The organism is Vibrio owensii CAIM 1854 = LMG 25443, from assembly GCF_000817815.1.
Classification (GTDB): Bacteria; Pseudomonadota; Gammaproteobacteria; order Enterobacterales; family Vibrionaceae; genus Vibrio; species Vibrio owensii.
On sequence record NZ_JPRD01000044.1, the window covers coordinates 1 to 55,771 of the forward strand.

At 49.4% G+C, this 55,771-nt stretch carries 66 protein-coding genes (1 of these 66 cut by a window edge); 55 read left to right on the forward strand and 11 right to left on the reverse strand.

Features of this window, described 5'->3' with window-relative positions; all coding sequences use genetic code 11:
* Positions 1-535, reverse strand: a 535-nt coding sequence (locus H735_RS21180; RefSeq protein WP_042980354.1) for a DNA adenine methylase, incomplete at its 3' end; no start/stop codon positions are given.
* 141 nt (positions 536-676) lie between these two features.
* On the opposite strand from H735_RS21180, the gene H735_RS30395 reads away from it, so the two are divergent.
* The 13 genes from H735_RS30395 to H735_RS21245 all read left to right on the forward strand — a co-directional run bounded on the left by H735_RS30395 (position 677) and on the right by H735_RS21245 (position 7,389).
* Complete coding sequence (locus H735_RS30395) at positions 677-883, forward strand: DUF4236 domain-containing protein (protein ID WP_014980821.1); 207 nt, start codon at positions 677-679, stop codon at positions 881-883.
* A gap of 64 nt (positions 884-947) precedes the next feature.
* On the forward strand, positions 948-1,259 hold the full coding sequence (locus H735_RS21185) for a hypothetical protein (RefSeq protein ID WP_012219943.1): 312 nt from the start codon (positions 948-950) through the stop codon (positions 1,257-1,259).
* An 81-nt stretch (positions 1,260-1,340) separates the two neighbouring features.
* Positions 1,341-1,709, forward strand: a complete 369-nt coding sequence (locus H735_RS21190) for a hypothetical protein (RefSeq protein ID WP_014980820.1) — start codon at positions 1,341-1,343, stop codon at positions 1,707-1,709.
* An 11-nt stretch (positions 1,710-1,720) separates the two neighbouring features.
* On the forward strand, positions 1,721-2,161 hold the full coding sequence (locus tag H735_RS21195) for a hypothetical protein (protein ID WP_012219892.1): 441 nt from the start codon (positions 1,721-1,723) through the stop codon (positions 2,159-2,161).
* Positions 2,162-2,235: 74 nt separating this feature from the next.
* Positions 2,236-2,886, forward strand: coding sequence for a hypothetical protein (locus H735_RS21200; RefSeq protein ID WP_020195246.1), 651 nt, complete (start codon positions 2,236-2,238; stop codon positions 2,884-2,886).
* Between the two features lie 231 nt (positions 2,887-3,117).
* Positions 3,118-3,357, forward strand: coding sequence for a hypothetical protein (locus tag H735_RS21205; protein ID WP_020195247.1), 240 nt, complete (start codon positions 3,118-3,120; stop codon positions 3,355-3,357).
* Positions 3,358-3,363: 6 nt separating this feature from the next.
* A complete protein-coding gene (locus H735_RS21210; protein WP_020195248.1) occupies positions 3,364-4,506 on the forward strand; it encodes a tyrosine-type recombinase/integrase in 1,143 nt (380 codons plus the stop codon).
* 93 nt (positions 4,507-4,599) lie between these two features.
* On the forward strand, positions 4,600-5,013 hold the full coding sequence (locus H735_RS21215; RefSeq protein ID WP_020195249.1) for a hypothetical protein: 414 nt from the start codon (positions 4,600-4,602) through the stop codon (positions 5,011-5,013).
* A gap of 4 nt (positions 5,014-5,017) precedes the next feature.
* Positions 5,018-5,281 carry a hypothetical protein gene (locus tag H735_RS21220; protein WP_020195250.1) on the forward strand — a complete coding sequence of 88 codons (264 nt, stop codon included), beginning with the start codon at positions 5,018-5,020 and terminating at the stop codon, positions 5,279-5,281.
* Positions 5,282-5,527: 246 nt separating this feature from the next.
* Positions 5,528-5,848 carry a hypothetical protein gene (locus H735_RS21225; RefSeq protein WP_020195251.1) on the forward strand — a complete coding sequence of 107 codons (321 nt, stop codon included), beginning with the start codon at positions 5,528-5,530 and terminating at the stop codon, positions 5,846-5,848.
* Between the two features lie 2 nt (positions 5,849-5,850).
* Positions 5,851-6,138, forward strand: a complete 288-nt coding sequence (locus H735_RS21230; RefSeq protein ID WP_020195252.1) for a hypothetical protein — start codon at positions 5,851-5,853, stop codon at positions 6,136-6,138.
* Positions 6,139-6,148: 10 nt separating this feature from the next.
* Positions 6,149-6,445: a hypothetical protein gene (locus tag H735_RS21235; protein WP_020195253.1), complete on the forward strand. Its 297-nt coding sequence runs from the start codon at positions 6,149-6,151 to the stop codon at positions 6,443-6,445.
* A gap of 596 nt (positions 6,446-7,041) precedes the next feature.
* A complete protein-coding gene (locus tag H735_RS21245; RefSeq protein WP_020195255.1) occupies positions 7,042-7,389 on the forward strand; it encodes a hypothetical protein in 348 nt (115 codons plus the stop codon).
* 40 nt (positions 7,390-7,429) lie between these two features.
* Here the strand turns inward: H735_RS21245 and H735_RS21250 are convergent, their stop codons facing one another.
* The gene (locus tag H735_RS21250) at positions 7,430-7,753 is read right to left on the reverse strand and encodes a type II toxin-antitoxin system RelE/ParE family toxin (RefSeq protein ID WP_020195256.1); all 324 of its coding nucleotides are present in this window, start codon (positions 7,751-7,753) and stop codon (positions 7,430-7,432) included.
* Entirely contained in the window at positions 7,728-7,958 is a 231-nt protein-coding gene (locus H735_RS21255; protein ID WP_020195257.1) for a TA system antitoxin ParD family protein, read from the reverse strand. Before H735_RS21255 ends, H735_RS21250 begins: the two co-directional genes overlap by 26 nt.
* A 314-nt stretch (positions 7,959-8,272) precedes the next feature.
* On the opposite strand from H735_RS21255, the gene H735_RS21260 reads away from it, so the two are divergent.
* From H735_RS21260 to H735_RS21420, 33 genes are all read left to right on the forward strand, one after another.
* Positions 8,273-8,899, forward strand: coding sequence for a hypothetical protein (locus H735_RS21260; protein WP_020195258.1), 627 nt, complete (start codon positions 8,273-8,275; stop codon positions 8,897-8,899).
* Entirely contained in the window at positions 8,896-9,210 is a 315-nt protein-coding gene (locus H735_RS21265) for a hypothetical protein (RefSeq protein ID WP_012219870.1), read from the forward strand. The genes H735_RS21260 and H735_RS21265 overlap by 4 nt, the downstream gene beginning before the upstream one ends.
* Positions 9,207-10,385, forward strand: coding sequence for a hypothetical protein (locus H735_RS21270; protein ID WP_020195259.1), 1,179 nt, complete (start codon positions 9,207-9,209; stop codon positions 10,383-10,385). The genes H735_RS21265 and H735_RS21270 overlap by 4 nt, the downstream gene beginning before the upstream one ends.
* A complete protein-coding gene (locus H735_RS21275; RefSeq protein ID WP_042980361.1) occupies positions 10,385-11,125 on the forward strand; it encodes a hypothetical protein in 741 nt (246 codons plus the stop codon). Before H735_RS21270 ends, H735_RS21275 begins: the two co-directional genes overlap by 1 nt.
* Positions 11,122-12,045 carry a coiled-coil domain-containing protein gene (locus H735_RS21280; protein WP_020195261.1) on the forward strand — a complete coding sequence of 308 codons (924 nt, stop codon included), beginning with the start codon at positions 11,122-11,124 and terminating at the stop codon, positions 12,043-12,045. The genes H735_RS21275 and H735_RS21280 overlap by 4 nt, the downstream gene beginning before the upstream one ends.
* A 2-nt stretch (positions 12,046-12,047) precedes the next feature.
* Positions 12,048-12,245 carry a hypothetical protein gene (locus tag H735_RS21285; protein WP_020195262.1) on the forward strand — a complete coding sequence of 66 codons (198 nt, stop codon included), beginning with the start codon at positions 12,048-12,050 and terminating at the stop codon, positions 12,243-12,245.
* Positions 12,246-12,265: 20 nt separating this feature from the next.
* On the forward strand, positions 12,266-12,937 hold the full coding sequence (locus tag H735_RS21290; RefSeq protein ID WP_020195263.1) for a hypothetical protein: 672 nt from the start codon (positions 12,266-12,268) through the stop codon (positions 12,935-12,937).
* Positions 12,938-12,945: 8 nt separating this feature from the next.
* Positions 12,946-13,200: a tail fiber assembly protein gene (locus H735_RS21295; protein ID WP_020195264.1), complete on the forward strand. Its 255-nt coding sequence runs from the start codon at positions 12,946-12,948 to the stop codon at positions 13,198-13,200.
* 72 nt (positions 13,201-13,272) lie between these two features.
* Entirely contained in the window at positions 13,273-14,004 is a 732-nt protein-coding gene (locus tag H735_RS21300) for a hypothetical protein (protein WP_020195265.1), read from the forward strand.
* Positions 14,001-14,996 carry a hypothetical protein gene (locus H735_RS21305; protein ID WP_020195266.1) on the forward strand — a complete coding sequence of 332 codons (996 nt, stop codon included), beginning with the start codon at positions 14,001-14,003 and terminating at the stop codon, positions 14,994-14,996. Before H735_RS21300 ends, H735_RS21305 begins: the two co-directional genes overlap by 4 nt.
* A 22-nt stretch (positions 14,997-15,018) precedes the next feature.
* Complete coding sequence (locus tag H735_RS21310; protein ID WP_020195267.1) at positions 15,019-15,804, forward strand: phage baseplate assembly protein V; 786 nt, start codon at positions 15,019-15,021, stop codon at positions 15,802-15,804.
* Entirely contained in the window at positions 15,804-16,004 is a 201-nt protein-coding gene (locus tag H735_RS21315) for a hypothetical protein (protein ID WP_020195268.1), read from the forward strand. The genes H735_RS21310 and H735_RS21315 overlap by 1 nt, the downstream gene beginning before the upstream one ends.
* Positions 16,001-16,291 (forward strand): hypothetical protein, encoded by a 291-nt coding sequence (locus H735_RS21320; protein ID WP_020195269.1) that lies wholly within the window; start codon positions 16,001-16,003, stop codon positions 16,289-16,291. The genes H735_RS21315 and H735_RS21320 overlap by 4 nt, the downstream gene beginning before the upstream one ends.
* 296 nt (positions 16,292-16,587) lie before the next feature.
* Positions 16,588-18,186, forward strand: a complete 1,599-nt coding sequence (locus H735_RS21325) for a hypothetical protein (protein ID WP_020195270.1) — start codon at positions 16,588-16,590, stop codon at positions 18,184-18,186.
* Positions 18,187-18,255: 69 nt separating this feature from the next.
* The gene (locus H735_RS21330; protein ID WP_020195271.1) at positions 18,256-18,759 is read left to right on the forward strand and encodes a hypothetical protein; all 504 of its coding nucleotides are present in this window, start codon (positions 18,256-18,258) and stop codon (positions 18,757-18,759) included.
* Between the two features lie 6 nt (positions 18,760-18,765).
* Complete coding sequence (locus H735_RS21335) at positions 18,766-20,316, forward strand: hypothetical protein (protein WP_020195272.1); 1,551 nt, start codon at positions 18,766-18,768, stop codon at positions 20,314-20,316.
* A 10-nt stretch (positions 20,317-20,326) separates the two neighbouring features.
* On the forward strand, positions 20,327-20,998 hold the full coding sequence (locus H735_RS21340; RefSeq protein ID WP_012219856.1) for a hypothetical protein: 672 nt from the start codon (positions 20,327-20,329) through the stop codon (positions 20,996-20,998).
* Positions 20,999-21,108: 110 nt separating this feature from the next.
* Complete coding sequence (locus H735_RS21345; RefSeq protein WP_227741527.1) at positions 21,109-21,642, forward strand: hypothetical protein; 534 nt, start codon at positions 21,109-21,111, stop codon at positions 21,640-21,642.
* 13 nt (positions 21,643-21,655) lie between these two features.
* Complete coding sequence (locus H735_RS21350) at positions 21,656-22,156, forward strand: hypothetical protein (protein WP_012219903.1); 501 nt, start codon at positions 21,656-21,658, stop codon at positions 22,154-22,156.
* Positions 22,153-22,710, forward strand: coding sequence for a hypothetical protein (locus H735_RS21355; protein ID WP_020195273.1), 558 nt, complete (start codon positions 22,153-22,155; stop codon positions 22,708-22,710). Before H735_RS21350 ends, H735_RS21355 begins: the two co-directional genes overlap by 4 nt.
* Positions 22,711-22,720: 10 nt before the next feature.
* The gene (locus H735_RS21360; protein ID WP_012219938.1) at positions 22,721-23,080 is read left to right on the forward strand and encodes a hypothetical protein; all 360 of its coding nucleotides are present in this window, start codon (positions 22,721-22,723) and stop codon (positions 23,078-23,080) included.
* Positions 23,070-23,579, forward strand: coding sequence for a hypothetical protein (locus H735_RS21365; protein WP_020195274.1), 510 nt, complete (start codon positions 23,070-23,072; stop codon positions 23,577-23,579). The genes H735_RS21360 and H735_RS21365 overlap by 11 nt, the downstream gene beginning before the upstream one ends.
* Positions 23,580-23,581: 2 nt before the next feature.
* Positions 23,582-24,379 (forward strand): hypothetical protein, encoded by a 798-nt coding sequence (locus tag H735_RS21370; protein ID WP_020195275.1) that lies wholly within the window; start codon positions 23,582-23,584, stop codon positions 24,377-24,379.
* 129 nt (positions 24,380-24,508) lie between these two features.
* Complete coding sequence (locus H735_RS21375) at positions 24,509-27,640, forward strand: hypothetical protein (protein ID WP_020195276.1); 3,132 nt, start codon at positions 24,509-24,511, stop codon at positions 27,638-27,640.
* A gap of 2 nt (positions 27,641-27,642) precedes the next feature.
* A complete protein-coding gene (locus tag H735_RS21380; RefSeq protein ID WP_012219872.1) occupies positions 27,643-27,987 on the forward strand; it encodes a hypothetical protein in 345 nt (114 codons plus the stop codon).
* A gap of 3 nt (positions 27,988-27,990) precedes the next feature.
* Positions 27,991-29,415, forward strand: a complete 1,425-nt coding sequence (locus H735_RS21385; RefSeq protein WP_020195277.1) for a baseplate J/gp47 family protein — start codon at positions 27,991-27,993, stop codon at positions 29,413-29,415.
* Positions 29,416-29,526: 111 nt separating this feature from the next.
* Positions 29,527-31,203, forward strand: a complete 1,677-nt coding sequence (locus H735_RS21390; protein ID WP_020195278.1) for a hypothetical protein — start codon at positions 29,527-29,529, stop codon at positions 31,201-31,203.
* 4 nt (positions 31,204-31,207) lie between these two features.
* The gene (locus H735_RS21395) at positions 31,208-31,645 is read left to right on the forward strand and encodes a hypothetical protein (protein WP_012219881.1); all 438 of its coding nucleotides are present in this window, start codon (positions 31,208-31,210) and stop codon (positions 31,643-31,645) included.
* A gap of 3 nt (positions 31,646-31,648) precedes the next feature.
* Positions 31,649-32,203: a hypothetical protein gene (locus H735_RS21400; RefSeq protein WP_014980790.1), complete on the forward strand. Its 555-nt coding sequence runs from the start codon at positions 31,649-31,651 to the stop codon at positions 32,201-32,203.
* A 110-nt stretch (positions 32,204-32,313) separates the two neighbouring features.
* Positions 32,314-32,916 (forward strand): defense against restriction DarA-related protein, encoded by a 603-nt coding sequence (locus H735_RS21405; protein ID WP_020195279.1) that lies wholly within the window; start codon positions 32,314-32,316, stop codon positions 32,914-32,916.
* Positions 32,913-34,421: a defense against restriction DarA-related protein gene (locus tag H735_RS21410; protein ID WP_020195280.1), complete on the forward strand. Its 1,509-nt coding sequence runs from the start codon at positions 32,913-32,915 to the stop codon at positions 34,419-34,421. Before H735_RS21405 ends, H735_RS21410 begins: the two co-directional genes overlap by 4 nt.
* 5 nt (positions 34,422-34,426) lie before the next feature.
* Positions 34,427-34,738: a hypothetical protein gene (locus H735_RS21415; RefSeq protein ID WP_012219924.1), complete on the forward strand. Its 312-nt coding sequence runs from the start codon at positions 34,427-34,429 to the stop codon at positions 34,736-34,738.
* Positions 34,713-36,482, forward strand: a complete 1,770-nt coding sequence (locus H735_RS21420) for a hypothetical protein (RefSeq protein WP_020195281.1) — start codon at positions 34,713-34,715, stop codon at positions 36,480-36,482. Before H735_RS21415 ends, H735_RS21420 begins: the two co-directional genes overlap by 26 nt.
* 45 nt (positions 36,483-36,527) lie before the next feature.
* On the opposite strand, the gene H735_RS31725 is transcribed toward H735_RS21420, so the two are convergent.
* Together H735_RS31725 and H735_RS21430 are read right to left on the reverse strand one after the other, a co-directional pair.
* Positions 36,528-37,091, reverse strand: coding sequence for a hypothetical protein (locus H735_RS31725; RefSeq protein WP_020195282.1), 564 nt, complete (start codon positions 37,089-37,091; stop codon positions 36,528-36,530).
* Between the two features lie 165 nt (positions 37,092-37,256).
* A complete protein-coding gene (locus tag H735_RS21430; RefSeq protein WP_152447602.1) occupies positions 37,257-38,009 on the reverse strand; it encodes a hypothetical protein in 753 nt (250 codons plus the stop codon).
* Positions 38,010-38,319: 310 nt separating this feature from the next.
* On the opposite strand from H735_RS21430, the gene H735_RS21435 reads away from it, so the two are divergent.
* The 4 genes from H735_RS21435 to H735_RS29680 all read left to right on the forward strand — a co-directional run bounded on the left by H735_RS21435 (position 38,320) and on the right by H735_RS29680 (position 48,583).
* Positions 38,320-45,255: an SNF2-related protein gene (locus H735_RS21435; protein ID WP_161624575.1), complete on the forward strand. Its 6,936-nt coding sequence runs from the start codon at positions 38,320-38,322 to the stop codon at positions 45,253-45,255.
* Positions 45,256-45,342: 87 nt separating this feature from the next.
* Complete coding sequence (locus tag H735_RS21440; RefSeq protein WP_020195285.1) at positions 45,343-45,759, forward strand: hypothetical protein; 417 nt, start codon at positions 45,343-45,345, stop codon at positions 45,757-45,759.
* A 138-nt stretch (positions 45,760-45,897) separates the two neighbouring features.
* Entirely contained in the window at positions 45,898-47,559 is a 1,662-nt protein-coding gene (locus H735_RS21445) for a portal protein (RefSeq protein WP_139045304.1), read from the forward strand.
* A complete protein-coding gene (locus tag H735_RS29680; RefSeq protein ID WP_020195287.1) occupies positions 47,552-48,583 on the forward strand; it encodes a hypothetical protein in 1,032 nt (343 codons plus the stop codon). The genes H735_RS21445 and H735_RS29680 overlap by 8 nt, the downstream gene beginning before the upstream one ends.
* 119 nt (positions 48,584-48,702) lie before the next feature.
* Here the strand turns inward: H735_RS29680 and H735_RS21455 are convergent, their stop codons facing one another.
* Together H735_RS21455 and H735_RS21460 are read right to left on the reverse strand one after the other, a co-directional pair.
* Positions 48,703-49,041, reverse strand: coding sequence for a hypothetical protein (locus tag H735_RS21455; protein WP_020195288.1), 339 nt, complete (start codon positions 49,039-49,041; stop codon positions 48,703-48,705).
* Positions 49,034-49,693: a nucleotide-binding protein gene (locus H735_RS21460; protein WP_020195289.1), complete on the reverse strand. Its 660-nt coding sequence runs from the start codon at positions 49,691-49,693 to the stop codon at positions 49,034-49,036. The genes H735_RS21455 and H735_RS21460 overlap by 8 nt, the downstream gene beginning before the upstream one ends.
* Positions 49,694-50,138: 445 nt before the next feature.
* Here H735_RS21460 and H735_RS21465 point away from each other — a divergent pair, with 445 nt between their 5' ends.
* Entirely contained in the window at positions 50,139-51,011 is an 873-nt protein-coding gene (locus H735_RS21465; protein WP_027726620.1) for a RepB family plasmid replication initiator protein, read from the forward strand.
* Positions 51,012-51,277: 266 nt separating this feature from the next.
* On the opposite strand, the gene H735_RS21470 is transcribed toward H735_RS21465, so the two are convergent.
* The 4 genes from H735_RS21470 to H735_RS21485 are packed head-to-tail and all read right to left on the reverse strand — an operon-like array spanning position 51,278 to position 53,117.
* Positions 51,278-52,120 (reverse strand): DNA adenine methylase, encoded by an 843-nt coding sequence (locus tag H735_RS21470; RefSeq protein ID WP_020195291.1) that lies wholly within the window; start codon positions 52,118-52,120, stop codon positions 51,278-51,280.
* A gap of 1 nt (position 52,121) precedes the next feature.
* Positions 52,122-52,382, reverse strand: coding sequence for a hypothetical protein (locus H735_RS21475; RefSeq protein ID WP_020195292.1), 261 nt, complete (start codon positions 52,380-52,382; stop codon positions 52,122-52,124).
* Positions 52,383-52,399: 17 nt separating this feature from the next.
* Positions 52,400-52,762 (reverse strand): hypothetical protein, encoded by a 363-nt coding sequence (locus H735_RS21480; protein ID WP_020195293.1) that lies wholly within the window; start codon positions 52,760-52,762, stop codon positions 52,400-52,402.
* Complete coding sequence (locus H735_RS21485) at positions 52,752-53,117, reverse strand: DUF4406 domain-containing protein (protein WP_012219888.1); 366 nt, start codon at positions 53,115-53,117, stop codon at positions 52,752-52,754. The genes H735_RS21480 and H735_RS21485 overlap by 11 nt, the downstream gene beginning before the upstream one ends.
* 205 nt (positions 53,118-53,322) lie before the next feature.
* On the opposite strand from H735_RS21485, the gene H735_RS21490 reads away from it, so the two are divergent.
* From H735_RS21490 to trfA, 4 genes are all read left to right on the forward strand, one after another.
* Positions 53,323-53,604: a hypothetical protein gene (locus H735_RS21490; protein ID WP_012219889.1), complete on the forward strand. Its 282-nt coding sequence runs from the start codon at positions 53,323-53,325 to the stop codon at positions 53,602-53,604.
* Between the two features lie 187 nt (positions 53,605-53,791).
* A complete protein-coding gene (locus tag H735_RS21495; RefSeq protein ID WP_020195210.1) occupies positions 53,792-54,211 on the forward strand; it encodes a hypothetical protein in 420 nt (139 codons plus the stop codon).
* A gap of 27 nt (positions 54,212-54,238) precedes the next feature.
* Positions 54,239-55,150 carry a recombination-associated protein RdgC gene (rdgC, locus tag H735_RS21500; RefSeq protein WP_020195211.1) on the forward strand — a complete coding sequence of 304 codons (912 nt, stop codon included), beginning with the start codon at positions 54,239-54,241 and terminating at the stop codon, positions 55,148-55,150.
* Positions 55,141-55,771: the 5' portion of a plasmid replication initiator TrfA gene (gene trfA / locus H735_RS21505; protein ID WP_020195212.1), read on the forward strand. 158 nt of this gene lie beyond the right edge of the window; 631 of the gene's 789 nt are visible here — the first part of the coding sequence; its start codon is at positions 55,141-55,143; its stop codon lies off the right edge, out of view. The genes rdgC and trfA overlap by 10 nt, the downstream gene beginning before the upstream one ends.

Sequence of the window (55,771 nt, forward strand, 5' to 3'; positions counted from 1 at the left end):
AGCGCTGTATGGCCTGTTTCCATGGCAGGTTTTCAATTTGCGCTCTTCGTATGCGGTGAGATACATCACTTAACCTCTCAATGCCTGCGTGAAACTTCCGGACGCTGGCGCTATACCCCGCAGCTGGGGCGTCTACACAGTATGACCATTGCTTGCCGAGTCCCCCGTGCGATTGGCGCTGTATGACGATCATCTGTCTCGCCAGTTCAATCTCATTGGTTGTTTGGTCAACCTGAGCGCGGCAGGCGTTGAACTCATCTCTGGAATAGGGGGTGTATTCGAGTAGGCGTTTCAACTCGGAGGTTTTTTTGGGGCATGACAATACTCTGAATAGAGAAACCATTTTCTTATTCAGATCATTGTATACTTCAACCTTTGCTGGCCGCTTCCCCAGAAGGACAGCGCCAGAACCTCCAAAAACATCGACAAAGGTCTGATGTTCAGGGAAATATCCAACAATTTTCTTTGCCAGTCTGGACTTAGAGCCAAACCACGTTACTGGGGGCGCTATTGGTTTATGTTGTTGATTAGCCATACTAACCGCCTCGTTTGACCATATGTTACGTTTTATTCTATAGTGTAACATATGGTTTGTATATGGCCTTTTGGCAGTATGCGGCGGACGGAAAGAGAAACAACAAACAACATATTGATCTTGAGTTGGTTAGGAGGAACGGTGAAAGGTTTAAGGTATCAAAAAAGAATTAGAGTACTGCCCTTTCTTTGGGTGAATATATCTAAGGCGAGCTTTTCAATTACCATTGGCAACCGATTTGTTAAATTAAATATTGGTCGTCGTGGTGTTTGGTTTAGTGGCTCTTTGGTTGGCACTGGGTTGTCTTTTAGAAAGAAAGTGCCACTACAAAAGAAAGAAAACAGTTAATACCGTTAAAATACTCTATAAATACTCATTCGGTATTAAGTAAACACCAATAAGGAAATGCACTGTGAGCAATGAAGTAGAAATTCAATTAGATAATGATCCGCTCGGTCGTCAGCTGAAGCTAACCCGTGATCTTGATGGCTATAACAACGAGTCAAACTACCCGTGCAATACGTGCCTGCATGGCATCTTTAACGTTGACCACTGGTGTTGCCGGAAGCTGCCGCACGACTGGGATGAATGGGACCAGTTCAAGGGCACTGACGTTTATCCGTTTGAAGAGATAAACCGAAAGGCAAGGGAAGTGCTGGGGCGCCCTGTCGATTACCCCAAAGAGGACGTCATTTTCTACGGATGCAACGCCAAGAACAGCTGATAACCTGACATTTTTGTATAGATGCTCGCCCAGTGGAGGCGGTGAATAATGAGCCTGTTCACCTAACCTTCAGGAGCATCTATGAACACATCCCTTGCCTATCTCAAGGCACTATTCATCTTCATTTTCATTCTACTGGCCGGTGCCGCTGTTCTGCTGAGTCCGCTTGGCGTTCTGCTGGTTGCCGGCTCTTTGTTGTCACTGCCATTTCGCAAGATCAGACCCTACATTCTCAACGTGTGGGAGTCGGTCGACCAAACCGTGAATGCGGTGGGATTTGGCAACATGGACCACACCATATCAGGGCGTATAGGCCGCGCTGCCATGAAAGGGAGCAAGGTGGCCCTTATCATGGAGAAGGTGGTTAATGCGCTGTTCTGGTTTGATCCTAACCACTGCCGACGAGCCATAGAACACGATGAGCACGAGCAGTGCTACTCGTTCAAGTGATGGGGGATGATATGAAATACTACATTACCCGTTACACGGATAAGCTGCCGTCTTGGCAGGCTGGCAACGCCCGTCTTTTCCTGATCACCCTTCGCAAAGGCAAAGAGCACGACATTGGCCTGCTTGAGCATGAAAAGTGCCACGTCAGGCAGTGGTGGGCGCTATTTCTGCTGATGTCGTTGATTGGCTGGCCTGCGCTGTACTTCTTCAATGGCGATCCGGTCATGATGCCCGTCAGTATCGCGATCACTGGCTTGGCCCCTGCGCTTCATGCCTTGCTGTACCTGTTGGTGCGTCCTTATCGTCAATGGTCCGAGGTTCAGGCATACAAAACCCAGGTTGCTAAGGGTAATTACAGGGACAATAGCTTTGCCGTTCGGGCGCTCATGAATCCCAAATACAAGCTCAATCTCACGGAGTCTGAGGCGTCGAAGTTGCTGGGTTTCTGGTAACAAAGTTGTGTTGTACGGATAGGCGGGTAATCCGCCTATATTGGCTAAGTCATAGTCATGTATAGGGAATCACAATGAGTATTTATCAAGTCCTTTCGTATTGCTTAATGTCATGGTTTTTCATGACACTGGGCGTCTATTTGTTTGTGGGATTGCTCGGTAAAAAAGAGCAGATTTCAACGACCAAACTATTCAAAGAGTTTACGCTGGCATATTGCGTTGTCATGGCCGTTATTCTATTTGCCGCGCCGTTATCTGAACCGCTCAGGCAATTATTATGGGACCCATTAAAAGGCGGCTCGGCTATTGGAACGCTCTCTGTTTTGCTGATGCTCTTTTATTCTGTTCCGCTGGTTGCGCATAATTTAATTGGCCCAAGTCGCGGGAAAAATAATATTCCAATCCCCTCTGGTGAAGTCTTTTTGTTATTTAAGAAGGGTAACAATGAAAAGCGATATTTATCCATTGATGTGCGGGATATGGCGTCGGTATTACGTGCGAAACGGACGCTACTGGCCGAAGTTCAAGACGATGAGACCGTGCTGGATGCCACTTGCCGGATTCAAGATCAGTACGAACAGGGCGGTTATGATTTGGTGATCGTCAATACCACGGGCGTCGGGTATGCACTGCGCGAGACGCTGAAAACGCACTTGACCCGCATTCCGGTGGTGGGTGCTCTGCCTTCTGGCCCCGTTCCGGATTGTCACGTTCTCCCCGCCTAATCACCACGATTGAGCAAAAAGCCGCCTACGGGCGGTTTTTTATTGTCGGTAAGAAATACCCGAGCAAAGATGAATATTTAAAGTGTTACCGTGTCACTTTATGGGCGGTCAGAAAATGCCCGTCTAGCTCTCAATTTCTGAGAACTGTAATTCTCGGAAATTGACAATTTCCCCGCTTTCAATCAATATGGTTGCATAAGAAAGGCTATTAAGTTTTAAGGGGTGGGATAGATGTTGTCATCTAACGAACGGGCCAAAAAGGTCGTGCTTCAGTATTGCAAGCAAACAGGATTTTTGATCCCGCAATCAAATGCAGCGCAAACACTTGAGGCGTTAATCTCAGAGGCGCTAGATCAGCATGTGTATGAGGCTTTTCATAGTAAGACCAAGCCACGCAAAAAATCAGCATTAGAAGAGTTTAAGACTAAGTTTGCTGACTATCTGGGTGATGATGGCTTAAATGATGAGTAGAAGAAAATGATAGAAAACCAACTCTCCCTGCTCGGTGACTTTTCCGGAGTTAGACCGGATGATGTCAAAACGGCGATCCAAGCGGCCCAGAAAAAAGGCATCAACGTTGCTGAGAACGAGCAGTTCAAGGCTGCATTTGAGCACCTGCTTAATGAGTTCAAAAAGCGGGAAGAGCGTTACTCTCCCAACACGCTGCGCCGGCTGGAAAGCGCGTGGGCCTGTTTTGTTGACTGGTGTTTGGCGAATCATCGCCATTCTTTGCCGGCGACACCGGATACCGTAGAAGCCTTCTTTATTGAGCGAGCAGAAGAGTTACACCGAAACACGTTATCGGTGTATCGCTGGGCGATCTCCCGTGTTCACCGTGTGGCTGGCTGTCCGGATCCCTGCCTCGATATCTACGTGGAAGACCGGCTGAAAGCCATTGCTCGCAAGAAAGTGAGAGAGGGCGAAGCCGTGAAACAGGCGTCCCCGTTCAATGAGCAGCACCTGCTTAAACTGACCTCGCTCTGGTACCGCAGTGACAAGTTACTGCTTCGCCGCAATCTGGCATTGCTGGCCGTGGCCTATGAGTCGATGCTGCGAGCGTCAGAGCTGGCGAATATTCGTGTGAGTGATATGGAGCTGGCCGGAGACGGTACCGCGATACTGACTATCCCCATCACCAAAACCAATCACAGCGGGGAGCCGGATACCTGCATTCTCAGTCAGGATGTGGTCAGCTTGCTGATGGATTACACCGAAGCCGGCAAGCTGGATATGAGCAGTGACGGCTTTTTGTTTGTGGGTGTGTCCAAGCACAACACCTGCATCAAACCCAAAAAGGATAAGCAGACCGGCGAGGTCCTGCACAAGCCAATCACCACCAAAACGGTTGAGGGTGTGTTCTATTCTGCGTGGGAAACTTTGGGCTTGGGGCGTCAGGGGGTGAAGCCTTTCACGGCACACAGTGCGCGTGTTGGCGCTGCTCAAGATCTGCTTAAAAAAGGCTATAACACCCTGCAGATCCAACAGTCTGGCCGATGGTCTAGCGGTACCATGGTGGCGAGATATGGCAGGGCGATACTGGCGCGTGATGGTGCAATGGCTCATAGCCGTGTCAAAACACGCTCAGCCCCTATGCAGTGGGGGAAAGAGGAAAAAGATTAATACATAATTGATACTCTATAAGTATCAAGTGTACATTTATATGATACTGTTTAGGTGTTAACTTTAACGTAATTAGATACAAGGATTAGAGCTATGAAAGTGACTTTTGAAGAGTCGATGTTGGATGAATACCTTGAGCAGCTGCGCGTGCAGTTTTCTCGTTACAGCAAGCTTGATCAGCACAAGGTTTTAGAGTCGGTCCGCTCGCTGGTTGTGGAACCCAAGCCGATCGCCAAGGCTCGCCCTCTCGAAGAGGTTCTGTCGGACATTCGTGAAGCAATTGAGGACGGAGGTCGTGCAAGAACGTTCTTTACCACGGCATTTGCTAACTGGTACCGCCGAGTGCCAACGCCGCGCATTGCTCATTTGCATGATTACATCAATCTTGACCTGAAAAATCGCCACCTATTCCAAGAAATGATGTGTCTGCGCGACTCAGGGCACTTTGACGACGAGGCCCTTTACCAGTTTGAGCAGTACTGTTTGTCATTTATGGATAAGGAGTAGAAGAGTGCTGGCTAACATCGTTGAGACGTTTCATAAGTTTAATCAGGGGCAGCGCAGGCCAGACAGGCGCCGCCATCTTGAACTCTGTGGATTTGAGAGGACGAGGGTTATTGAGCCATTCAATCACGAAGCGACGCCTCGCGAGTTGGCTATGCGGTATTTAAACGCTCTGAGTGAGTCAGACGGTGGTTTTTATCATGGTGTGACGTTGCCTAAAAAAGACTATGAAGGGTGGACCTATTACGAGGTCTGGACAAAAAAGCTTTAAAGTGAGGGTGGGCCGTGTCTAGTTTTAGTCAGAAGCGCACATGTAAAAATTGCGTGTTTTCCGAGCTAACCAGCTGTCGATTTGGCGTGAAAATAAGAAATGGCGTATTAGAAGCCAACTCTCCCCTTGAGCCGTGCCATAAAATAACGAGCGATAGAGGCGAAAAGGATTTCTATTTACTTGGGATGGACAAAGTGTTCCGTGCTGATCTAGAAATCTACCGAGCATCTGTATGACAGGAGAGTTATGAGTATCACTATTTTTGGCACTGTTCTGGTGCCCCAATCAATGACTGAAGATGAGGCGCAAGCGCTTCAGCGTGAAATATCCGAACGTGATGAGTTTAAAGCGATCCGTGTGCAAAGGGATGTGACCCGCAAGGCTCATTTCTTGTTTGAAGGTGAGCGCACGATTGAATCAAAAGGACTTGAGCACCCAGACGTTATGTTTGGCGCTTGGTGCGAGACTGGCGGCGATCCGTTTTTCTATGAGCCGGCCTACAAACCCATTGCCTACTTCCTGAAAAGTCGTGGCTATAACCTGTTAAGTTTTCCTAGAGAGAGATAAAGATGAGTGACAGCATAGTGCAATTGTCCAACGTGTTTGGGGTGCTGAAAGAGAAGCTGCCCACAATTGAAAATGAGTTTGACCCGCTTGAGCTGGAAGTCGAAGAGCGTGACGGCATTGTCGTCGACTACATCATCAACAAGGCCGGTGAAGGGTATGTGTTGGTGATTGACGATCGTGACTTAACGCCTGAGCTGATCACGCTGGAATTTGAATCTGGTGATGCCATGGTGGCTTATTTTGAAGGCGGCAAGCGCAAGCCTATGGTGCTTGATTCTGTTGAGAATTAAAGGGGCATTTATGCTAGATAGTGCAGCAAAGGCAAGCATAGAGAAGCTGTTGCTTGAGAAGTCGACTAATGCTGGTTTTAGTACTGAAGAGGCTCAGGATAAAATCAGCCAAGTCATGGATGCATTGAATGACCCGTCTCAGACGTTGAATAATACAATCGTAAATGAACTGGTTGGCATTGTAATGATGGACCAGCGTGATCAAGAGACCGCATTGGTCGAATTAGCGTTAAAAACAGGCTCTCAAATGGAAGGTAAGCTGACAGGCGAGCAAAATGCGCTACTTGAGTCGTTGAGGCAAGGGTAAGACGGGGAAGGTTATATGACTCTGAAAAGCACATTGAAACTTAGGCCAATAGACCGTCAGGCTGCTTTAGTGGTCCAAAAGGCGCCTTCGCACTCAACATTTCAAATTAAGAACCGAGACAAGTTGGTTGATAGCGAGTTTTGGGAAGCGCCACGGCCACACAAACCGATCCCTGATAATACTGACTTTATTGATCTGACTGGTTCCAAAGTTGGCCGGTTGACGGTGATTGGATTTTTAGGGAAAAGTGTTTGGCAATGCCGGTGCGTTTGTGGTCGGTACTGCAAGAGAACAAAGAAGTTCATTGAACAAGTTATTGATGGCAGAGAGTCAACAGAGTCTATGTGTCGTGAGTGTTACGGGGTAATGCTTCTGAAGAAGCAGGAATACTTCAAAGCTCATGGGTGCTACCCGTCTGATAAGAAGAAAATGGAGCTTTAGTTGAACTATCCGGAATTTCCGGAGGCTTCGCGGTCTATGGCTTACCTGAGTTGTTCGGCATTTCCGAACAACTGGGACCAATAACCTTTTGTTGTGGCGACAGGGTGAGCGCAATGCCACCCTAAGTCCGTTTTATCGAGTAGAAGGAACGGACCATGGACAAGTTAGAACAGCTGGGCCACCAGCTGGCCGAAGCAATGAAACAAGCGGATCATGCCAATGTTGGCACGATTGGCAGCGTGCATCACAAAGTCAGCCCGTTAGCCTGTGAGCTGGCAAAGAATAATAACCCCTATCTCACCCTCCTGAAAGACAACCATGAGCGTTTCGAGCGTGAATATGGGCGCCCAGCGCAGCTCGTGTACATGCCTATGGCTATGCTGATGTCTTTGGTCGGTGATCTGCCGCAAATGGAACAGCAGCTTTTCTGGATGTCGGAGGTAAAGAAAATCGAAGGCATGGAAGTGAAGCTTAGTCAGGATGGTACGCTTCGGCTTTTTTGACGATCTGCGGGGAGTGCCTTTCGGGCGATTCCCCGCCGGTTCAGTTGATCAGCTTGAGGTCGTTTTTCCGTTGGTTTTTCAGGTCGGTATAAAAGTTCTCATGCGAACCAAGGCTTAACAGGTAAAGCCTTAACTCATTATCAACCCAAGAGTAACCGAGTAGCAGTTCTTGCTTGTTCACCTTGAATTTATGTACCCGCAAATGTGACAAATCGCCTTTCTTTTGCTGACCTATTTCCGGATTGGCAATGATTTTTTCGATCTCATCTTCAACGGTGCTGAGCTGCTTTGTTGGCAGCTTGCTTAGGGCTTTGGTGAAGCGTCTAGCTTCAAAGACCTCAATTTCTCTTTGTTCTTCGCTCATATGGCTTCACCAACCCCTGTTTAACCTCTTCAGTAGCTAATAATGATTCACGGACAAACTCATAAGAGAGGTCTGGATTCTCCATCATGATTTTGCCAATCTTGGCCCAGTACTCTATCTGCATAGGCACAGAGCGATTCTCTGCGGTCCCGTAAGCCTTGGCTTCGGAAACAAAGTCATCATTTAATCGGACGCTTGTTGCCATTGTTCAATCTCCTATATAGCGGTGATTTCATTATAGACACAATGGCGCACAATGCAATCATTTGTCGCATTACAATTAAGGTGTGACACCAGTGGCCGGAAGTTGCTTGCGCCGCGCGCTGTAATTGACACAACTCACTTAAAGCAATTAGCGAAGCCCATCAAATCAAGTCTATTCAGTGGCTTATATGTCTCTAATTGTCACAATGAGCAAATAGCCAAAACAAAGCAATAGAATTTCGCAATATTTCCCTGTTGCTGCGACAACGTGCGCCAGCGTTCATCATGACCTCATTTCTATGATGAGACAAAGCCATGAGCACACAGAAGAAGATATTTTGTGTCACGCTACTGGGAAGAGAGCAGGTCCAAGCGACCGCCGTGTTTGATAATGACCTGTTGGTGATCGCCAAGCTCGAAAAGATTTCCGGTGCGTTTGGCACATGGAAGCGAAAGCTCAAACGTGACCTGAAGAAAAAGCACGACGAAGGTTATCACATGGTCGTCGAAGAGCGCGGGGATGATTTCAGCGAGTACGCCCACAAAGTGCTACTGGAAGAAGCGGACCCGACCGAAAAGCGCGGTTACATGAACATCGCCTTTGACCACTATTTTAACCTGCTTCGTCTTGGTGGTACTGCCGATGGCAACCAGCAAGGTTGCATTGTGTTGAACAAGGGCTTGGAGCGCCACTGGATCCGTGACAATAGCGTTAACATCGTGCCGGATGACCGTGGCCGTTACCGCTATGACATCGACCACTCCAAATTTACCGGTTATCAACGTGCCATTCTGTTGTGCGTGCTGACTGCGTGTGAGTTCAACCAAGTTAACCAACACTATGTTGATACGTTCTTGGATGCCATCAACGTCGAAGACGAAGATCCCGCCTTTACAACGCTGCGCCGCATCACCATTGAGCGCGATATGGGGGATGCATGACCCAGTTATCACGCCTAAGTCCGCTGAATATCCAAGATGAGCTGATCCGTGCTCGTTTTTACCGTGAGCTGCGCGACGGTTTGTTTGAGTGGGAAGAGTGGGAGGTCTCGATAGATGAGATCCGGATGCCCGAGCTTATTTCCTTGCGTTACTACGGGACGGATAGCCTCAAGAAAATCGTTTCGGTGTGTGCCGGCCTTGATGATATGCGTGAATACCTCGCTGCCGGTAGCCTGATCCGTCTGCCGACAATTAAGTGGGTGAGAACGCGCATTCGCTATTACTGCCAGTTTGAGCAGGAGGGCGTATGAAGCAGCCTGAAATGACCAAAAACGTCCGCAATCAGGACAAAGAGTTTAACGAACGTCGCCGTAACCAGAAGGCCGAGCGCCAGTATGCACGCAGAACGCTGTCACCGGCAGCGATCCGTGAAGCAATCCGCACCGGTGAGCTGCCGTTGTATCACTCGGTGTTGCTGGGTTCCAAGAAAGGCGGCGATCCCTTCACTATTGACGACATGCGAGCCTTTGACAAGGCGCGTAAGTCGACCTCGAAGAAGTGGGGCCGGACTCGTGGCGCCCCGCTGGATCAGCTGATTGTTGCCTCTCGCAAGATAGACGTACAACGCGCCAATACAGAGATCCAAGTCGCACGGCTCTATAAGGTCCGTGGTGATTTGCTGCACTTCAATGTCACAGCCTCGGGCAAACATGGCGAGGGGAGCTATCAGGTCCGGATCCGTCTTGAGAACTGGATGGAAGAGTTAACTCAGACGCAGCGTAGTTGGGCAGCTGCCGTAAAGCGTATCTGTTTGGGCAATGTCTCCATTGACTGTCAGTGTGGCCGTTATCAGTTTTGGTATCGCTATGTCGCCACAGCCGGAAACTTTGCCATAGCGCCCTATGAGAAAGACTTTCCGAAGGTCCGAAACCCCAAACTGACCGGTTGTTGCTGCAAACACCAGCTCAAAGCGCTGGGGGCGTTGAAATCGCCTACGGTACAGGCCCAGCTCGCCAAGCAGCTTGAAGCGCAGGCCGAGAAAGAAGGCTTTGCCGGTGATAACACCGATTCGTTCCTGACCAAAGAAGACCGCGAGCAGTTAGAGCGTGCCCGTCCTCGTGATGTGGACAAAGCCGCTGCTATGCAGGTGATCAACAAAATGAAGCAGGCCAAGCGCGTCTTTAAGCGTCAGGTCAAAGATCCGAAGTACATCAAGAAGCTGGAAAAAGAGGTCGCAGAGCTGCGTAAACAACTTGGTAAGCAGCAATCCAAGGTGTCCACCAGCAAAACGAGAGCGAAGAAAGCCGTTGAGCAGCGCCAGAAGCAAGCTCAGGGCGCAAACCGTGACCAATTGAAGGCAATGCTCAGGTCTGAGCTGGACAGGGCCAAGATGTACGGCGCAGACCGTGACAGCGCGGTGAAAGTCTTCGCCAAAATGAACAAAGTCCCACTGGCTGACGCCCAGAAACTCGCTAAGGACCTGTAATGAGCAGAATAACCCCCATAGACCGCAGACGTGTGTTTGAACCTATCTACGCCGATCTGCAGAAGACATTAGACATTAACCCCAATGCGTTTGACTGCCTGCTCTTTAAAGCTCAGCTGAACGCCTTAGAACACATTGATGACAGTGATGTGGTCGGTAACTTAGAGGCTCGGGAGGAAACATTTTCTTATAGTAGCCCGACTATTACACGGGCCATAGAATTGCTCAATGATGGTGATTCTATCCAAATGCTGGCGTTTGGTGACGGTACCGATGAAGGCGAAGAGGTCTTTCAGATGCTCATCAAAGAGCCAAACGTGCCCGAGCAAAGCGTTATCTGGATTGAAGAGCAAATCGCTGATGAAGAAATACAGGTTCGCCTGCTCTACATCGTGAAAGCTGAGCCTATCGGTAAGAATGGATCTGGCGGTTTTAAGTACCACTTGATGCCGTTTGATGTTGGCAGTGACTTCCTGCCAGACAAATTTGAACCAGAAGCCGGCGAGCCGATTGAGTTCTTACCAAATCCGCACCCAGAGCCAAGTTTGACGGGTGTAGTGAACAAGCTGGCACAAGCTGCTAGCAAAGAGCAGATTGAAGCCCTACGCCAGCCGGTACCAACGGTGAGCGAGCAGGATGAAGTCAACGAAGAGAACCTGAACAAGCAGGCAACGGACCTTCAAGAGAAAGTGGGCGCCATTGCCGATATTTTTGATGTATTCAAAGGGGATGAACAATGAGTACCGATCCTAACGCGCCAGTCGATATCACGCTTACACCGGTAACGGGTGTGGATGATACGACCGTTACCGCGCCATCCCCGAGCGATATCACGACCCAGCCAGTTCAAAACAAAGTGTCGGTCCCGTCAGTGACGGCGCCGGCCTCTGTCGATTTTACACCAGTTTCAACCGCTGATGAGGTTAACGACGAGTCTCTGAACCGTACCGCGAAGACGTTACGGGATGACGTGAACGCTAAGCTGACCTCGTTTGCAAACTCAGTCTCGCTCATTCTGGGCCAGTTGGGGACCGAGCACAGCCTGCAGATCGCTGAAATCAACAGCAAGATGGCCGCATTGCGCGATTCCATCAATGCTGAGCTGGCAACCATTCGCACGGAGAACGAGCAGCAGAACGCTGACATGGCAACGGCCATTAACCAGCGTCTCTCCACGGTGATGTCTAACCTCACCACGCTATCCGGTGCCATCAAGAACAGCCAAGACAAGATCGCGGCCCTTGATGCGACCTATGCGACCGACTCAGATATTGCTGCCAAGGTGGCAACCATCAATGCCGCATTGGAGCAGTTGAACCAGACCGATACGGACGTGCTGCAGCAGATGCAGGAAACCGTCAATCTGGTGAACTCCATGCGCAAACTCAAAGAGAAAAACATCACCATTTCCAGCACAGCCGGCACCTATGACTTTTTGACCGTGCAGGAAGGGATGGGGAGCTATGCACTGGCGACTGACTACATGGCTACGGCCACGGTAGAAGGCAATCCGCTGGTGGAGGCGTACATCACACAAAAACTCGCGGTGGGCTTCACCATTGAGTTGAAGTCCAAAGGGGTGCATTTCCGCCCTCAACCGCATGATGCCAGCGTGACGCCCGTTTCTGTGCGTGTCACGTTGACCTCAACGCAGGGCTAAGCATGGCAACGCCCCCTAAGCGTTATGGCGAGCTGGCAACCGAAGAGCAGGTTGCTAATGCCAAACAGGAAGCTCAAACCGGCATGGTCTCCAAGCTGGAATTTGAGCAGTTTAAGCAGGATCTGATGGCGACATTACAAGCCATCACTAAACAAAACAACGATGTTGCAGATCGTTTAAGTGGGAATACCAATGCATAAACAAACTATGGGAGGTTGCCATGAGTGACCCAATATTTCAGGCGGTAGTCGAAAGTAACCGCCGTTTAACTGAAACAGTAGAGGGCAAAGTAGGGGAAATCGATCAGTCTGTAGCGGCCGCTCAGAAGACGTTTGATGATTTCATTAAAAATGCGGATAGCAAGTTCCAGTCTCTGATAAAAGGGAGTGGTAAGTTTTATGGCTCTCATGACATTATGTATGTCTGTCCTCCAGTCTATGTTGACCCTGCATTGGAGTCATATAAAGAAGGGCAATACAATGGCATTTTGCTTTGGCGAATTGGAGAGGGGAATGATGACAAGCGGATAGGCTCAATTGGCCTTCAGGGTGATGTCATTCTAACTCGATACGGCTATGAATCTTTCCAAAAGGGTGAGTTGCGTGCTCTGCGTCAATACAGCTCATATTATTCATTTATTGAATCTGGCTTAAATGTAGCCCTCGAAACAATGACGGTTGATGGCATTGAATATCGAGTGCTCACTTCCAACATGTCAGGTGGCGGAACTGTGATTTTAGACGGTCTTTTATCCTTTAGGGGGTATGGGGTGTCTGGTGACTCAGGCAGCATCCGTGATGAAAACTTTGGTCGCTATGTCAATACCAAGGACGGCTCTGTATATAACCATTACGCGCCAATAGCGTCTCTTCCATACGATGATGGTCTGTGAGGTAACATATGATTAAAGCAGAATACTATGGCTCTAAAGAATCAGAAGAGTACCAGGTTTTTTTAGAGAATTACTGGGGAATGGTCCGCCAAAAACGGGATGAATTGATCGCAAAAACAGATTGGACGCAAGTTCCTGACGTGCCTCTAACAGAGAGTAAAAAGACTGAATTTGCTAATTACCGTCAATCATTACGCGACATTCCGCAAAACTATAGCCACCCTGATGATATTGTGTGGCCTGATATGCCGGCGGAAGCCTAACATTTCCCTGTAAGGGATCTCGAAATCGAAAAGGGGTAGCGTTGTGCTATCCCTTTTTTATTGGGTAGTACCATGACCGAGATTACTGAAAAGAACGACATTACCGATTTTTACCCCGTCGACGTGGCCTTTGGTGGTCACATCGTAGATGCATTGGCAGAGCTGGATCCGGAAAGCTGTCCGCATCATGTGAAAGCCTTCCTTCAGCGTGATACTAAGCAACAGGTATTCCGTGGTGATTATGACTCACCTAAAGCCTTTATTCAGGCTATCCGTCAGTTTCAAAAGCAGACGGGTAGTGATGGCGAGCGTAAATTTAATGCAGCACGCCTGCCGCTCATTAACTATTATCGCCCAATCGGATTCCGCAGTGCGTCCGCTGAATATGCGCAGTTCGTAGAGAGCGTTACCGGTTGGGATGACGCCCTGCTCAAAAAGACCAATATCAGTATCAGCTATCTTGAGCTGACCTACCGCATCGTGTTTATGGCCAATGATAAGGCGTCTGTAGAGCGTTTGGTGCTGGCGTGGCACATGCACATAGCCCGTCGCCGCGCTGGTGGCCATCGCTTCAACGTGACGTACTCACTGTTTGGCGAAGATATCGACTTACCGATCACAATAGAAGACTCTCAGACGATTGAGGCGAACAATTTAAGCCACAACTACGCGGATGGTCGTCTGTATGCAGTGGATGTTGAGCACAAGGTTAATGCGCCTATCTTGTATGGGAAAGGTGTAGGCCATATCAGTCCGATCCGTTGGAAGATTGAGTTCAGACCGCTTGAAGAGGTGTTCTCGTGAGTCGTCATGAGCACCAGCTGGTCCAGTCCATCGTCTATCACGGCGATCAACGTGAAGAACTGGACCTGTCTTTTTTGCTTGAAGCGACGTTCGTTGAAACCACCACGTTAGACGGGCCAAAACTCATTATCGAATACGACGATAAAGAGCAGTACCTGCGTGATGATTTGGCGATTAAGGAAAAAGCGGTGTTTACCGTGGTGTTGTCCGATCCTGTCAATCAGGATGCACTCAACTGGGAAACGCAATGGATAGTCATGACGATGCCGGTCAGCGAGGGCGGCGCCATCACGTTTAACCTGCTTTTAAAGTCGCTCCATGACCTAAAGCAGCCGTCGCCCAGTGCCCGTTGCTTCGTCAAAGAGCCAGTCAGTAAGGTGTTGCGCCAACTGGCCCCAGACATGCCGCTCGATGTCGGTACGTTCCCTATCCGGTTGGACTTTCATTTGCTGCCGGCGCAGCGTCCATCACGCCTGATTAGGCAGATGGCAAAAGAGCTGGGCGCATTGGTGTTTATCCGTCGCGGCACGCTGGTATTTCGCACGCTCAAAGAGCTGCAGGAACGAGCGCCGACTTACTTGTATCACTACAACGACACGCGCCAGCAATACCAAATATCACAATACACAACGCCCAATGACAGCTCACTGATTGAAGATCTCACCCAGCGCCGGTTTGTGGGGTGGGATGACAAAAAAGGCATGGTCTATTCCGGTAAACACTCGGCAGCGCCCATCGAGCATTCAGGCATAACCAGCCGGTTTGTGTTGGACAACCTCAGCAAGATCCCCATTCCGGTTCTGGACGCCTACATGTTTGGTAATGGTGGTCTCAGGGCAGGGGATGCGATCGAGATTATCTGGAACCGTTCAGATTTAGAAAGGCCAATAGATGAAAGCCTGCCAACGCTGGTGGTTATTGGTCTGGTGGCGCATAGCTACAAGGGTAAAAAGTATTACAACCGTATCAAAGGGATACTGGATAAACACTAACTAAGTATTTAAAGGGTATTCAATGGATAATCCAGCCGATCTCCTGCTCCAACGGCCAGAGCTAGAAGCTGTGGTGGTCAGCGTGCAGGACCCAGAGAAACAAATGCGCGTGCAAGTGCGCGTGTTTGGTGTGTTTGACGATGTGCCGGATGACAAGCTGCCATGGGCAACGTATAAGCTGCCAGTCGGCGCCCGAGTCGGACAGGGTGACTTTACACCGGTTCAGACGGGCGATCTGGTGTGGGTGGATTTTCCTTATTACACCCATGGGCGCAAAGATACACGACGCCCACGGATCACCGGCTCAGTGCATCATAACCCTGATGGTATTCCGAACCTGCCCCCTGAAGCATTTGAAGGTGAAGGACGATACCAGCACAAACGTAGCCACAAAGAACCCAAGCCATCGCCGCAGGGCTACCACGAAAGCAAGGTGTATATTCTTCACGGCATGATGTTCGAGGTGGAAAAGGACAGTGTGTATCGAGTAACCCACATGCCAACAGGGACCGCCTTTGAGTTTGATGCGCGTGGACACTCCATTTTGCACGTTGAAGGCGACAGCCACCATTCAACCACGGGTGATATGGAAAATCATGCCGGTGGAAACATCAACAATGAAGCAGGCGGCAACCTGACAGAAAAGGTTGGGGGATACTGGCGAATCAATGTATCCGGCTCGGCGCATATTGATGCGAAAAGCATTCACCTCAATAAAGGCAAAGGCGTTGTCACCGGTGATCACCTTTGCTCTTTTACCGGTAAGCCTCATTCTGATTTCTCAACACAAGTGACAGCGGGTAAATAATGGCGCTCAGTGACAGCACTCTCAAAGGCATGATTAAATCCAACCTTGAAGGATTTGGGTTTTTGGCTAACCAGCACGGCAAGATGGATGAACTCGCAGAAGCCATCGCAAAAGCGGTTGTCGAGCACATTACCTCTTCCGGTGAAGTGATCGTGAAAGGCGGCGGCTCTTATGGCGGCGAAAAGGCGAAGATTGAATGAATACGAACGGTTTGGATGCGCTGCTTAAAGAAAAGCAGTCGGGTATGTCTTTCCCTGAAATCACCAAAGAGGACGAACGCAAGGCCCGTAACATGATGGCTGGCAGTATTACTCCAATTACGGTCTGTAATGACTGTGGTTCAGTTGAAATTATGCACCGTTTAGGCTGTCGCTGCAGTTGGTCACAAAATGTGAAATGGTTATTTACTGATTCGAGCGGTTCGCAGCTTAAACATGGCAGAGATTTCCTGTTTATCGAAGATAGACCGCTCACGGCATACACCTAAATCGTTTTTCTCTTTCCCTAAAAAAGCGCCGTTTCTGGTGCTTTTTATGTTGTCATAAACATGCTATTAGCACGATTTAGCAATTAACCTATTTTCGCTTCACTTTTCCCCTTGCTCTATGTGCCCTCTCTACTTGCTAAAAATCGGTTGTGTAAATTAGAAGTGCCGACCGCCAAGCCCCCGATAACTAAAATTTTTGTGTTGATGCTGGGTATCTCCCCCCTTGTTAGCCTCTTTGCTGAAAAACCATGTTTGAAGCACCAAAGCCGGTGCGCAAGTCCAATAAGGAAGAGACAATGGGAACTCCTAGCACAGAACAGGCGTACCGCGATCAGGTCGCTACAATCAACAACAACGCTTCGCAGCTTGCGCGACATATTATCGATCCGCAGATGGATAATGGTGAGATTATCACTGACAGTGCCGCTCGCAATGAAGCCATCATTCAAAGCCTTGACGGTTCAATCTTTGATAATGCCGGTGAAATGTCAAAGATGGTTGCAGGCTCTGCCGCCAACGCGGTCCGTCACTACCACTCAATGCATGGTGAAATGCCGTCAGCTGAGCTGATGTCGTCAATGCACAACAGTATTGAGAATATGCTGGATCCGAACACTGAAAACCCTCATCTACGCGCGATTCTCGATAGTGCCGGTGACGGTTCAATGAGTGCTTCTGAAGGCATCATTCAGCGTAACCGCATGGTTGCTCTGGTTGTACCGGTGCAGCTGATGATGATCACCAACGACATGGTGACGCACATTCCGGCGAACTATAACAAGTCTGAAATCTTCCGCATCAACCGTGTGGCCGGCTCAACGTTTGGCGACCTAAACGAAGGCGATTTGATTGACGTCGATTTCAACGGTCAGTATGCGTCCATGGACCAACGCCACCAAATCGGCAGCGGTGACGGCACAGCCGTTGATTTTAACTTCGATATCGCCGCCAAAGCGAAGGCAATGCCATTTGTGAAAGGCAAGGTCCGTATTCTGGTTGATCGTATGCCTGTTGGTGGTGATGACGGTAAAGGCGGCATCTTCGGTAAATTCACTGACGCAGACGGTGACACGGTAACATTTACCGGTACGGTGAATTATCAAGTTGGTCAGCTTGCGGTGAAGTTCTCCAAAGCACCGAAGACCGGCATCGAGATCCATACCATTGCAGACATCTCCATTGAGAAAGACCCGTCTCTGATCCCGACCGTTGAGCACGAAATGGTGAGCTACGAGCTGTTCCCGCACGAATCTGCGCTGGTTAGCTCTAACTCTATTCAGTCTCAGTTCACTGGTAAGCGCGAATACAACATTGATATCGCAGGTATGCAGCTGGCAACCGCTCGTAACCTGATGGCAGCGGACAAAGACCGCAAACGCCTGAACGATATCTACTTCTACGCGAAAGGCGAGAAGACATTCGACCTGACGATTCCGTCTGGCCTGTCTTACCGTCAGCACTACGAAATGATCCAAACCACGCTGTTGGCAATTTCTACCGAGCTGATGAACCGCACCAAGCGTAGCGGTCTGGTGGGTGTTGTTGCTGGCCGTGAAGCGTCTCGCGTTCTGAAATCGCTGGGTGCGCCGCACATGGTATACGCACCGAACTACCGCCAACTACCACAGCCGCACTATGTGGGTACCGTGTTTGGCTACAAGTTCAAAGAAGACCCGCACATGGCGGACCCATGGCGCGTGCTGTGTTACGCCAAAGGCCGTGAGCACGGTGATGCTGGTTATGTGGCGGGTGATGCGATTTCAGCGATCAACTACGCACACAGCATCGGTCGCAACCTGAAGCACGAAAACACGCTCTACGAGCTGGCTTATCGTGATCTCCACCCGCACAACGGGCGCGATTGGTTCATGTGGTTGCGATTCACGCCTCAGTAATCGCACTGGTTTCACTGGGTGCCGCTTCATTGCGGCGCCCACGTCACTTAACTAAGTAGGAATTTGTCTATGGCAACCACAAAAACAAACACCCGCACTACCCGTAAACCAGCAACCAGCAACAAAACCACTGAGACCACTGACGACAAGTCAACTGGTACAGATGAAACGGTTGTCACTGGCGAAGCTGGCGCAACAGGTGCAGGTGATGCCGGCGCTGGCGATACGAATACCGGCACTGGCACCGAAGGGGCCGGAGAAGAATGCTCAGAGTCTGGCGATACATCTACAGGTACCGACGGTGACAATGCCGGTGCAGAAGGTGGTGAATCAACAGGCGCCACTGATACCGGCGCTGGCGACGTACCAGAGGGTGATGATTCTGCCCTTGAAGTGCTAATGACCAATAACAGCGTTTCTGGTCACGAAATTTTGCGTGCTGACGGCAGCATTTTAGCTATCAACGGGCACTGCAAAGATTTATCCATCACGACAAATAAAGAAGAGCTGATCGCTATTCAGTCCGCTCTTGCTGATAAGCCGTGGGTGGAAATCAAACTTAAAGCGGAGTAATTCAGCATGTCTGGAATGATCAGCCAATTTATTACCGAGGCAGCCGGCATTGCCGTTCTGCCGCCCATTGATAACAACTACACCACAGGTGGCGGTGACGTCGCTGTTGGTGCTTGTGTTGTTATCGCGTCAAAAGGCCCTGTTGGGAAAATCATCACAGCCACTGCAGATGACTGGGAAGATCTACTGGGCCGTCCTATGCCAATGAACCAAGGCACGAAAGCCGAAGGTTTACGCCACCTTAAAGACGCACTGGATTCGCTGCAATACTGCCACGTCGTGCGCGTTGTCGCTGATGATGCGAAATACCCATCTATCGCGCTACCTGTTGCTGATGGTGCGGCGGTGAAATCGTCACACAGCTACGGCACGACATTGAGCCTGTCTGCCGGTCACTGGCTGTCGGTTTACCCTGTTGACGGCGATCCATCCACTAAGCGCCGCATGGTGATCAGCGACGTCGATACGGATGCAGAGCGTTTCACCCTGTCTTTCCAAGAGCAAGTCAGCGGCGAATGGCAAACCCTGCAAGGTGAAAGCTTTGTGGTGGGCGTGAACGTTGATGATGTCGACGATTCTGGCCTTACTGCCTACCTGCCGAATGTGCTGGAAGAGCGCTCAGCGCGTTTCCGTGCAGAAATCGCAGCAACGGTCGACTTTGCCGTCGTAAAAGCCTGCGAAGAAGCCTTTGAAGGCGGTACCAATGGCGGCGAGCCAACGCTGGATAACTGGAAGGATGCGTGGGATCTGCTCAAGACCGACGACATCGACTTTAACCTTTGTTTTGCTGCCGGTAACTATGAGCCGTCCGCGATTGCTCACATGGTCACCATCGCTGATGGTCGTCTGGCGCAATTCCGTTTTGACGTACCGCCATGGTTAACGGAAGTGGCTGCAAAACAGTGGTTGGAAGATGCCAACCTTGAGTCTTATCAGGCGTCTTGTTTCCACTATCCCTACAAAGCGACCGACGAATGGTACGGCGGTAAGAGTGTCTGGGGCTTGTCTGGTGGTGCTACTGCAGCGAAAGCTAAGTGTTTTGCCCAGCCAACCGGTCATGCCGCTGTTAAAGGGGCGCACTATACCGCTGCCGGCGAGAAGCGCGGCCTTGTGAACCGTCGTGGTATCGAGCCGCTACACCTGACTGGCAAGCTGCAGCCGACAGAATTGGTGAAAGCACGTATTAACCCTGTCGCCAAAGGCAAGGTGATCAATGACTGTCTGAATATCTGGCGCAAGAACAACTACCTGCGTTTTGAGCACACAACAGCCATTCTCAATGACCTGTGTCATGAGTTCCTGCAAGCAGCTGCCGTGGTCCAGTTTGAGCCTGACGGGTTTGTGCTGGAAAACCTGCAGGACCTTGCAGACAAGATCTGTAAGAAGCGCTTTGAAGCCGGTGCGTTCGTTGAGCCTCGCAATCCGAACAAAGACGGCAAAAACCCTTACCGTATCACGCTGAAGCAAGTCGAGCTGGACTACTGGCACATTGAAGTCGCTTATGCTCAAACCGGCGTGGCGCGTCGTATCGCAATTCAACCTCGCCTGATGGCGTAATGGAGTAAAAATGTACGGAACAGGTTATCCATTTGGTGGTTCTGATCCTGTGTTCGATGCAGCTGGCTTTGCGCCAGCTGCTAAAAAACCTGAGAGCAACGAATACACCATTCCAGAGCAAATTCTGGATGATGCCAGCAACGATCTGGGCGAAAAGCAGATCCGAGCGAATGCTATGGCCGCTGCGCTGACATGGTTGGAAGACAATGACGCCAGCTATTCAAACTTTGAAGCTATTGTTGCCGGTCTCGCTGATTTGGACGAAGACGGTGAAGTCACAGAGCCTGAAGAAGATCTATTCAACGAGATCTTAACCATGGCCGCAGACTCGCTGGTGGAACTGGGCGCCAATGCTGCCAATGTTCAGGGCTTCATTGATGATGAAAGCGAAGAGGCGGGTGAGAAGCTGCATACCTACCTCAACGATAAGCTGGCAGACAATGAAAAGTCTGATGACGAGCTGATCACTGAATATGCAGTGAAAGCCAAATTAGTGCTTGATGCGACTCAGCGCGTGGTCCGTAACGGTAAGGTGAAAGTCATTAAGAAGCCACTGAAGAAAAAACGTCTCTCTTCTGCGCAAAAAGCCGCACTGAAGAAGGCGCGTCGTAAGGCGAATAACTCAGGGGCGCGACGTAAACGTGCCAAATCCATGAAATCCCGTCGTCAGCGTAACATGTAATGGCGAAGGTCTGGCAATCCACAGGGGCGCGGACCGTTGGCAACAACGATCCGAAAGTCAGCCAATACCTCAAGTGCTGGATAAAGCAGGGTAACACCTGCGTTGTCGGCGTGATTGGGGAAGGGACGGCAAAAGAGCTGAACGCCAACTGGAACAGCCCTTTTGAGGGCGACTCTGTGGGTTCCAAGTTCAGCAAAGCCGGTGGCGTGCTGCAGTCAGGCACGGTTACAGAGTCAACCAATGGCATGACATCAATCACGACCCTCTCAAGCCGTCAGGTCTGGGAGGGCAACCAACCCCACGCATTCCCGATAACGCTCTCTCTGTATGCGTTATCTGACCCAAAAGCCGAAGTCGAAGACGCCATTATGGAGTTAGAGCGCATGTTCTCTCCTGAAGTAAACGCGATTTCACCGGTCGGGAATCCGGTAGGGGATGGCAATGCGGTCGGTCGAGTACCGAGTTCTGTCATGGTCAACATCGGGCGCAATGTCGTGCTCAATGGTTGTGTGATTGAAAGTATGTCGGCCCCGCTGGACGGGCCTCGTAGCCGTGATGGATACCTGATGAAAGCTGACATTCAACTAATGATTCAATCTGAGGCAATGCTCAATCGTTCTCAGATCCCTTCAACTTACGGTTAATTGGAGCTAAACAATGGCTGTACCAAACGCAAAAGGGAACGTCGACTTACTGCGACAAGCCCACAAGAAAAACGTCGCGCTCGGTGAGCGTGCGGTCGCCTCGGATTTCATTGTCCGAATCGTAGAATATCCGGAAATTTCGGCACTGATCCGTACTTCTCAGCTGCCGGAAGAAAAGCGCGGTGAACCCGTTGAAGACTTCGGCCAGTACGGCCAAGGTTTCCGTCAGTACGGTGCCACTAAGCGTGATGGTGATATTGCGTGTCAAATCGTTGAAATCAAACGTGGTGACGTGATCAAGACCATTTCCAAAATCGTTGACAACAAAGAGTACGTCACGATTGAAATCGTGCTGCATGGTGAGGATATCGAAGAGAAGGGCTACCGACTTGAAGATACCATGATCGCAGCGGACCCATCGGATCTGGATGTTGAAAACCGTACTGGTACCGTGCGTGTGCCAGTGAACTTCCTGTACAACTGGTTTGAACGCATCGGAGGTTACGCAGGATGACCCCCAACGCCCTATTAGCTCGCGTCAAGGGACAGTTTATAACTCTTTACCATGACGAAGCAGATAAGCTCGAAGCGTTGCTTATTCAAGCGCTCAACGAGTATCAAGATAGGGCGGGTGTGATCCGGACTGTCACCGTGACACTGGACCAACAAAAAGCCGGCGGTATTGATGTACCGCCGCATTTCATGACCATGGTAACGGCCAATGACGTTGATCAGGTCTGGCATGAAGTCACGGTAGAAGAAGACAAACTGAATATTGTGACCACGGAATACAGCGTGGCCCCGTTCAAAGTCCAATATCTGGAAGCGATCAGTCAATACGATTTAGACAATGATACGCTGCCGGCACACACCACAGGGATGCTGCAAAAGTATCTCAAAGTCCTTATCGACATCCCCAACACAGAGCGTGAGCAATACTCCCGCAGCGCTGCCGGCTTACCACTGGATGGAATGCCGCAATTGTCAGAGCTGTATGAGCGCAAACGCCAGTTAGAAGAAGAAATGGAAGAGTCGGGCAATATGCTGATGCCTTCCATGCTGCTTTAGGAGAGCGGCCATGCGCCACAATGATGTTTCAATCGGTACACCCTTATATTTCTACCAAATCACCCCAGAAGGGCCGCTGGTGGGCGAATGGCTCACTTGTGAAGTGACCGGCGAGCATGGGCAGGTTTGGCTGGTCAGTTACGAAGACAGAGTGTATGCCGTCGACAAGGCGACGTTAGTCAGTGAGCGAACAGCGTTTTACACCCAGAAAGCTCCTGAGAACGAGCCAAAGGGCCGCTATGCACTCTCTGAGTCATTACGCCAGTACTTTATGGCAAACCGTCACCACAGAATGCCCTATGACCTGATCCGTCAGATGTACGACTTGGTGAACGACCATGTGACAACGGGGGCGCCGGATGGCCGCTGATTTCAATCGTGAAAAGATGCTGGTTAAGAAAATGGTGCATACCTACTTCCAGCATCAATGGCAGTTCCGGTTGGAAATCGAAGAGCAACCGCTGGATTTTGAGATTTTCATCAAAGATGTCACCTACGGCCCTATTGAGCTGGAATACGAACCGGTGAAAGTTGGGGTAAACCAGCTGCAGTTCCCGACAGGGGTAATGCCAGTTTCTATCTCAATGACCGTCCGTGACCATGACGACGAACGGATCCATAAGTGGTTTGCCGAGTGGACCGCCAAAGTGGCCAATGGGGATGGCACCGTGAACCCGCCATTAAACCCAGACACCAAATGGATCAGGGACTGGAAAAAATACACCCTGATCCACAAAGGGACGAGCTTTGAAGAGGTGTTATCTGAAACCTATCCCGTTGCACCGGTTCAGCTGGGGGATGTGACCCAGAGCTATACCGAGCATTCATTTAAAGAGTTCCCGCTGACCGTTATTCAATTTCGGAGTTAATCATGTTTGCACCGTTTTCATTACCCAGCAAACCTATCCAGCAAGTGCTTATTCGAGAGGCGACCACAGCAGAAACACTGGATTTCTGTGATGTACTGCCCGAGCACGAAGAGTCATTAACCACCAAGTTTTTGAACACGATTCAGGACAAAGAGAGCTTTACAGACTGTCAGCAGTGGACCGCTGAAGACCGCCGTCTGGCGCTATTCTGGTACTGGATACATACCACGGATGACACCTTTGTTTCGCTGGATTATGAGTGCCCTCATTGCCAGGAAATGCACACCAATGAGTTTGACCTGCGCGATCTGGCCGAGGGCTACCAAGAAATCGAAGGGATGGCGAGCCGTGATCTGTCATTCGAAGGGCGAAAGTTGGTGATCTCGCCGCTCACCGGCAAGGATATGGAAGAGCTGGAAAACATGCGCCTTGCTTTGATGATGGAAAAAGAAGGTTCACCCGCCGCCACCCGTAAACAGGCTGAAATCCGTTTTCATAAGCTCAAAGCGGCCTTGTACATGGCAGATGATCATGAAGAGAAGCCGTATAAGCGTGAATCTAATCTAAACAACTGGCTACGTGAGCTGCCGGAAACCAAGTACAAAGCCCTGAAATCCCACGTCACTGCGGCATTGGAGAGCATGACTCACGGCCTGCCAAGCAAAATCATGGACGACGGCAAGATTATGTTGCGGTCGCCTCGTCACGTTTGCCCTACCATCAAGGCCAAAGAAAATAAGGAGGTGACAACTGAGTTGTTGCTTCCCTTTCGGGATTACAGCCGGATTCCGCGAGTATAGTAGCCGTTCTTGGGATGTCATGCTTAATGAGTTATCCCTTGATGCTGGTCAGCCGATAGACAGCCTGCTCTGCTCACCAAGAAGCCGTGTTTTGACCATGCACAAACGATACAGAAAGGCAGGGCAATCGTGACTATCAAAGAAACACAACAGGCAGAAATTGTCGTAGACCCAAAAACACTGTCACCTGAGCAACAGGTGACAGATGCAACCCAGCAAGAAGAGGATTATCAGCCTAAAATCCTCGCCATTCTTGATAAGATTGAGTCAAACACGTCTGCTCTGTTACGTCGGGAGCCATTGGCTGGTGGCTCAACGTTGATTCAATCTTCTACGCATCAAAACAACACTGATTCAGTATCAAAAAAGCATCAATACAATACTCAACAAGTATTTAATGCTAACAGTGAAGCTGCGCAACGTCCTGTATCACGTCAGGCAGAGAAAGTGCCTGAGTCTGGTCGCCTCCATCAAGCATTGCCTGCCACGCAAAAAGCAACTGAGCGTGATTCTCAAGCACGGTCAGTCCAAGCCAGCGACCATACGCAGCGCACCGGTGACAACGAAAGCCAGCAGCGAGAGAGTGAGACTCAAGTCGTTATTGCAGGCGGTGAAAGCAAACCTCAAGAGACGGACAGCCAGCCAAGCAAAGTCCCTGATGCTGGGGCGAAAGCCGCCCAACAGGTAGAGTCAAAAGGCAACCGTCAGGCTTCCGTTACGCCAGCGCTTGCCACGCCTGTTCAGAAAAAGGAACAGAAACCGCGCCATACTGCGCCGTCGGTATCGCCGGCAGCGGAGTCGAAGCCGACCCTCGCACAAAAGCAGCGTGAAATTGAGCGTTCCGAACCGCAAGCATCGACTCAATCAGTCGCCAGCACTGATAGCCAGCCTCAAGATAATGCGCCAGATGATAAAGAAAGTGTCACTGCCAGCCAGCAGGCCCAAGAAGAGCAAAAAGAAAAGCGAGAACGCTCTGGCTTACTGAAAACGGTCGGGGACGTCTTCAAAAAGGCCACAGAAGAGCGCGAAGAACTGGAAGCGGGAGACACGGCCACGGATGCGGCAGGCTCAGCAATGGGCGGCTCCCTTTGGGAAGCGGCAAAAGAGGTCAAAGAGGCGACTGACGATGTAAAAAACAGCTCCCTCGGTCAAAAGGTCCTTGAGAAAGTCACAGGGAAGAAAGTTGACAGCAACGAAGCAGGCGATCAGGCTCGTGATGATGCATCATCCAAAGAAGCATTTGCGAAAGACAACCCCCACGGGCCAGTCAGGGACGAGAAAGGGCGATTCATTAAGCGAGCTGAGGCTCAGGCCCTAAGCCATCCCGCTCCACCTTTGGAAGTTGAGCAAAAAACAGATACCCACAAAGCACTAAACGAGTATCAAGATAATACCAAAAGAAAAGACGAATCCCGTCAAAGTGAGGGGCATTCACGCGCTGTCGATGAGTCTAGTAATCGCAATCATACTGCCACTGTTCAAACTCAGCAGCAAACAGCAACCAGCAAAGAAGCATCGAGCCATACGGCGACGGATAACCGTCAGGACAGCACGCATGATGAAAATACGACCCAGCGTGTTACTCAGAAGCCGACCTCAGAGCTTGGGAATAAGCACCTGCAGATTGCCAGTCAGTCACACCATACTGACGACTCTCGGGAAGAGATCCAAGGCAATAGCCGCGAGCTGCAAGATAACCATCGCCAAACCGATCAAAGTAGTGACAGCCGTTCAATTGATACTTATAGGGTATTAGACAAACATCAAAACAACACTCATAAGCAAAGTGAGTCTGATCACCAATCCAGCACACTGGACAGAGATAGCCAGCGTTCTGCCAAGACCAGTACTCATCAAGCGGATAAAAACAGTGACAACCGTCTTTCTGATACTCATAAAACATTAGATAAGTATCAAAACAATACTCAAAAGAGCAGGGAAAGCCACACTCAAAAGCAAAGCGAGTTGGACCGCCAAAGCCGTGAGGTCGGTACGCACAATCAAACCAGTGTCACGTCTGCCAATGTCGTCAGAGAGAGAGAGCAGACCCGCAGCAATGAAGCGATTGCAGATCGATTGGATGAGCAGTACGACCTCTCTCAAGACCAACACAAAGAGCTAATCAAAACCATCGACAAGAAAGAGTTCGGTGGTGAAGGTGGTGGCTCTCTCATGGACAGCGTGAGTGAGCTGTCAGATATGTTTGGTGGTGGTGATAGCAAAGAGAAGGGGGGTGGTAAGCGACGTCGAGGCCGAGGTCGGAAAGGACGTTTAGGCTCTCTAATTGACCGTTTTAAAGGCGGTAAGAGCGCAGCAGGTAATGCATCGGCTCTAAAAGGCGCACCAACCACCAGACTCGGGCGTGTCGCTCAGGGTGTGAAGAATGCAACGGGAACGTTAGCCAATTCAGGTGTGGGCAAAGCCGCTGGTGGCGCTCTGAAAACCGTGGGTTCTGTTGCCAGCCGCGCCGCTGCACCCGTCGCCGCACTGGCAACTGGGTACTTCAAATACAATGAGGTGAAAGACAGAGAAGATCTGACCGGTTCACAAAAAGCGGTCCAAGTCGGGGCCACCACAGCAGGCTCCCTTGGTGGCGCCAGTGCCGGCGCGGCCATGGGGGCCGCTATGGGTTCGGTGGTTCCTGTTGTTGGTACTCTGGTGGGCGGTTTGCTGGGGGCTGCAGTGGGTGGCTGGCTTGGCAGTAAAGGGGGTGACATTGTTGGTGAGGCGATCAGTGACAAGATGGAAGGCACTGACGGTAAAACACGCGCAGAGCGAGAAGCCGAAACTCTTCAGTCTACTACTGAGTCGAGTGAGTCCGTTACAACCAACGGCGATAAGTCGGAGCTTTCAACGAAAAATGCTGAATCCGCGCAGGTAGTGGCAACCAGTCGTACAGAATCTAGCGCTCAAGAGGCTGGCGCCGTTCACACCTTGCAAGCCTCTGAGGCAGCAGTCATGCCTGAGCAGTTAAAGGCACCTCTACCTGAGATCAGCCCTTCCAAAGCGGCAATGAGTCAGACCAACAACAAGGAAACCCATACCGAGAAAACGGAAACCGTAGCCAAGATTGATGAGAAAAAACTGGGTAAAGCGATTGTCGATGCAATGAGTAAAGCTCAGCAACAAAGCGGTGTTAGTGCGCCCGCTTCCGGCCCTCGCTATGCTGCTTCTCAGTCGAAGTCGGCATCGGTTCCCGCACCAATTAAAACCGAGTTCGAAGATAAAACGCTCGTGTTGATGGCACATGACAGGATTTAACAATGGAAGAGCTTAATCACCTACTCAACGTTGACAGCACAGGCCTTGCCGTCGCATACGATGGCAAGGCCATGAACAACAACATAGAAGAGTGGTTTGAAAATCCAGAGCACACCATTGCGGATAACCCCGCTTGGGGGCACAACTTGGCGCCGTTTCAGTTTTGTGCGCAAACAGAAGACGACGCAGTGATGATGGAAATGGCGATCGTGGAAAAGTTACCCCGTGACGTTCAAGGCGTTGTTATCAAGGGGATCCGTGTGACCTTTCCAGACATCGATCTTTGCCGCATTGTGATTATCCATCAATACGGCCTGTACGATAATCCCAACATTCCACTGAGGTAGCCAATGAGCAATCTTGACAACAAGGCAGAAGCACGCGCTTCCTTTACCGACATCATTCGCAAAAAGCCGGTATTAGAGCCGTTGGCTGACAGTCAGGTCATGCAGGGCGTCAATACCTTTCAAAACCTCGCTTTGGAATACGCGCTACACAAGTTGGAGCGAGCAAGGCAGGAAGGGTACCTGAGCACGGCATACAACCGCAGTTCGATACTGGCGCTCGCAGAAGACCGTCAGTATATTCCACGAAAAGCCGCTCCCAGTCGCGGCCAGATCCGGATCCGGAATAAGCAAAACCGTGACCGAAGCGTCATGGCCTATTTTCCTATTGTCTCGGAAGATCAGGTTTACTACATGGTCAATGAGAGTGTGCGTGTGGCCGCTGGTGGCGAAGTGGTGGTGGATGGCTGTCAGGTCAAACGTCACGAGCTATCGTTTGTGGTTGAAAAAGAGCAGCCTTTCCTTGAGTTTGAGTTTGGGCGAGCCATTAGTGTCAATTTGCATAAATTCAGAGTGTTTGTGGATATGGGTTCCGGCGCTGAAGAATGGTACCCAACGAACCGGTTCCGTAATGCACGCGCGGATAAAGTCTTTGATGAGTTTTACTCACACACCGATCAGGTCGGTATCCGATTTGGTAATAACATCTTTGGCCTTGTGCCAAGCAAAGGGGCGCAGATCACGGTTGAGCTGTGGTTGACTGAGGGTGACACCAAGCTGATGCCTAATCAGCCTCTGACGCCTGTCGATGATAATGCCGAAGACATCGAGTTTGAGACCGCTTCTGTCTTTACGGGCGGTGCAGCCAGAGAGGAAACCGACGAGCTTCGCCGTAACGCTCTGTATTACCCGCTCTATGATGATAACCACGTTTGGGATGATGACTACCTGTTCTTTATCAAGCAGCACTTCCCCGAGGTGATATGGGGCAATGTGTGGGGAGAGGCCGAGCAAGAAGAAATGGACGGCGAACTGAAGTTTGAGAACGTCAACAAGATATTTCTCTGCGTCTACGCGCCGGATAACCCAAGTATCGGCGGTGAAATTCAGGCATACATGCAAAAGAACATCCCTCAGTTTAACCGTCGGTACCACAACGTGCCCGTGGACGAGCAAGCATTCACAGCCAAAATTACCGGCAAGCTTCTACGCAGTATCACACTGACTGATGCTAAGAAGCTGATCAGCGATACGCTATGGAACAATTACGGCAAAGATGCCAGCAGACGCAAGGCGAAGGCGCTAAAGCGCGACCTCTATCGCCTGATGAACGGACTCAACATCTTTGAGAGCGAAGATGATATTGAGATTGAAATTATCGGCCAATCGGAGCCGGAAAATCTCAAGCAAATGATATACATCGATCTTGATGCCACTATGAACCTGCTCGATGTCGACTATACAAATAACGCAAGGTTAAGTATTTACTAAGTATTAAAAACACACCTAATAAATACCCGTCTTAGGTAAAAAATCTTTTTGTCGTGGCGGGTGCTCACCTGAAACCGTACTCTCATTCAAGATTTTGAGTGAGGTTTTCCCGTGGCTGAAAAATGGTTAGTTGAGCGTCTGACAAAGAGCAAACAAAGCTCTCCCCAATGGGTAGCGCTGGCTGAGGCATTGGAAGAATACTGGGATACCCACTTTTTCAATGAGCTTCAAACCTTTGAAGACAGCAAGAACATATTTACCGCCAGTGAGGATCACCTCAATCAAAAGATTGCCGAGTTTGGCGATTACTTTGATACAGCCCTGCCGATCGACGAATCCGGCAAGCGCCTCTCTATCTCATGGCAACGAGACAACATCCACGAAAAAGACACCATCGTTCCATTCGTCAACGCATTGCGCGTTAACTTCGCAGGTTTGGGCGTGACGTGGGAGCCGTTGTACTCCAATAAGAGCCTGCCTTATGCCCGAGATAATCTGTTCACTGAGCAAGAGGTCCAGATCAAGAAATGGGATCTCAATGATTTCTGGATGACCTCTCGCGGCAAAATCGCCGTCGACTTAACGCACCTGCACAAGCTGGGAATGGCAAAAGAAACCTTTATTGCCATTGCTAAACGAGAGATTGAGCGCCTGAGACCGGCTCACATCGTGTATGACGGTGAGCTTTTCATTCTGACCATCAACTTTGACTATGCGCCGCAAAGCTACCATGTCGAGCGACAAACGATTGGAGAAAAGGGTGGCAGCATGGTTTATCGCCTCACTGCCTCATTTGACGACCGTCCCGCTGACGTACCTTGGCTGGATGACAGCCCTCTGTATGTGGAGCACCGAAGAGGCACCACAACGAGCGAAGCGGATTTTGTTATTGGTGGTATGTCGTGGTCTCTCGACCTGTTTGTCGATCTGGGTGGTCGTCGTGTGCCATTGGCCGGAAAGGAAGGCGACATCATCAATGCCCTGCAGGAAATATCCAGCATCGAGCGTTACATTCCTGTTCAACATGCCGACCTACCACTGTCGGGCGCCTCGTTGACCGCGACCCGCTATCCTTGCCTGAATTTCAGTATGCATTATCACTTTGATGTGGTACCCGCAGACAGTATTCAGACCGACGCGAATGAGCCTATCCACGGGCAAAGTCGCACAACCGTAAAACCAACGGCGATCAGTTACCGGCTGGGCGCGGATTGGTCACTTGACCTGTTTTTGGTTACGCCGTCAGGCTCAGTCCCGCTTGCGGGGAAAGAAGGCGAGTCGCTGCCACCAATGAAGCAGCACCGAACGCAACATCGAGCGTTTGAAGCAAAGGTTAATCCGGCCAGTCAGTCGGTGATCAAACAAAAGCAGTCATGCCACGCCATTGATTACAGCGCGGGTTCCGGTCAGAGCCACGTCATATCAAAAGCGCCATGGATGAGCTATCAGCTGGGTGCTGATTGGTCTCTGGACCTGTTTATCACGACGCCTTATGGAACGGCGGCCATTGCTGGTAAAGAGGGCGATACCTTACCACCAACACGCCACCACAGGCTCAAGCTGCGCACATTTACAACGCAAGTTGAGCCGCTGAGCAGTACCCATTTCAAACAAACGCAATCATTTTGCTCTGTGTTCTACAGTGCTCAAGTTGATTGCATTGTTCGAGAGTTTCCGTCTCAGCCTTATGAGCTAAATCAGCCGGCTGAGATTAATCAAAATCCGTGGCTGGGATTTGACGAGATCCCAGCTGACTTTGCACCGTTAGACACACCACTTTGGAAATAGCGCTATGTCAACAAATCAACCATGGCAGATTGCAGAGCTACTGCCTCGTTTTTACGAAAAAAACGCTCTCTCAATTGCAGGACTGGCAAGCCAGTTCAAGATCGTAAAATTTAAATTCGGTCATGACCCGTTGCTGGTGGACGACAGTCAAACCCCACCGGCCCTATCACCGTTCGATCCGGCAGGGACCGATATTAAAAACGTTTTCTACGAAGGCACCATCAATCCTTCCGAAGACGTGGTTTGGGCGAATGGCCGCTTGCTGTTCCGCTGCATCATGCCTGAAAACACATTATCCGAGCCGAAGCAGTACAGCCAAACCGGCCTATACGACGCAGACGGCGACTTAGTGGCAGTCAGTATTGATTTGCCTGACTGGGTGACACCGGAAGAAGGCATCAACACGCACCCATACGTTAACTTCCCAATTTCCGGAGAGTAATGGATGAACACATACCCACAACAACCGTTGGATGATCTGAGAGTAGACACGGCATGGCGTGAAAACTACTCAGGGGCATCCATGAACCAGAAGCTGCACGGCCTGTTGCCAAAAGGGGTGTACTCAGGCTTTGCGGTCAAACCAAAATCGGGACTCACCGTTGAAGTCTCTGGTGACGATCAGAACATTGCGGTACTGGAAGTCGGCACGTATTCACTGACAGCCAGAATGCCAAGCAATGTAACCAAGCAAGTCACACTCACTGCCGGCAAAACGCAGTATGTCGTACTTGAAGCGCAATACGCGATGCACCAAGCCTCAACGATTGGGGTTTATGTGCGAGATACTGTGCCAAGTAATGCCATTATGCTGGCCAAAGTGACACTGCCAGCTGGCGCCACGTCGGTTCCTGCAGACAGTATCGAGCTGGCTTTGCCGTCTAAACCTGTCACCGCTGCCGATTATGCCGAACTGGCCGCTTACACCATCGACAACGGTCGCCGGACCTTGGAGCTTCAAGAAGAGCTGAACCAGCTCAAGAAGACACTGGGGCTATAATTCTTACTCCCTCACGCCTTGAGGGAGTAAATTTTCCTGTTGATGCGATCCCACCACCCGCGCTCTACCATCGAACTGTTAACAACACAATCACAGTGTGGAGCGTTCCCGTGAGTTACTTATCTTTCGATTATGCCCAATTCAACGAAAAGGGCCTGAAGAAAGTCATTGACGAATTTAAGCGTCAGGATCTTCAGGTCACAAGTGTTGAGGCGGACAACAAAGCCAAACGACAGTCTGGTGTTCAGACGAAAAAAGCCACCCTTCATTTTGCTGATGGTCAGAAGCTCATGCTTCAAGCGACTGCGCAAGGGGCTATCTTCCAAGTTCGTCTTAATACGCGAGTCATTCCGATCAAGCATGTTGACGATCTCAAAAAAGCCGTGGCCGAGATCGCCGGCAAAGTCAGTGCAAACAGTAAGCAGTTTCAGAAAACCCTGAAAAAACGCGCGTCCAGAGCCAGTAGTGCAAGCAAGGACTCAACCAGCCGCGCCAAAACCTCGCTGAAAGCTCAAATTGCACTCGCTAAATCGGACAATCAAGAGTTGGAAAGCTCTGTTCAGGAAAAGCGTCAGCAAAAACAGACGCTGGAAGAAGCTCTGCCGGCTAAAGAGCAGAGAAAGTCCGATATCAGTGCGCAAATCACCCAAGAATACTCGGTTTCCGAGCAGCTGGAAGCCGAACTGAAACAATTAGAGGAGCTGACCTCATGAACCCAGTGAACGGATTAAAAGTTTACGCAATGCCAGATCCACTGGCAAAAGGCTTTACACGCTCTCAAATCAAAGAAGCCATGTATCAGTTAACGGCAGATCCGGAGCAAGAGGCATTGATGCTGGAAGCAGAGCCGTTCGCAATCATGGATGCGGCCTATGTCGAGGGTGAGCGAGTGGAAGCCCACGACGGCTTTATTCTGGATGCGGTCACAACCAGTTATGCGACGTTCCCGCGCACGATGAAGGCCCTTGCTCGGGCGCTAAATCGCTCTTTGTCCAGCAGCAACATTACCGTAACCGATCATGAGGTTGGAGAACCGAAGAAAAACAACCTCTTTGCAACGGTGGCCGCGCAATTCATCCTCAGTGACGGTCAGGCCGTCAGTGTGGTGTTTCATGCCCCAGATGAAGATCCCAAAGTGTTTAAGCCAGATGATGTCGTGATTGCGTTTCGCTGGCTGCTCAATAAGCGCGACATTACCCAAGTCGTGGCCCCTGAAATGAATAAAGGGAAAATGCGCGAAGTCTCCCTGTCTACGATCGGTAAACGCATTGGCAATATTGCCGCTGCCAACTCAGAAACCTTTCAGGCCAAGCAAAAAGAAGTGACGGAATCGCGCAATGAGTTAGCCAGCCTGCAGGAATCGTCCAACGCTTTGCTGGATGAACTCAATACACTCACGACAGAAGTCGCGCAACTGGAAGGCCGAGACAAAGAACTTGAGCACATGGTCACTGTGAAGTCAGACGAGCTGGCCGAGCGCCAGCGCTACAACGATAGCCTGCGTGAGAAGATTGCCGCTCTGAAAGCAGCGCAACCAGAGCCTGAGCCATCACCCGAGCCATCACAAGGCGAAGGAGAGCCTCAACCAGAAGAGAATACGGCCTTAGAGCGCTTTAAACTGGTCGAACCTTCATTATTTAAGGATGTCGTGGCATCAATCAGCACCATTGCAGCTATTGACCGAGGTGAAGAGAAAGGGTTAACTCGCTCACTCTTTGTAAGTTCGATTGTTAACAAGTTAAAAACTCGACATAACAATGGGCAATCCGAAGTTGTTGATGCTGCACTGGATTTTATCTCTGAAGCGCAAAAGTCTCTCGATAAGCCGATCATTTCCGCTCGAAATGGGGTTTGGTCTTTACATAGCAATGCCGCTGGCAGTAAGGAAGAGAAGGATGAGAATGCCGCACCGGATGCGCCAGAAACACCGTCAACGCCTGAAGACACGCCGACAGAGACGCCAGACACACCGGATGAGTCCCAAAAAGGGGAAAATGACGACATGAATGAACAATCTGTAGGTGATAAGCCCCAAGCGGTACTAACATTAGAAAATATCGTCAATGGTGTACATGATGATGTTGCTGCAGATGATGTGCTTGAAATGATAGAAGAAGCCAGCGAAGAGTTAGAAAAACTGGGGCTGGTGGAAGAATACGATGCCCTGATCGGCTCAGCGGTAGAGAAATACGCAGAGCTTGATGAAAAGCAGGAGTAATAAGCATGTTGTCTGGTGTAGAAAAGCTCAAGCTGGCAAAGGAGATACGCCAGCTAAGAGCGCAAATTAAAAGCGCATCAATAAAAGGGATTGAGAAGTTGAAAATTGCCAAGCAAATAAAGGCAATTCGCGCTCAAATTGTGGGTGGTGCTCAAAAGCTCGCTTCTCGGCTTGATGAACTCATAGGGGGTAAGTTTGATCACCTAGAGCCAGTCAAGTTTATCGCTATTGTGCGTGAAATTTCCGAAGAGTCGGGCGAATTTGAGTCCGTTAAGCAACCAGTAATTAACTATGTCGAAAAAAGACTCCCAGCCTAAAAAGAAGGCAGTCATTTCCGCCATGCAAGCGTCCAGTGAGATTGACGGCCTGAGTGCCGTCTTTCTTGCGGCCTTTGGGGAAGTGATCAGTGCCCAGACGCACCAAGCGAAGGCACTAAAACAAAAATTAATCGACACCGACGATGACTTAGAGAAATTCCAAGTGTGGCGGGACATTGTTTCGCTGCAAGTTGAATTGAGCCGGTATAACGACCACCGGTTGGAAACCATTTCAGAGCAGGGCGCCGACCTTAACAGCTTGCGACAAGCCTATATTGTCCCTGACGATCTTGATGAAAGACAGCGCCATTCTTGGCAACAAAGCGGCGAAAGCTTCTTGAAAGCGGTGATTTCTCCTGAGAAGGCGCAATCACTCAAAGATGTCGCGCACAGCATCAATGAGCTATTGCGCAGCAATCCTGACATCAATGAAAAAATTGAACGTCTCGAAAGTGAGTACATTTCGCCACTGGCTGAAAAGGCCAGAGGGGTGATCGGTCAAATTACAGAAAAAGGGCAAAGCGAAGCCCTGATGTCCGAATTCGAAATGATCCGCTCAGCCATTGAGTCTGCACACCGGACCCAAATTGATCCAGTTCTCATGGCGTCCAGTGGTGAGCTGGACCAAGCTGCCAAAGCGCAGCTGCAGTCACTGCAAGAGCAAAAGAAACGTATTGGCACTGAACTCATGTCCAATGTCTATGACGCGCTGATTGAGCGCTCAAGCGTTTCTCAGGAAGAAGCGGACCTATGGGCGTCAAAGCAGGAGATCAGCGCCTCAGCGGTGGCGAGAATGCGCAAATCGGGCTATCCCGAGTCTGAGGTGCGCCGTGATATGGCAACCTACTACCGATTGATCAGCGGACGGCTCGACAATGTTCGCCTTGTCACTACCGGCAGTAAGCGTGCCAGCGCAATTATTAATACGGCCACGATAGATATCGACCATGACTTTGACCGGCGCACGCTCTTTCATGAAATGAGCCATTTGCTCGAAGCGGATGAGTCCGTCAAGCTGGCAAACCAACGCTTTATCCAAAAACGTGCCTCGGGAACCCCACAGCGATTGAGCGAACTCACCAATAACCGCTCCTACAAAAGCGACGAGGTGGCGATCCCCGATAACTTCTACTCACCGTATGTCGGCAAGGTGTATGCGAGTGGGGCTACCGAAGTGGCGTCTATGGGTATTCAGCAATTTTCATCACTGGAAAGCATGTACGCCCTGTATGACAGCGACGAAGAAATGTTCACGCTTATGGTTGGCATGATGACAGGCGTTAACGACACCTTGATACAGCGCCAGAAAAAGCAGCTCGAAAGACAGGTCCATGGTGATGCTTTTGGTACTGCCGTTAAGAAGATTGTGGACAAGCTATCATGGCACGACGGCCATCGAATGAGTTCAGATGAAGCATGGCAGCAAGCACTCACTGGGAAAGGGAAAACCAATGCTCACAATAAGAAGTGGGGATGGAAGCGCACCCTTGGAAGTTGCGAGCTGTTCCCTGCAAAAGCCCCGCGCCAGCGAAAGCAGATATATGGTGTAACAGTGGCTGGTGGTGACGACACACAACCGAAGCGGCACTTTTTCAGAGAGAAATTGCAGGCAGAGATTTTCGTGTATCTTCACGAGTTGTCTACCAGAGATATTAAGCCGTTACCTCAAAGCGCCTTTTATCTTGCCTGCAATAATCAAGCACCAGATTGGTATCAAGTTGATACTGAATTACCACTTATCTAGTACCTATTCCGGCTCCTTGCCTGAGACTTGGAGCCGGTTTAATGCTCACTCGCACCCAAGCACCCTCGACATGCCCTCAACTACGCTCAGCCGGATACGAGCCAATGAAAGCTCACGTTTAGCCTGCGCCAGTCCTTCCTCAGCCATTTCCTTGGCTGACGATGACACTTTGGCCTCACTGTGTAGCACGGGGAGGTCTTTCTCGGTGAAAAACTCCAATACATGCGGCTGAAAAAGTTCAACCGGTGGCGTGGAGTAGCCCTGATGCACCGCTCGTTCGTAAATTCGCTCGAACTTGTCAGAGTTCGTGTGTTTACAGTAGGTCAGAAACCTATCTCGCATGGTCCGATCGGATACGTTAATCATGACGGCAGCATCATGAATGCGAGCGCCAAGAAAAATAGACAGGATCGCTTTTCTCGTCTCTTCACCGTAGGGGGAAAGCGTTCCTCCCTTCGCATGAAAAGTTGAGGGCGAGCCATTCTGAATCGCTTCATTCTCTGAAATCGTGACATCCGTTTCCCTGTGTCCTGCAGACTCAATAAAGCCCGTTCCAAAATCCGATTTCTCAATATGAGTTATCACAGTATGAAAGTAGTCACCTAGCACTACGTCTTCTCCTTTTTCTTATTATGGAAGTACAACCTTTGCACCAACATAGATACTGTTTAAATATACAGTATCTTACAGCTTTTTTATATAAATCAAAGACTCAATAAGGGCGAGTATGCATAAGAACCCGTATGTTGTATGTAGACAAAAACGTCCACAAACCTAACGAATACGGAATGAGTCGGTCTTGGTGATTAGCTTGGTTGATGAGCAAGTAGACAATAAAGTGCGCAGCTCAGACACGCTGTAGCCGGTCTTATCTCGTATGCGTGCCTTCATTGATCGAACGGTAGAAGGCGTTACGCCCAGTCTTTCTGCGGCCTCCTTGTCAGAGAGGCCCATGCGCTTACAAAAGATAAGGCGCGTTTCCGTCATGCTTAGGGGGTTTGCGAGATCGGCAAAATCGGGCACCTTGACGTGCCTAGATTCGGTAACGCGAAAGAAATCATTAATCAAAAATGTGGTGCCCATCAAATTTCCGTTGAGGTCCACTAACGGGTATTTTTGAGTTTCAATGGTATGCAATTTGACACTACTGCCGAAAAAGTAATCGCAATCTGCAAATACCATAGCTTGGCGCTCTTCCATAATGAGCTTATCTTGGATGGCATATCCTTGAGCGACTTCATCACTGACACACGTCGGCATTTCTTCTAAGCGCTTACCATAAAAAGCGTAGCCGCAAGGCAGGTCTACCAGCTCGCGGTAATGGCAATTCATCACAAGGTACTCAGAATCTAGCCCTTTGATCCCCGCCGGCCCAGGATATCGCATCAACTCAGCCACAAGACAATCACAGAGCACGAACTGGCCCGAGTGGATGCCGTGGTGAATCGACGTATCCTTTCGGGGATAGCATCGTCGACACAGGTGTTTGTTCTTCTCTAAGCATTCATTATAAGTATTTGCGGCCATTCTACCCTCTAAAGTTTTACAAGACCGCCAACTGCAAAGCGTAATTTATATGTTAATTATTATATTAATTTATAGTGTAGGCCAATTTCGGACAGTTTTGTGTTGATGCCCGTATTTATGTGCCTTGTTACCCTCCTGATGGACATTATTGTTTGCCCATCAAAAGGAGGATGGCGAACTTCCCGCCATAAACTGAATGTACAAATTCTTAATAACAACCCCTTTTAAATCAGAAGTTTCCATTCTGATTAACTCCGATTGGGACCAAAAATCCCCCGTCGAAATGGAAGGCTCAGACGATGACCAATTGATGATCAAAAATTTCATCCGTTTTCATGGTATGACCCCCGATGGACGTATTGCCCAGCTCCCTGAAATGACGCCAATGAGTGCTCATTACTCATTCACCACCAAAGCGGCGACAGAGCAAGGCTTCACCATTAAGTTTATTCAAGGTGAGCAAAAACCATACCCGCACCGTGATGTGGTGTTTGATAGCGCGGAAGATGACGAGCCATCGTTCACCACCAAACCGCAATCATTCAAACTTCAGGACCGATACCAATTCCAAGGTTTGCCGATTTCTATCGAAAACAAAGCAGGCACCAAGCGTGCCGGCGTGGACCCAGATGGTAGCGAATGGTCCGTCGCAATGCATTATGACTACGGATACATAAGATCGACCAAAGGCACCGACCAAGAGGGTATTGATTGTTATATCGGGCCAAACCGTAAAGCCGATCACGTCTACATCGTCAAACAACACGCGATCGAAAAAGTGAAGCAGTGGCCATCGAAATACTGCCCACAGTGTAAAGAGCACGCTCAAGACTGCGCCTGCCCTGAATTCTTTGATGAAGACAAAGTAATGCTGGGCTTTGATAACAAAGAGCAGGCGAAAGCGGCTTACCTCAAGCAGTACGATTCCGATCTGTTCTTGGGGCCGATCTCTACGATGCGTATTGAAGACTTCAAGGAAGCGATCGCTGCGGCGGCTGGGGATGAGTTGGACTTGCCATTGCAGTTCGTGCATGACCATGCCGTTTTAGATAGCGCCACAGATGAGCAAATCCAAGCCCTGCAAAGCGCAAAAGATATCAATGAGTTAGAAGTTATTTTTAACCAGATATTCCAAGCGGCCAGTCATGATGGCGATCGTGAGTTTGGCTTGAAGGCCAGCGGCGTCAAAACGCGAGAAACGATCAACAGCAAAGTAAAAGCGATCGTTGATCGAATAAAAGCGGCGAATTGGGACACAAGCAGCCTGACAGCAGAAGATTACGATCTGCTCGTGCAATATTCTGGCCGTGGCGGCTTGAGTGAAAACAGCCAGTATGAGTACTACACACCGACGTACATTGCCGAGGGATGCTGGGACTTGCTGGGGGCCAATGGGTTTGATAACGGTAACGTCTTAGAGCCGTCTGCCGGTGCCGGTGTATTTAATGCCACCAAACATCAAGGCGTGAAGATGACCGCAACGGAAATCGATCCGATCAGTTCTGCCGTCAACAAGATACTTCACCCAGAAGACAACGTATTTAACCAGTCATTTGAGAAAATGGCCGTTGAGTCACCAGATAACCACTTTGACTCGGTGATTGGTAATATCCCATTCGGCAGTGCCCGAGGCGCTTCTGCGCACGACGACCCCGATCATAAGAGTGAAAAGCTCATCGAGCGCTACTTCATCAACCGTCTGATCGACAAAGTGAAGCCAAGCGGCCTGTTAGTGCTGGTGGTACCGGTCAATATTGTACGTGAACGTGGCAAAGTGTGGCAGAAATGGCGCGCGAAAATCAGCAAGAAAGCGGAATTCCTTGGTGCGCACAAGCTGCCAAGCAAGACGTTTGGCAAGCAAGGTACGGGTGTTGTTACCGACATCATTGTGCTGCGCAAGCACTCTAAATCAGCCGCTGAGAAAATTGCTCAACTTCCAATGGAGCAGCTGCAATCGTCCAACGTGCTTTGGGATACCTTTATTGAAGGCAAATGGTGGGAGCGCGACGGCAAGCCGTTTATTCACGGTAAGTTTGTCCCTAAAGACGCCAGCAAAGTCCGTGATGATGACAAAGTGATCCGTGATGCCAGCGTGACCGATGCAGCGCTCAAGCGCAAACTGGCGGCGAAATTCCACTCCCGTATCGACTGGGAAGCGCTCGATACCGCCGAGCCGGTGATTAAGAACTATGTCGAAGGCGACCGTCGAATGATTGATGAGCGTATGCACGAGTTCACACGCGGCAACTGGGAACCGGTTGACACCCTGCATGGGACCACAACAGCCATTGATGAGAAAAAGTATGGCGTTGCCTCTCTCGAAGCGCTGAAAGGGCTGCTTGAGAGTAATCACGGCCTGATGTCACTGTCGGTTAAACAGGCGTTTGCTGCGATGAAGGCATGGGGCCATTTATTTAGCAAACCGCAGAAGCAAGCCATTGAGTTTGCCATGACGCAACCCAGTGATGAGTATCGAGAGCAAATCTTCCGAGGTTCGCTGATTGGTGCTGATTTGGCGCGTTTCCAAAATGACACCAACCAAGGCAACTGGGACGCAACCGAGCAAATGCGACTGCAGGAGTTGGTGGCCAATGAGATCAACAAATACGGCCATCCAAAACAAAACAAGGGGCTTATCCTCGCCGGTGAAAGCTCGCGCTATTTTGGCGTGTTCTCAAACGCGATGGATGAAAACGGTGAATACTCCACCTTGCTAACCGGTGATGTCAGCACGAAAGGACTGTCATTTGACGACACCAATCCTCACGCTATCGTTGAGCACCTATACCTGCGTGAAGGCATGATGCATATTACGTTGGAAGATGTGCAGCAGCTGTACAAAGGCAAGACGCCTATCCGCTCTTTGTCGGATCTGGCTGATGACAAAAACCTTGCTGTCCACCCTGACGGCCTGCTTATGCCAATGAGCCGTTTTTGCTCTGGGGATGTGTATCAGAAAGTGCTCACCCTTAGCCATGCACTCAATGTTGAAACCGATCCGAAACTCAAAGCGAAGTACCAACAACAGCTGGAAGAAATCGAACAGCGTCGCCACAAAACCGCGCCAGAAAACATTGCGTTCTCGATGCGCCACAAATGGATTGATCGCAAATACGTGCTGGAATTTATGCACGAAAAAGGCTACTCAAACCTTGATTACCTTGTCGAGAAAAAGCAGCTCGCTAAAGACGATGATACGGACGAAAGCTACGTTGAAAACGTTCGAGAGCGCGATACCAGTTCACCGTTTGGTGAGTTTGTGGGCTATGACGATACCCAAGGCTTCAACAAGCAGCTGAATAACTGGCTTAACGGCGGCAACGTCACCAGCTCGAAGCAAGAGTATATCGAAGAATACAAAGAGCGTGTTTCTCGCTTAGACGAAGAGTTCCGTCTCTGGATGCAGCAGCACCAAGACATTGATGATCTAACCGAGCTATATAACCAGAAATTCAACTCATACATCCCGTTTGAACACTCAGATGCGGATTTGGGGCTGGAAGGCGTCAGCGCCATGGTTAAGCCACACGGCTACCAGTGCTCCGCTGTACGTCGCCTGTCTGAAGATGGTTCGGGTATTCTCGGGTTTGATGTGGGCTTGGGTAAAACCTTCAGTGCCTTGGCATTGGCCGCCTACAACAAGCAAATGGGCCGAGCCAGTAAGACTCTGATCGTCGTACCTAACTCAGTGCTGGCGAACTGGTACCACGAAGCCAAGATGTTTCATGGCAATCTGGATAACGCTTTGTTCGTGGGCTTTAAGCCAAAACTGGACAAAGAAGGGCAAATCCAGCGTGAGCCGGTCAAAGACGAGCAGGGCAATCCGAAAAAGAATAAGCATACAGGTGAAATTGAATATCAGGATACGCTGATTAAAGAGAGTGCCGAAGAAATCTTCGACAAGATGCACCAGATCCCACAGACGTCAAAATCACTGGTCGTTATGACGTTTGAGAAATACAAAGAGATTCAGATGCGCCCTGTTAGCAAACACAAGTATGCCGACAAGTGGGTGGAGAAATCGCTTATTTCCGATCAGATGGCCGCAAGTACCGTTGCTGGTGATGATTTCAGTCTGGGCAAAGGCAAAGACAAGATCAGTTACAAAGAAGCGGTACGAAAAGAAGCCCTGCAGCAGCGCTTCCTTGAAGATGGCGGACACAAAAAAGGCGAATACCCGTACTTTGAAGATATGGGCTTTCAATCGGTCATTATTGATGAAGCCCATGCATTTAAGAACAGCTTCAAAGCCGGTGATAAAACAGGGAACATTGCTTACCTGCCCAATCCGACGGAATCCCAGCGTGCTATCGACATGGCAATGAAGATGGCCTACCTACGCGACCAAAACGAAGGCCGAGGCCCTGTTCTATTGTCCGCAACGCCTGTCACCAACTCGCCGCTTGAGATTTTCAACATGCTGTCACTGGTGCTGCCGGTAGAAGAGTTTGAAAAATTCGGCGTTTATACTGCAGACGATTTTGTCCGTGTGTTCGGCAAGGTAGAAACCGTTGAGAAAATGACGGTGAAAGGCGAAATCGTACAAAAAGATGGTCTGGTTGGCTTTCAAAACTTGGATGGCCTGCGCAACCTCTTCCACCGCTACACGCTCATGCAAAACGCTGAAGACGTAAATCTGGCCCTGCCGGATGCGCCTGAGTCTCATGAAAGCGTCGACATGACCGACGCGCAAGAGTCGGCCTACGAAGCGCTGCGAGAAGAGGCCAAAGAGGCCAGTAAGCCAGCACGCCAGCGTAGTGCGAACGCTCGCGCTCTATTTGCCGTGATGCGTGATATGGATAAAGTCACAACGGATATGGACCTGTTCAATCAGACCATGACGTTCACTTTCCCTGTATCGAAAGCGAAAGCAGTCGATCAACTCATTGCCTCGCTGCCTGCCTCAATTGAAGCTGAGCGCCTTGAACAAACCGAGGACGGGGAAGAGGTTAAGCGTAAGGTATCCATCGAGCTTGATTATCAGCGCCACGAAGAAGGGGAATCCATCGTGCTGGTGGTCCCTGACGTTTATGAGCAGGCAGTGCTTGACGGATTGAATGATGCGGCCATCAAGCTGTCAGATGTCGGCCACCCGTTAACGCCTAAATACGCCAAACTGATCGCCAACCTGCAGGCAGAGCTGGAAGTAAACGGTAAGCAGATTGTCTTCACTGAAGAAAAAACGCAGCACCATAAGCTCAAACGCATCATCGTGAACCAGTTGGGCCTTGATGAGAAGCAAATCGGCATCATCAACGGCGCTGACGCTGCCGGCGCGAAGCTTCAGCGCATTGCTGACTCTTACAATGCCGGTGACATCAAAATCGTTATCTGTAACAAAAAAGCTGAGGTCGGGGTTAACCTGCAGAAAGGAACCAGTGCGATTCACCACCTAACCCTGCCGTGGACACCAGCCTCTATCCAGCAACGCAATGGTCGTGGCGTCAGACAGGGCAATACCGCTTCTAAGGTCAGCTTGTATTACTACCTTGGTAAAGGCTCGTTTGATGGCTACCGCCTTGATCTGCTTAACAAGAAAAAGAGCTGGATGCGTGACTTGTTCAACGGTACTGAGTCAGAAGCCGTCAACGGCAACGCGATCGATAACGATGACTACCTTGATATGTTCGAAGCGGATCCGGAAGCGGCTAAGGCAAAACGCATGGAGCGTCTGGCCCAGAAGCAGGCAGAACGTCGCCGTAAATCGGATTTGAAGTGCGCGGTCGATTTGTCTCAGGTCATTGGCCTTCGAAGCCAGTTAGCCAGCTGGGAAGCCGACAAGGCAGAAGACTATAACCGCTTGGTTGAGCGAAAAGACAAGGCGCAAGCTTCTCTGTCGAGACTCAAGGAAAAGGGCGAGGATAGCGGCAAGGCTGAGCAGGCACTGGCGCGAGTCAACAAGATGCTGCAGGATCACGAAGCCAAGTGGCAAGATGAAAAAGCGAAACTGGAATCTCGCTTATCACAACGCCTAACCTTCCTGAAGCAAAAAGCGAGTGCCGGCGAACTGCCTTTTGACAGTGGCATTATTGAAAACCCAGAAACCGCCATCGTGGCACGGGATGGCAGCGTCCTGACCGTCGGTGATTATCTGGAAACGGATTTCGGGGCCATTTTACGTATTGAGCAAGTCGATCAGGCCACCCGAGCTGTGCAGTATTCGGTCCCGATCGGCAGCGTGTCTTACTACTGGTGGGGGCGCCGTAATGGCGAGCACATGAAAGCTGAGCTGGATGCTATGCCAGAAGGCTTGAAGCGCGTTTCTTTGACCGACGATGAAGTGAGAGTGAAGCAAATGTTGTCCATCACATACTCTTACAGCACATTGCCGAAATTGAAGAAAGATCAGTTTGTGAAATACCGTGATGAGCTTCAGCTGCAGAGCTACGGTAACTTCCTGTTCCGTGTCGATGGGCAACTGGTACTGGCCAATGCGGATCAACATCCAAAAGAGCAACTGGTGTTTCCTGATACCACTGATAATGCCCTCAAGCGTGAAATTGCACTGCATTACCTGAAACTGCGCCGAGAAGATAAGTCTGTCTTTGCATGGCGCGAAGTGGTGAAGCCGTTCTTTGGCGATCACTACGAGCAGGAAATTGCAGAGTACGGTCACAAAGCCTCTCAGGCTGAAGTGCTGTCCATTTGCGATCAGGCATGGACCGACTACCAGCCGACGCTGGCTGAAGGTATTCAACTCTCGGCATCGCTCAAGACACAGCCTGAAGCTATCGCTAAGCACCAAGCGTACCGATACGCCCGTCAGGATTTCCAAGAGCAGCTCGAAGACAGAGCGGCAGAGCTGGGTGATAACCGCATGGAGATCAACCGCTGGGTGCGCGAGTTCGTCGCAGGGTTGGAGAGCAAACTGCTCGATGACGCAGAAGCGGCCAAACGACAGGCGGCAGATGCTGAGCTGGAAGAGCTGAAGCAAAACCCAGCATTCAAAGCACTGCCTGAAGAGGTTAAAAAAGGCTTTAGCGATATCGGCATCACTGCCCGATATAACTATAAAGACGTATCTATCCCTCGCAATGGTCGCTACCGTGCGCGAACGCTGCCGGCTTTCCAACATTTCTTCCTGCAGGATAGAAATGGTAAGGCAGGCAAGCTATTTGCGGCAAAAGACATTCTCAAAAACCGCTTTGGTGCTAAGTTCTGCACTGCCGAAGGGGATTGGGATGGCAGCTGGTGGTACTTCCCTGCCAGTGTTGATGTGGCAGAGGTGTATGAGATTATCGCTTAACACCTAACAGGTATCAGACAAATACTTATTTAACACTCTTAGGGTATCTGCTATATTGTAGATACCCTATGGCAAGGAACCATAATCATGAAAATTAAAATCCCAACACAAGCAGAGCTGAAGCCGCTTTACGATGAGGCGGTAGAAGGCCAAACAGAAGCGCAGTGGATGGAAACCTTTCTCGCTGCCGTCGCAAAAATGCTGCGTAAAAATCCACTTTGGTACCGCGCCTACGGGATATACTGGTGGGGGCTAAAACAGATGCTTATCGAGCGTGATCTGATTTCGTCTGATTTTATTGATGCTGAATGGGCAGAAAAGGTCCAGTACGAACAGCCGGCCTATCACTTGCTTGCCGCATTTGCCTATCATGATGAGCGTCAGGATATCGGTGCTTTGGAAGATGATACGCACGTTATTGAGCTTGAGGATGGCGCCATTGACAGCTATGTGCTGATTGACGAAGACTTTGAGCTTGTTGCGGTCGCTAACGCCATATCTTAATGCATTAAAAGGGTATCAATTCGATACCCTTTTAATATTTCTCTAATACCTCCCTTAACACCATCAACAAATCTGTGTTGATGCACCCCTGATCGCCCCTCGTTACTCTCTCGATGTTAATTAACAGGCGAGAGAATCATGGCTGAGAACAAAAAGAAAAGGAGTCTGCTCTCACGATTATTCCATGCAATGGTGGATGATGACCAAAACGGTCATTTAGAGCTGGCGGAATCCGGTTTCGATTATGAAGACGCTGGGAAGGTTGACGAGCTTCTTGGAAAAGAAGGCGCGCACTCTGAGTCAGAGACCGAAAAGCTCATTGAACCATTTCCACGGAATCGTCGTGCAGGCTACTTGAGATTTGAAGAGATGGCCGTCGATCCAACCATCGACAGCGCTCTAAAAATGCACGTCGCCAACGCTCTATCTGCCAAAACGGATACGGGAGAGATACTGTTCATCGCTTCCACAAAGGATGGAGGCGACGACAAAATAGTCAAAGACCTGAGAAACACTGTAGGTCGCTGGCTCAATGATAACGCTGAAGCGGTTGCCTTTCAGGCGGCCAAGTACGGGTTAAGTTACGTTCGCCCTTACACTGAGCCGCAAAAAGGGATCACTCATATTCGGTTTGACCATTACACCCATCCAGCCCATATCCGCTGTTACGAGCGAGCGGGGCTTTTGTGTGGTTACACATCCAAGTACCAACGCAGTCTTGAGAAAAAAGGTATGGTTGAGCTAATGGAGCCGTGGAAATTCATTCCGTTCAAGATCCCGAAGTGGGACGGTCACGGCAGCACGCTGATTGAACCGGTGCGCCTTAACCCTTTGGCGTTTGATATCAATGACGATGATTACCTGAATGAAGAGCCGATCGAGACGCAAGACTACGGTTCGAGCCTACTACGTTCAGCTTATGATCCATGGGTAGATTTAAACGAAGCTATTCTCTCGCTTAACTCAGCGCGGAAAAATGCCGCCAAGCGGGACCGGTTTATCACTATTCAGACCGGTAAGAAAAACCCAACGCTGGCCGCTCAGTATTACAACACCATTCTGGGCGCTTTGAAGCGAAAATTAAACCTGTCTGCTAAGCGCTCAGCCAAGCGTGGACATATATCAACGATCGACAACCATATTCTGCCTGTTACCGCTGACGGCTCTGGACAGGTCAACATTCAGACCGAGCAGTCCGACGTCAATATCAGCCATATTGAAGACGTGAACTTTCATGTGAATCGCTTGTGTAGTGCATTGGGCGTTGATAAGTCCCTTGTGGGCTTTACCGAAGACATGGCCGGCGGACTCGGGGAAGGTGGCTGGTGGACACAATCTATGGTTGCGGCCATTAAGGCCAATCTGATCCGCCGAGCGATTAAAGCAGGCGCGGAACGACTCTGTGAAATCCATGTGCTGATGAAGTGGGGCAAGGTCTACACAGAATCGGATAAACCATGGCGAATTGAGTTCAACAGCCTGAACAACGTGCTGGAACGCGAAGAAGCAACGGCGCGTGAGTCACGGATTAACTTTGCTATGTCGGTCGTCACCCTCATGCAAATGCTGGATCCGGAACTCAACAAGTTTAATTTCAAACAAACCTCAAACTGGTTGTTTACCGACGTATTGCGAGTGAACGAGGAAACCTTCAAACAGCTCATTGAGGCTGCAAAAGAAGGGGACAAGGATGAGGTCAACAAGGTTCTGGACTCGGTTTCTGATCCAGATAGCCACAATCAACTGAAAACGATGATTTACAGCTGCATTGCAGAGCTGATGGGAGAGGAAAATGTCTAAGAAAATCCTGCAAAGTATCACCTGTACCTTCAACATTTTTGATACAGGTCGAAAGTACACCGGCAAACAGCGCGGTTACATTCTGGATAACGTCAAATCGGTCCTGAACTCGCCAGAGGTACAAGAGCGATTGCGTTTGCGTGAGTTGGTCGGCTATGTGTCACATGGTTTGCGAGAAATGGCCGGCAAGCTCACGCTGGGGGAAACGTTACCGGTTCACCTTCCTAATGGGCAGATGACCGTGGTTAATGCTATCCCCGCCTGTGTCACCGTGTCGCTGTCATTGGATGACGACGGCAACCTGACTCACGTTCAAGAGGTGCTGGACAATGACGAGGGACGTAAGCTGCTTGGCCTGCATAACTCTCGTATTGGTGGCTTTTCGTGGGCATGTGGCGGCGGCAAGCTGGGTGGTAATACGCTTATCAATGGTTTTTATGGCTTCGATTACGTGCATAACCCATTATTTGCGGCCAACCGTGGCTATGTGCTGGATTCTGAGTCGTCAGAAGAGGAATTTGACCGTCAGGCCGTCCTCGACAACTTGAGCAGTGCCGGCGTGCCGGATGACGAGCGAGAAATGGTGCTTGATTCGTTCAATGCGGCCATTGCCTTTGAGTCGGCTCAGTACAAAGGGATGCTGCTTGATGCCCAGCAAGTGATTGCCGATCAGGACGAAAAAGCCCAAGAGCTGCAGCAGTTGTTAGACAGTGCTTCTCAAGAGACTGAATCTCTGAAGTCTGAAAAGACCAGTCGTGAGCAGTTTTTTAAGCAGCTCCAAGAGCGTAGTCATATTGCAATCAGCGATCAGGTTCTGGATGCGCTGATTAATGCGGACAGCGAAGAGAGTATGGAAACCGTTCTGCAGATGATCATGGATACTGCCAATATCAGTGCGCAGCACCTGCCAATTGCGCCACACAAGAAAACCTTTGTGAAGCAGCAGCCAGATTCAGCCGATCAGGCGGATAAGGACGATCCATTCAGTATCAACGCTTCGATGGACGCAGGCTATTACGACTGATGCCTTGCCAGACCGCCGCTGGCGAAGCCAGCGTGTGTTCTGAAAGGGTTTTAGGAACTTTGTTCCTATGTTAATAGTATGGTTTTATCCCAAAAAAAAGGAGCCAACCGGCTCCTTTTTCATGCGTCTTTTTTCTTTTGCTCTTTGAGTGTTTTTTCTATCAGCTTGCTCATGCCTTCAGCGATCAGCACTTGGCAAAGGTGCTTACGGTTCGCGTACTGTGGGTCCAGTTCTGCCAACTTGGTGCCCCATTCGCGGTAATACTCGTTCAGGTTGATGTGAACCGGCTTCTCTGAAGCTTTTGTTTTGTCAGTCGCTTCTAAAACTTCATACCATTCCAGTTGAGCTTCTTCTTTTGACTGAGAGCCTATGTCACCGTTGATGAAAGCATCGGCGTCTTTTTTGGCTTCTTGGTTTTTACGGATAGGTTCTCTAAATCGCTTTTCTTTGTCAGCCATTTGCTTTCTCCAGTAATTCTTCAACTAAGGCGTTCATTTCTGCCTTCGCTTTTGCATCGCTCATTTCTCTTACGCCTCGGCCAATAGCGTAGGCATCGCTGTAAACGACTCGGTTGTATGCCACGGTTTCAAGCACACCCATTGAGCTGAATTCTCGCAGTGTGTTTTTGGTGAAAGTAATATCTTGCTCTCTCGCTGTATGGGTCGGGGCAATCGAGATCATGCAAAACGCTTTCAGTTTAGAGTTGAAGTCCATGGCAGTATCAATCAGATCTTGTACTTCCAGAATGCTATCCCTGTGGTCCTGAGTAGGACGGAAAGGGGCAAGTGCAATGTCAGCTGCTAACAGGCCGCTGCGCATTTCTTGTGTACGTGTTGGGTCAATGTTTCCCTGCACATCCACAATCACATAATCGTATTTGGTATCCAGCTCCTGCAGGGTTTTAGTGATCTTCCCTTTTTTCTGGACACAGAAGATTGCAGGTTCAATACCTTCTTCTTCACGGTAGGCGCCAAAGTTGGCAGTTGTACCACCTGGGTCTGCATCGACCAGACAGACTGAATGTTGACGGTGTGCGAGTTCTACGGCCAAGTTTTGAGAGCAAATAGACTTCATTGCTCCCCCTCTTTGCCCAAAAACCAAGATAATCATGAGCATCTCCTTCTTTTGTGTGGGCTTATCATAGCACATCAAAACTAAATTGATACCCATGCGACACCACAAAAACACCTAGTAGGTATCTGGTAGATACTTGATTAGTGTTTTAATAAAAATAGGAAAAAGAAAAATTCGATTGATTAGGCGAAGCCGATCGTGTGGGGTTGGTGGGTAACTGCGTGCAGTTATCCACAAATCCATGCGATAGATCCCAATAATAAGATCCCTTTTTAAGTACCAAATAGATCCCTTAAAAGATCCCTACCTCCTTAAAGCCTTGTGTGGCCTGCCTTTCAGGCTATGTCGGTGTACTCTAATTGGGTAGCGGTGTATTCTAATTGGGTGGTGGGTGTGTTCTAATTGGGTTTCAAGGTGTATTCTAATTGGGTTTTAGGGTGTATTCTAATTGGGATAATAAAAACGAAATGTGGACGATTTTGTGAATAAAACTAACGATAACAATACCTTTTTCCCGCCTACGGAATTTATCGAGGCCGAAATGCCTAATTTGACGTGTAACACATCAACGAGTGTTCAACCGAATGTCCTGTTAAGGACAGGGGTGTTTACACCTGTAGGTCGACGGAATGCGACCAAATTCGTTGATATGGACCTTTCTGAAGATTTAAGGAGCCTTGAGCTTTGTCAGAAGGAGGGATACGACAGGGTAAGCGTTAGGGGTGATAAATTAAATGTAGAAACAGACTTTAAAGTTTGGTGTGGGATTGTTCTGGCTTTCAGTACTTACGGTGCAAAATCGAACAAAATAACCTTGAAATTTAGTGAGTTTGCTAAATTTTGTTCATACCCCAGTCGTAGGTTTGATAAGAATCTTAGACGTCAAATAGGCGAATCATTAGGTCGTATCCAGTCTCAAAACCTCTCCTTTTTACGAAAAGGGGCTGCTAAAGGGGTTCATACCGGACTGTTGTTAAAAGCTGAATATGATGAATTTGAGGACTCTGTTTCTTTGATGGCTGATGAAAGCTTGTGGGATCTTTACAGGTTAGATTTCCAAGTCCTTGTTAGCATCAAGGTCTTAGATAAGCTGCCACGGGCAGAGGTGGCTCAATGCCTATACCTGTACTTTGTTGCGCTTCCTGAAAGGCCCGTTCCGGTTTCATTTGAAAGGCTAAGGGACCGACTGCAGTTAAATACGTCAGTAAAAGAAGCAAACAGAAAAATAAAGAATGGGCTGCAAAAGCTTGAATCTATTGGGTTCCTGTCGGGAAATATCGTCAGGAAAGATGGCGAAAGCTACTACATCGTATCGACAAGAAACAAAAAACTGACAGCTGAGAGTGTACCCTAATTGGGTAAAGGTGTACTCAAAGTGGGTAACGGTGCAGATAAGTGGGGCAGGGTGTACTCTAATTGGGTTTTCTGATGGGTTGAGTAGGTGTATCTGTGCTCTTGGAAAGGGCAAGGCCCAATTAGAATACACCTAATGTAGTCAAATAGGGCAGCCTACCCAATTAGAATACACTTTCTTACGTGTTTTCTGAGTCCGAGGCGGGATTTGCCCGTTTTGACTACATCAAAATCGACTTATCTTGCCTCTTCCCCGTTTCAACTACATCAAAGGCCAACGGCTTTGGGATAGTAAGGCTGAAGTCCATCCATGTAGCGCCGGAACTGCTTCTTAGAAAAGCCTCTCAGGGCGATCATTTCAAACGTTTTCCCACGACCGCTGCCTTTACAGCTAATTGAGCGCCTCACAGGCGTTTTGTAGACGGTAAACCCTTCTTCCCGATAGATATGGGTTAATTCAGGCAAAAGCGTGTTGGTGGCGATTACAGCGCCGTCATAGCCGCCAAGCATGTTGACTATACGTTCTTGTAAGTTCTCGTTTTTGTCTTTGGTGTAGGCATTGAAGGTTTTCTCATACGGTGGGTCGATCAGGACTAGCTGAGCGTCAGTGATGTCCACCTCTGAAAAACAGCCACAGTTGAATGTCCAGTTCTTAGCAACTCGCATGAACTCTTTGGTGTCTGGCGGGGTCGCTATACCCTTGTATTCACCAAATGGCATGTTGAACTTACCAGCTCGCTTACTCTGGCGTACAAGGCCATTGAAAGAGTGTTTACACAGGTACCAGAAAAGACCGGCTTCTTTCTCACCCAGATCCTGACCTGATAGCAAAGCGTTATTTAGTTCTTCTCGGGCGGCATAGAAAAAATCGGCTTCCAGCAAAAACTCATCTGGGTTGATTTCGTATCCACTGGACAGTTGCTTATACAGGTTGATAAGGGCGGGGTTAGCGTCATTGAGTATGACGTTATCGAACTCATAGTACAGTGAGAAGGCAGCCGATCCGGCGAACGGTTCTACGACTCGCTCTGGGCTTATGTCATTGACGATGCGCTCTGCGCGTTTGGCGAGCCATGTTTTACCGCCGGCCCATTTGATTAGTGGTTTCATGCTATCCCTTTTTGTTTCTATTCTTCCCAAATTGCGGGTGAAATATGATGGCCGTGGCTGCTTCTCGTGGGTTTAACTTGATAAATTCACGTTGAAGGCAAGCTACCTCCTGATTGATGTTGGCGCCATGATTGATAGAAATGGCGTGCAGCCCTGCCAAGAAATGAAGTTTGTACTGAGAGGAAAAGCGAAGTAACAGATCATGAAAGCCAAGCGTTTTGATGCGCTGCATTCTTCGGTAGCGTTGCTGGTGGTCCGACATTCTGCCTCCATTCACAGTTAGTCAAACCGTGATCTGTACTTCTCATGAGTCTGTTGCTCGTAATGCTCATTTAATCGCTCTTCCCAGTCTGGGTAGATGCCTTTGAGCGTCTCGTTCTCTTTGCTTAGTCCGCTGCAGTGCGAGCCAAGCTGTTTAATTCTGTCGGTCCTTTGGATCAGGGCCTCTTTGAACCACTTTGCTATTGCGATTGGATCGCCGGTGTAGCCCAAGCCATCACAGTGAACACACTCCCATGTAGTAGAAAACAGACCTTTCGTTTCCCCTTTGCCGTTGCAATGAGGGCATGTCTCGGGTGCTTGTTCTGTTTTGTTGCTGGCAAGCTCAATTGCGGCATCTACCAGTGAGCGCTTATTGTTCATCAATGAGCATCAATCCAAGGGAATGAGCGGCAAACACCTCGGCCAGAGCGCCCTTTGATTCCATCCAACCGCGCAAACGGACCACAGCATTTGAGACAAAGAGATCAGATAGGCTCAGTTTCATGTACTGGTCGTAACTCAGACCTTTGGGGTTTCTTGCTGGGTTGAGCGGGATATGGCCGGCTTCCTGAATCATGTCTTCAATCCGGAAGAACTCAGGGTGGTTAAAGTGTCGGTACCCCGTCATCGGGCCACTGATGTAAATCGTGAGCCTTCCCGCATCTTCTTTTAATTGCTTCAAATTTTCTAAAGTCAATTCAGCGCGGCACGTTACGTGGGCAATTTCAGGCGACATCCAAAATCCCTTTAAAACAAAGTGGTGGACAGAAATTAACACTTTGATGTATGTTAATCAATAGCGTAATTAAAAACGTAATTATTAGCGTAATTTAATACGCTTTAACTAACGGTGACGAGTAAGTTGGTGATTGGTAAGTGTGCATCCTTCATGTAGCATGGCGATAATCGTCAACTAGATAACAAAATTGATGGATATCAACATGCTAAAAAACGCTGAGGTACGTGTTCTGGTCATACTCAAGAAAGAGAAAAAGAACACGATTGCCATGACCGACCTCACTCGACGCCTTAATGTCAATGCTGGTATCAAAGCCGCAGAGAAAAACCAGATACTTGAGTCGCTAAAAGAGCAGGGCTTGGTCGCTGTTGAACGCAAACAGATACCGGCAATGCGTCGAACTCCCACCCTGATCACGCTGACCGAGAAAGGAAAGCAGGTGCTCAAAGGTATTGAGTCTGGTGATATCGAGTTTGAAACCTGATTGATCTGCGAAGTTTTGATCCAGTCGAGAAAAGATTAAACAACATTTTTTTGTTGTTTCTCGCCATCGCTAAAAACGGTAAACAGTGCACAACAAAAAGATAAAAGTTTGTTGTGGCAACTAAAAGTGCTTTTGAAGTAAGCGCGAGACCACGACTTAGCGGTGACGTTGGAAGGCTGAAATCAAAATGGACAAGACCGAGACAAATCAAGAGCGTGAAATCTCACTCAGAAAAGAAGAGCAAATTGCGTGCGCCATCCTGAGAGGCGCAAAAACCGCAGATGTCGCGGCAGTAAACGGTATGAAGTATGCCGCTTGCCGCGAAATCCTTCATAAATATTGCCGTCGTGTTAATGCTCAAGCCTATGAGCAGATTAACATTGATGCCGCCAATAAAGACTGTCACAGCCCATTCCTTGAACAGCTTCGAGAAAACAAGCACCAGTTTATTTCCCAAACTGCACCTCGTGATCCTGAACAACTTCGCCGCGAAATCGAACAGCAAAGCGAGCGCTTGACCAGCGCTCAAATCACGCTGCGCTCAGAACGTACCATTTTAAGCCAGCTGGAAGCCGAGCTTGCAGCAGCGACTCAAAAAACCAAGTAACACCCGAAGAAAGAAGGATCCCAGAATATGAAGCCAAAAAATATCATGGCTTATCGCTTTTCTCGGGCAGTTCAACTCACTCCCGACCAATTAAGTGAGCAACTGTCTGAATTTGCATTCGTTCCATGTGGGGAACAAGATAAGCGAAAATTTGGATGGGCGCCTGTGATGGGCAAACATAGTGACCAATTACTGCATGTTGGTGGTGATTGGCTCCTGCTTGCCGCTCGTCTCCAAGAAAAGATGCTGCCAGCCTCAGTGATCAAAGAAGAAGTCAACGAGCGCGTGACTATGGTGGAATCACAAGAAGGCCGACCGCTGAAGAAAAAAGAGAAGGACAACATCAAAGAAGATGTTGTTACCGATCTACTGCCTCGTGCTTTCAAGCGAACCAGCACAACGTATGTTTGGATTTGCCCTAAGAAAGAGCTGCTTTTTGTTGATGCCAGTAGCTTCAAAAAAGCGGAAGATGTTCTTGCCCTGCTAAGAAAGACAATTGGTTCCTTGCCGGTTGTCCCTGTTACCTTTGAATCTGCTATTGAATTTACGCTGACTGAATGGCTCAAAACTGGTGAAGTGCCGAGCGGTTTTTCACTGCGTGATGAGGCCGAGTTAAAATCCGTCTTGGAAGATGGCGGTCAAATCCGTTGTAAGAAGCAAGAGCTGACGTCTGAAGAAATCCAAACCCACATTGAAGCTGACAAGATGGTCACAAAGCTGGCTATCAACTGGCAGGATCGCTTGGATTTCATTTTGTCGGATGATGGCAGTCTGGCAAGGCTCAAGTTTGCAGATGAGCTGGCCGATCAGAACGATGATATTGCGAGAGAAGATGTTGCTCAGCGATTCGACGCCGACATGGTTTTGTTTGCCGGTGAGTTTGATGCCTTCCTACCTCAACTATTTGAAGCTCTTGGCGGGGTAGCGAAATGTCAGTAAAGCTAATTGAGAAGCCGTGGGCAAAAGCCGTTCGATGCCTACCGAACGAATTAGCTCGTTATGCGCTATTTACTGTAGGTACATCACAGGAGCGTCGCTATTACACCAAGCCGGTTTTGTTGGGTCTGATTGATGGCAGTCATGCACCCATGGAGCTGCAGTTTGTCGGGCCAGAGTTAAGACAGGATGATCTGGACGTTTTTCTTGAGCTGCTCCACTATGCGCGTGACGCCGATTTATCCGGTAAGCTCAAGTTTAAACGTGCTGAGTTAATGAAGTCTTTAGGTTGGGCCAGAACGCCATTTTATTATGAGAGATTGCTTCAATGTATGCGCCGGCTTAGCCAGTCCAACCTTGAAGGTTTGATCACTCGTAGAGACAATGGCGACTTGATTCAACATCGTTTCAACTTTAATTTGGTAGATTCGTTCGAATATAAAGACGTAAATGGTGCAATGGCTCGCTTTTGGCACTATCGTTTACCAGTGGAGTTGGTGAAGTTTTTCACGGCTTCAGGGTTTGCGAGAATCGATCTAAAACGACGACAGGCGTTAAAGAACAATCATATTGCCAAGTGGTTGCAGTTTTACTTTGCCAGCCATAAGGCAAACAACAAGTACG

Excerpts from the sequence above, each read along its gene's own strand:
- H735_RS21190 (WP_014980820.1), top strand. The coding sequence starts at position 1,341 with ATGAACACATCCCTTGCCTATCTCAAGGCACTATTCATCTTCATTTTC.
- H735_RS21195 (WP_012219892.1), top strand. The coding sequence starts at position 1,721 with ATGAAATACTACATTACCCGTTACACGGATAAGCTGCCGTCTTGGCAG.
- H735_RS21200 (WP_020195246.1), top strand. The coding sequence starts at position 2,236 with ATGAGTATTTATCAAGTCCTTTCGTATTGCTTAATGTCATGGTTTTTC.
- H735_RS21205 (WP_020195247.1), top strand. The coding sequence starts at position 3,118 with ATGTTGTCATCTAACGAACGGGCCAAAAAGGTCGTGCTTCAGTATTGC.
- H735_RS21210 (WP_020195248.1), top strand. The coding sequence starts at position 3,364 with ATGATAGAAAACCAACTCTCCCTGCTCGGTGACTTTTCCGGAGTTAGA.
- H735_RS21215 (WP_020195249.1), top strand. The coding sequence starts at position 4,600 with ATGAAAGTGACTTTTGAAGAGTCGATGTTGGATGAATACCTTGAGCAG.
- H735_RS21225 (WP_020195251.1), top strand. The coding sequence starts at position 5,528 with ATGAGTATCACTATTTTTGGCACTGTTCTGGTGCCCCAATCAATGACT.
- H735_RS21230 (WP_020195252.1), top strand. The coding sequence starts at position 5,851 with ATGAGTGACAGCATAGTGCAATTGTCCAACGTGTTTGGGGTGCTGAAA.
- H735_RS21235 (WP_020195253.1), top strand. The coding sequence starts at position 6,149 with ATGCTAGATAGTGCAGCAAAGGCAAGCATAGAGAAGCTGTTGCTTGAG.
- H735_RS21245 (WP_020195255.1), top strand. The coding sequence starts at position 7,042 with ATGGACAAGTTAGAACAGCTGGGCCACCAGCTGGCCGAAGCAATGAAA.
- H735_RS21250 (WP_020195256.1), bottom strand. The coding sequence starts at position 7,753 with ATGAGCGAAGAACAAAGAGAAATTGAGGTCTTTGAAGCTAGACGCTTC.
- H735_RS21255 (WP_020195257.1), bottom strand. The coding sequence starts at position 7,958 with ATGGCAACAAGCGTCCGATTAAATGATGACTTTGTTTCCGAAGCCAAG.
- H735_RS21260 (WP_020195258.1), top strand. The coding sequence starts at position 8,273 with ATGAGCACACAGAAGAAGATATTTTGTGTCACGCTACTGGGAAGAGAG.
- H735_RS21265 (WP_012219870.1), top strand. The coding sequence starts at position 8,896 with ATGACCCAGTTATCACGCCTAAGTCCGCTGAATATCCAAGATGAGCTG.
- H735_RS21270 (WP_020195259.1), top strand. The coding sequence starts at position 9,207 with ATGAAGCAGCCTGAAATGACCAAAAACGTCCGCAATCAGGACAAAGAG.
- H735_RS21275 (WP_042980361.1), top strand. The coding sequence starts at position 10,385 with ATGAGCAGAATAACCCCCATAGACCGCAGACGTGTGTTTGAACCTATC.
- H735_RS21280 (WP_020195261.1), top strand. The coding sequence starts at position 11,122 with ATGAGTACCGATCCTAACGCGCCAGTCGATATCACGCTTACACCGGTA.
- H735_RS21285 (WP_020195262.1), top strand. The coding sequence starts at position 12,048 with ATGGCAACGCCCCCTAAGCGTTATGGCGAGCTGGCAACCGAAGAGCAG.
- H735_RS21290 (WP_020195263.1), top strand. The coding sequence starts at position 12,266 with ATGAGTGACCCAATATTTCAGGCGGTAGTCGAAAGTAACCGCCGTTTA.
- H735_RS21295 (WP_020195264.1), top strand. The coding sequence starts at position 12,946 with ATGATTAAAGCAGAATACTATGGCTCTAAAGAATCAGAAGAGTACCAG.
- H735_RS21300 (WP_020195265.1), top strand. The coding sequence starts at position 13,273 with ATGACCGAGATTACTGAAAAGAACGACATTACCGATTTTTACCCCGTC.
- H735_RS21310 (WP_020195267.1), top strand. The coding sequence starts at position 15,019 with ATGGATAATCCAGCCGATCTCCTGCTCCAACGGCCAGAGCTAGAAGCT.
- H735_RS21315 (WP_020195268.1), top strand. The coding sequence starts at position 15,804 with ATGGCGCTCAGTGACAGCACTCTCAAAGGCATGATTAAATCCAACCTT.
- H735_RS21320 (WP_020195269.1), top strand. The coding sequence starts at position 16,001 with ATGAATACGAACGGTTTGGATGCGCTGCTTAAAGAAAAGCAGTCGGGT.
- H735_RS21325 (WP_020195270.1), top strand. The coding sequence starts at position 16,588 with ATGGGAACTCCTAGCACAGAACAGGCGTACCGCGATCAGGTCGCTACA.
- H735_RS21330 (WP_020195271.1), top strand. The coding sequence starts at position 18,256 with ATGGCAACCACAAAAACAAACACCCGCACTACCCGTAAACCAGCAACC.
- H735_RS21335 (WP_020195272.1), top strand. The coding sequence starts at position 18,766 with ATGTCTGGAATGATCAGCCAATTTATTACCGAGGCAGCCGGCATTGCC.
- H735_RS21340 (WP_012219856.1), top strand. The coding sequence starts at position 20,327 with ATGTACGGAACAGGTTATCCATTTGGTGGTTCTGATCCTGTGTTCGAT.
- H735_RS21350 (WP_012219903.1), top strand. The coding sequence starts at position 21,656 with ATGGCTGTACCAAACGCAAAAGGGAACGTCGACTTACTGCGACAAGCC.
- H735_RS21355 (WP_020195273.1), top strand. The coding sequence starts at position 22,153 with ATGACCCCCAACGCCCTATTAGCTCGCGTCAAGGGACAGTTTATAACT.
- H735_RS21360 (WP_012219938.1), top strand. The coding sequence starts at position 22,721 with ATGCGCCACAATGATGTTTCAATCGGTACACCCTTATATTTCTACCAA.
- H735_RS21365 (WP_020195274.1), top strand. The coding sequence starts at position 23,070 with ATGGCCGCTGATTTCAATCGTGAAAAGATGCTGGTTAAGAAAATGGTG.
- H735_RS21370 (WP_020195275.1), top strand. The coding sequence starts at position 23,582 with ATGTTTGCACCGTTTTCATTACCCAGCAAACCTATCCAGCAAGTGCTT.
- H735_RS21380 (WP_012219872.1), top strand. The coding sequence starts at position 27,643 with ATGGAAGAGCTTAATCACCTACTCAACGTTGACAGCACAGGCCTTGCC.
- H735_RS21385 (WP_020195277.1), top strand. The coding sequence starts at position 27,991 with ATGAGCAATCTTGACAACAAGGCAGAAGCACGCGCTTCCTTTACCGAC.
- H735_RS21395 (WP_012219881.1), top strand. The coding sequence starts at position 31,208 with ATGTCAACAAATCAACCATGGCAGATTGCAGAGCTACTGCCTCGTTTT.
- H735_RS21400 (WP_014980790.1), top strand. The coding sequence starts at position 31,649 with ATGAACACATACCCACAACAACCGTTGGATGATCTGAGAGTAGACACG.
- H735_RS21410 (WP_020195280.1), top strand. The coding sequence starts at position 32,913 with ATGAACCCAGTGAACGGATTAAAAGTTTACGCAATGCCAGATCCACTG.
- H735_RS21415 (WP_012219924.1), top strand. The coding sequence starts at position 34,427 with ATGTTGTCTGGTGTAGAAAAGCTCAAGCTGGCAAAGGAGATACGCCAG.
- H735_RS21420 (WP_020195281.1), top strand. The coding sequence starts at position 34,713 with ATGTCGAAAAAAGACTCCCAGCCTAAAAAGAAGGCAGTCATTTCCGCC.
- H735_RS21430 (WP_152447602.1), bottom strand. The coding sequence starts at position 38,009 with ATGGCCGCAAATACTTATAATGAATGCTTAGAGAAGAACAAACACCTG.
- H735_RS21435 (WP_161624575.1), top strand. The coding sequence starts at position 38,320 with ATGATCAAAAATTTCATCCGTTTTCATGGTATGACCCCCGATGGACGT.
- H735_RS21440 (WP_020195285.1), top strand. The coding sequence starts at position 45,343 with ATGAAAATTAAAATCCCAACACAAGCAGAGCTGAAGCCGCTTTACGAT.
- H735_RS21445 (WP_139045304.1), top strand. The coding sequence starts at position 45,898 with ATGGCTGAGAACAAAAAGAAAAGGAGTCTGCTCTCACGATTATTCCAT.
- H735_RS29680 (WP_020195287.1), top strand. The coding sequence starts at position 47,552 with ATGTCTAAGAAAATCCTGCAAAGTATCACCTGTACCTTCAACATTTTT.
- H735_RS21455 (WP_020195288.1), bottom strand. The coding sequence starts at position 49,041 with ATGGCTGACAAAGAAAAGCGATTTAGAGAACCTATCCGTAAAAACCAA.
- H735_RS21460 (WP_020195289.1), bottom strand. The coding sequence starts at position 49,693 with ATGATTATCTTGGTTTTTGGGCAAAGAGGGGGAGCAATGAAGTCTATT.
- H735_RS21470 (WP_020195291.1), bottom strand. The coding sequence starts at position 52,120 with ATGAAACCACTAATCAAATGGGCCGGCGGTAAAACATGGCTCGCCAAA.
- H735_RS21475 (WP_020195292.1), bottom strand. The coding sequence starts at position 52,382 with ATGTCGGACCACCAGCAACGCTACCGAAGAATGCAGCGCATCAAAACG.
- H735_RS21480 (WP_020195293.1), bottom strand. The coding sequence starts at position 52,762 with ATGAACAATAAGCGCTCACTGGTAGATGCCGCAATTGAGCTTGCCAGC.
- H735_RS21485 (WP_012219888.1), bottom strand. The coding sequence starts at position 53,117 with ATGTCGCCTGAAATTGCCCACGTAACGTGCCGCGCTGAATTGACTTTA.
- H735_RS21490 (WP_012219889.1), top strand. The coding sequence starts at position 53,323 with ATGCTAAAAAACGCTGAGGTACGTGTTCTGGTCATACTCAAGAAAGAG.
- H735_RS21495 (WP_020195210.1), top strand. The coding sequence starts at position 53,792 with ATGGACAAGACCGAGACAAATCAAGAGCGTGAAATCTCACTCAGAAAA.
- rdgC (WP_020195211.1), top strand. The coding sequence starts at position 54,239 with ATGAAGCCAAAAAATATCATGGCTTATCGCTTTTCTCGGGCAGTTCAA.